This is a genomic window from Candidatus Thermoplasmatota archaeon (genome assembly GCA_022848865.1).
GTDB lineage: Archaea > Thermoplasmatota > Thermoplasmata > RBG-16-68-12 > JAGMCJ01 > JAGMCJ01.
The window spans coordinates 1-44,827 of sequence record JAJISE010000012.1 but is presented as its reverse complement, the minus strand read 5'-3'; the positions used below and the strand labels follow the sequence as shown (position 1 = coordinate 44,827).

The following is a 44,827-nucleotide window of genomic DNA, read 5'->3' as shown; positions in this document are numbered from 1 at the left end:
TGAACGGCAGAACCGACTGGGACCCGCGCAGTGGCACCCAGGTGCCGCCGGGGATGTACAAGGCGAGGGTCGAGTTCGGGGACATCCGCGCTTCGGTGAGCTTCCGCATTCTTCCGTGATCGAGGGGGCCAACACACCTGGCTTTCTTCTGTCGATCACCCTGATGCTGTCGTACGCCTCGAAGGCGGTGCCGTCCTCCCGCTTGCCACTGAGCTTGACCTGCACGGACTCGCCGAAACGATTTCATACGGGCGGGTTGATGCCATAGTGTCGAGAGGGATTTCATGGAAGAACGAATGGAACCGGACCTGGCCATAGCGGTGGGCATGTGGTTGGTGATAGTCGCGGGGTTCCTGGGCGTGGTCTTCCTGATCGCTCTGGCCACTGGATACTGGTACGTTCTGTTCATCGCCGATATCATCTCTCTGGTAGCTCCTGTCACCTTCATCGCTGGCATCTCACTCATCGGCTGGGGTACTCTCACGAGGATTAGGCGCAGGCGACGGAAAGCGAGATGGATTCGAAGAAAGCGAGGGATTGAGTGAGGGTGTTCCCGCTCTTCGTCGGAAGCGTTCTGATCGCGCATGCGGTGGGTCTCTTTCTTGTGGCTCCGCTACTGGACTACGCTGTTGGATTCCCTGTTATGGTCGGAGTTCCTGTCTTTGCAGCATTCGGAGTCCTGCTGGTCGTATTGGGCTTGCGGTCTGAGGACTAGCTTTCGTCTCACGTCCGTCTTAGAAGCGCCGCACAGTCTGCCACCAGAACGACTTCATACGGGCGGACCCACGACGCAACCCTCACAGCAGCCTCTCGATCGCCTCCGAGATGCTCCAGACCTCGATTATCCCCTCGTCCCCAATCCTGTCGAAGTGTCTGTCGTTCGTGATAAGCACGGCGTCGGCCTTCAGGCACACAGCCGCGTGAACGACGTCCGCGAGGTCAGGCGTCTTGACATAGCCCCTGCACAGCCGCACGAGGTTCTCTCTCACCGCCACAAGCCTCATCTTCCCCAGAAGCGCGCCCAGTATCCAAGATGCGGTCTCCGAGCCGAACTCCTCGGCATACCTCACCATCTCCTCAGCAAGGAGCTCGTGCCCGACCAGCTTGACGTCCTCGCTCTCGACGAGGTGAAGGATCAAGCGCAGCGTGTCCGTCTGCCTCCTAGGGTCCTTGACCGCCGCGACAAAAACGTTCGTGTCAAGCAGGATACTTCTTCTTGACCTTGGCATTCATCTCCTTCCTGACCCTGCGCACGATCGCGTCCACGTCCTTTCCCTTCATCTCCCGCTCGAGCCTGTCGGCGATCTCCTCGACGCTGAACTTCTGCAGGAGTATGCGGCCGTGGTCCCCCTCGGAGAGGAGGAACTTAGTACCCTCGCCGATGCCGAGGGAGTCCCTCACGGACTTGGGAATGACGAGGCGCCCCGCCTTGTCGACCGAGACTATTTCTGCCATGGATACCACTGATTACAATATGTGGTATTATGGTATTTACTTCTTTCCATGGCATTCCAACCATTTCGGGGCGACAGGCTTCACTTGCGCGGTATGTGCCCCCCAGCTCCTGGGCGGCCATCCAGTCGGTGAAAGGAACCGGCACGGAGACACAGAGTCCTTTCCCCCCGAAACGATCTCATACAGGCGGGCGGTTCAATCGTGCGCCATCACGAGGTGGGCTTCTTCTTGGCCTTCAGCAAAGCAACGATGTCCGCCAAATCGTGCTCGTTCAGCACTCTCCGGTAGATCCATTTCCCGTCATGATACTGGCGGGCCTCTTTGAAGATCCGTTGAGTCTCCTGATTGAGCGTGCTCAGAATGCTCTCGACTCCCTCGACCTCCTTCTTCCCAAGCGTGACGAGGACCGTGAATGCCCCGGTCTCGGGGAAGATCGTGCACAGGGTCTTCTTCTTCCTCCGATATCTGTAGCACCAGCCGTATTTCTTGCCGTAGTACACCAGTTCGGGCTCGAAGTCATAGCTCTCCCTGAGGAAGTTCCCCAACTTGCTCCACAGTCCCGCGGAAGGTTCACCGATCGTGTCGAGCACGCTACCCTCGTCGGGAGTCTCATCCTCGTCAAGAAGTCTCACATACTGGCTATCCTCGGGCATATTGAGCACTCTCCATATGCGACAGGCGGTCCTGTCAATCCGGGCCACTTGAGGGATGGCCTGACTAATAACCGTTTTCCCGAAATCGTTGGGAGCGGACCGAGCTCAGGAGACCAGTTTCAGATTCGTCTTCACACGCTGTGCCTCTTCCCTCGTCAACAGCTTGCCCTTCAGCAGACCTTTCATGAAGAGCCTCGTGACCTCTCTTGGCATGGCACCGGCCTCCTGGGCATTCTTCATGGTCACGAACAATGACTGCGCCTTTTCGAATGCCTCATCGTGCCACTTCCGCGAGAGGAAGGGTATCAGAAGCTCCGACATCATGACATCCCAAAGCTCGGTCTCTCGGAATGCCTCATCGGATCTCTCAAAGAGGGAAGTCACGAAGGGCAGGAACTTCAGCGACTCGTTGATGTACCACTCCTGCGGATGGGCGTCCCAGTCCACGGCGGTGTTACCGATGAGCATGATCCTTGCGAGGAACTCGGGCTCGAGTTCCGTGCCCTTGAGGTAGAGTTGGTACGCGTGCTGCAGAACGCACACCCCCCTCCAAGTGCCATCCTTGGAGTTGTTTCTGAAGTACATCCAGGCCAGTTCATTCACGGCCTCGACTGTCTTCGCGAGGCTGAGGCCCCTACACATCTCGAGAAGCATTCGCCGGTCCTCCTTCCACTCCGAGGCGAAGTAGTAACGGCGGTGCCGGAGTGCGTCGGTTGAGAAGTCTGGGTCTATCTCCTCCATGTACCGCCCACGAACGTCTTCGTCGGACACGTACTTCTCCAGAAAGGGGCCCAGCTCTTGGCGCCGAATGAATATCTGCTGCCGCGTCGAGAGGTCGTACTCGGCCCAGCAATTAAGTTCGTGGTCATTCCACACCTCGAGCAGAACGCATTCTCTTGCGAGCAAGATGGCGAAACCGTACATCCGCACGTCCTCCGAGCCGAGCCCGCTAACGATAGTGCCCGTGTCGTGAGAACCGCGGGAGTCCTCGATGTGGAATTCGAGTTCCCTCCCACCGGCTTCCAGGGTGCCCCCGTCCCTTATGTAGTTGGGAAGGTGGGACAATGAGTCCAGCAGACGCGGGAGCAGCAGTTCCTTGATTTCCTTCCACCCTGAGGACATCCAGGAAACGCATCAACTGACGAATAATAACCCTTTCCCCTGAAGCGATTCGATGGGGCTGCTGGACTGGTGTACTCAGTCACAGGCGCAGCCGGCATGAGCAAACAGAAGAAACAATCCACGCAGTCCTCGATTCCCTACTACGACCTACATCGGAATGACGTCGATAGGGGTTTGGGCGATTTCTGACTGTTTAAATACCCGTGCACACAATATTGCATGACAGAGCCTCGGAGGACGTCAGATGGAGTCGCAGGTTGTTGTTCAAGCCAGGAGCCTTCGTAAGGTCTACGACATCGGGAAGGTGCAGGTGCACGCGCTCAAGGGCATAGATCTGGACATCACGAAGGGAGAGATGGTCTCGGTCATGGGACCCTCGGGTTGCGGGAAGACGACGCTTCTGAACTGCCTGTCCGGGATCGACGACCCGACGGAGGGGCACATCACAATCGAGGGACAGGCGCTCGAGGGCATGTCGGATGACAAGAAGACGGAGTACCGCGCGAAGAGGATAGGCTTCATCTTCCAGGCGTACAACCTGCTGCCCGTTCTGACCGCAGTCGAGAATGTGGAGCTACCTCTTCTCCTCGCTGGGGTCAAGCTCAAGGAAGCTAGGGTGAGGGCCTTGAAGACGCTGGATCTGGTCGGGCTCAAGAAGTGGGAATCCCACAGACCCTCCGAGCTGTCTGGTGGAGAACAGCAGCGCGTTGCCATTGCCCGCTCCCTCGTGAACAACCCGGCGATCGTCTTCGGGGACGAGCTGACGGGCAATCTGGACGAGGAGACCTCCACGCAGGTGATGGACCTGATCTGCGACCTGAACGAGAAGAACAAGCAGACATTCGTCATCGTCACCCACGACCCCGCCGTCGGGGAGCAGGCACACCGCGTGCTCAGGCTCAGGGACGGCCTCATCGAGAAGGAATACCGACCAATACATTCCGGTTGAGACCATGGACGGAACTCTGTCGATCGTGCTGCTCGTAGTCGTCGTTTTCGCCATAGTGGGCGCCCTGGCCCTGCGGAACGTCTCCCAGCGGAAGATGGCGATGAGGAACCTCGTCCGGAGGAAGAAGAACCTCGTCATCGTCATCGGCGGGCTGCTGGTCGGGACGGCGATCATCACTTCTTCCCTGGTCGTCGGCGATACCCTGAGCTACATCTTCAGGAACAGCATCTACCAGCAACTGGGGGAGATCGACGAGCTAATACACACCCCTGGAGGCAATCAATCGGGCAACGAGACCGGGATCTTCTCCTACTTCAACTACTCCTACTACGAGAACCTGAGTGTGGCCAAGAACCAGGGGGAACTGCCCAGCGTCGACGGTCTCTTACCCATGGTCTATGAGACGGTGCCGGTGATGAACCCGGACACCCAGCTCTCGGAGCCCTCCGCGAACCTGTTCGGAATAGACCCTCAGGCCAGCAGGGAACTCGGGGACCTGTGGGACACTTCGGGTTCGGTCGTCGACGAGGAAGGCACCCTCTCCGTTCCCGGGAATGCAGTCATAAACAGGCGGCTGGCCGACTCCGTCGATGCGGAGGAGGGCCACTCGATCACCATCTTCTACACGCTCTTCAGGTTCAACATATCCAATCCTCAGGTTCCGGACGTGATACCTATGGTCCAGAATCTGAACGTGACCGTCATCGTCCGGAACGAGGGAAAGGGGAATTTCCTCGGCGGGGGCAACATCTTCGTGAGCCTCGGCCTGACGCAGCAGATGTTCGAGAGGCCCGGGACCATCAACCTCATCGCCGTGTCCAACGTGGGGGACACCGAAACGGGAGCTGATAAGACAGATTCCGCGGTCTCGGAGATCGAGAGCGTTCTGGCGGGAATCGGGGGCACTCCCCTTGAGATCGAAACGATCAAGCAGGACAACCTCGAATTCGTCGAGACGGCCAGCGAGATGATCACGGAGGTATTCTCCCTGATGGGCACCTTCAGCATCGTCGCCGGCATCATCCTGGTGATCAACATCTTCGTGATGCTGGCAGAGGAGAGGAAGCCAGAGATGGGCATCTCCCGCGCCCTCGGGATGAAGAGGAGGCATCTCGTGCAGATGTACGTGTTCGAGGGTTCGGCGTACGCGCTCATCGCGGCCTTCATCGGCACGTTTGCGGGGCTCGCGATAGCCTATGGCATGGTCACGGCCTTCGGCTCGATATTCGGGGCCGCCGGCTTCGAGATGCCCTTCTACTTCGAGGTGGACAGCCTGATCCTCGGGTTCTGCCTCGGAGCGCTGATCACCTTCCTGACTGTTCTGCTCGCTTCCTGGGTCGTCAGCCGGCTCAACATCGTCCGGGCGATAAGGGCGATCCCTGAACCGATAAAGGAGCGCCCCTCGGGGAGGTTCGTGGCCGTGGGTGCCCTTCTCGTTGCGCTCGGCGTCCTGATGTTCTACGGCGGGATTGCGCAGAAGTCGATGGCGTACTTCATGACCGGTCCGTGCCTGTTCCTGCTGGGCGGTGGGATGATAGCCTCCAGGTGGGTCCGCTCCAGGGCTGCGTACTCGGTGGCGAGCGCCGCGATCCTGTTCTGGATCCTGGCACCCATCGACTGGACGGGAGGTCTCGAGCTCGAATCGGGCATGGAGATGTTCGTGCTCTCAGGGCTGTTCCTCGTCCTGGCAGCGATACTCCTGCTGATGGTCAATTCGACTACGTTCCTCAACGTCCTCACCAGGGCCCTGGCACGAAGGAGGAGGATAGTACCGGTGATACGCATCGCCCTGTCATACCCGATGAAGAAGAAGTTCAGAACCGGGATGACGCTGGGGATGTTCGCCTTGATTATCTTCACCGTCACCGTGATCGCCATGATCACGAGCTTCCAGAGAAACAGCGTGGAGAGCGCCTTCGTGGAAGAGGCTGGTAGCTACGATATCATCGGCTTCTCGAACCCGTCCACACCGATCGTGAACATATCCGAGAACATCTCGTACAGACCCAGTCTGGCGAACAGATTCGACGAGATATCGAGCATGAGCGTCTTACGCGTGAACGTGTACGCGGTGGAGCAGGGCAAGAACTCCTCGATCCCCGTTGCTCTTTACGGCGCTGACGAGCGGTTCTTCGAGGAGAACGACTTCACCTTCCATTCCATGATGGAGGGCTACGACAGTCCCCAGGAGGTCTGGGATGCCGTGAGAGCAGACCCATCGCTCGTCGTCACGGACGGCTCGACCGCCGCGAGTGTCCAGTATGGTCCCGAGAACGTCGGCGCCTTCAGAATCGAGGCCGGGGAGGAGCTTGTGCTGGAGACCCTGGGAGTGAACAAGACGGTCGTGGGGATAGTCGACGAGTCCCTGTTCTTCCAGGGAATCGTGATGTCCGATGCGACCCTGAACTCCCACTTCGGAGCCCGGCTGCCGAGCCTGTTCTTCTTCACTGCGAGCGACCCCGACATCGAGAACGTGAGGTCCCTGTCGAAGGACCTTGAGCGGGAGTTCCTGACGAGCGGGATGCAGACGATCGTCATAAGGGACGTCATCCAGGAGTTCCTGGAGATCTCCAGCTCGATAATGAACCTCTTCCAGGTCTACCTGGGCCTCGGCCTGATAGTGGGAATAGCGGGGCTCGGGATAATCACCGTCAGAAGCGTGGTCGAGAGGACGAACGAGATCGGTGTCATGAGGGCCATCGGATACAAGAGGAGAATGATCAGAAACACCTTCATCTTGGAGACATCATTCGTCTCGATCACGGGGATCACCGTGGGCGTTCTCCTTGGCGTGGGCTTGTCCTACTACATCTACGGTGACTTCTTCGGCGAAGGTGCTACCTTCCTCGAGTTCATGAACCTGATACCCTATCTGAACATCCTCCTCATAACCCTGGTCGCCCTGGCATTCACACTGCTGGCAACGATCTCCTCGGCCTTCAGGGCAGCCAGGATCGTTCCCGCCGAGGCGCTGAGGTTCAAGGAGTAGGTTTCCGCAACGATTCCATTGAACCCCAGACGATGTCACGGGGATGGACAAGTTTAATACGTAGGACTGTTTGGGTTCTGCCAACGTTCAGGAATTAGAGCTCTTTTGTGTCTATTTCTTGTCGTAAAAAGGAGAGTGAAATATGGAACGCGAGACGCACAAGGCAACCTGTTCTGATTGCGGCCAGGAATGTGAAGTTCCCTTCAAGCCTGACCCGGACAGACCAGTGTACTGCCGAGATTGTTGGTCCAAGAGAAAGCCCCGCGGAAGTGGCAGAAGGTTTTAGAGGTCAACGAGGACCCAACGAGAATCTCGCGTCGCGCTAGTGAGCGAGCATTCCGAGTTAGCGTGAGCTCTGGCAGGTGGAAATCTCTGAAAATGGCGCACCCGCTGTGCTACAACGTTGGATTGAGCTCCCGCCCGGAAGGTTGCGACTTCAGGCCGCTATCTCGACCAGCCGGATGTCGAAGGTGAGATCTTCCCCTGCTAGGGGGTGGTTCCCGTCCACGGTCACGGCTGATTCCGTGACCTCGAGGACCGTCACCACTGCGGCGGGACCGTCCGATCCGTCGACGCGGAGCTTCTGACCCACTTCGCAGTCCAGATCGGGCGGCATCTCCTTCCGGTCGATCTGCACGACGAGGTCGTCGACGCGTTCGCCGTAGGCCTTGTCCGCCGGAATCTCGACCGTCTTGGACTCGCCCAGGCTCATGCCCAGCACTGCTTCTTCGAACCCTGAGATCACCTGGCCCCCGCCGAGGGTGAACTCGAGGGGGTCTCCACCCTCAGAGGAGTCGAAGACGTCGCCGTCGTTCAGCTTGCCAGTATAGTGAACCTTAACCGTATCGCCATTCTTTGCCTCGGTCATATTATCCTCTCGCTATCGCCTAAGACAAAGAGCCGAAGATAGTGCGCTCAGTAGCGGCTGCCCGATCCGCTCTCTCGACGCGGTCGTGCCTCGTTGACCTTGATCTCGCGTCCCTTTAGATCAGTTCCGTCCAAGCCGCTCATTGCTTCCTTACCCTTTTCGTCATCAGACATCTCAACGAAACCGAATCCTCTCGATTCGCCGCTGATCCTGTCTGTGATTATCTTTGCGGACGAGACTTCACCAAAGGCTTCAAAGGCCTCCCGCAGCTCGTCTTCGGTGACCTCACGCGCCAAGTTCCCTACGTATATGTTCATTCCAACCAACCATCCTTTGTTTCTCGAACGATCATGCCCGATGCGAGTTCCGCTCGGTAGACAAGAATCGCTCGCATACGATAGTCCGCATACCATTTGAGCCTTTGCACCGTGACAAGAGGCCGACTCTCGTTCGAGCGCTTATTCAGTTCATACAGGTCGCTGCTCAGGCGCGTCTTCCTTGTGTGAGGATAGTGATTGCTGGTGAATAGTCATCCAGAGGTGTCTGGGTGTTTCTGAAGTGCCTGAAAAGGTGAGACGCCTCTTCCAGAGGAAAAAAAATAAAGAGAGGGGGAGTGCCTAGGTCTCCCACTCGACACTTCCCATTACGTTCCCGGACTCTCTCCAGAATATGTTCAGCTCGTAGCGGCTCTCTGGTTCGCACGTGATGATGAAGCGGTCACCAGACGTCAGTCCGCCACCGTCATCGAGGTCGGTGAACCTATAGTTGCCTTTGCTGACTTCCTCGAGCGGGTCCATTGTGTGAACTTTGGTCCCGTTCTTGAGGATGATCACCTTGTAGAAGCTGAGTTCCTCGTTGGTCGTTGTGCTGGTGACACGGAACTCCCAAGTGTCCGGTCCAATGGGTTCCTTGGTCATCAGGACCTGCCCCGGCGGTTCTCCATTGTCGGGGATGATTTCGGCCACCAACACGTACAAAACAGCTGCGAGCACCACGGTGATCGCCACCATCAATATGGTCGCGATAACCGGAGACACGCCTACCTCGTTCCTTATCCAGGCTCTTTCCAAGTTTTGTCCTCCTGCAGACTTTCGCCTGCAGTTATATAACTCTGTAATCGGAGCCAGATAAATGTTTCGGTGGAAACGGGGGTTTTGCCTTGCTCCAGCTCCGCGTCTGGAAAACAGTGACTAGAGGGTCTTGAGTGACTACCCTTTACTTCACCCGCTTCATCGGTGCACCGCAGCAGTACGGTGTCGCCTGGGGCTCCTCATCGAACTCGATGACGCAGCACGTGCAATCGTCCCCACATTCGCACTCGTACTTGATCGGCTTCCCGGTCTCAGAGCAACCGCATTTCTCACACACATTCTCACCTCCCTTCATATTCGAATCTTAACACGTATCACAGTGATTATGATTGTGCTCGCACGTGTGCCCCGCCGGCTTCTCCTCTTCCTCGACTATCTCGCCTTTCTTGCGCTTGTAGTCCTTGATGGCCTCGTGGAGCGCGTCCGCCGCCAGGTTCGAGCAGTGCATCTTGACGGGTGGAAGACCGTCCAGCTCGTTGGCCACGTCGTTGCGCGTGATTCTCATCGCCTCGTCCAAGCGCATCCCTTTCGCCATCTCGCTCACCATGCTGCTCGTCGCAATGGCCGAACCGCAACCGAACGTCTGGAACCTGATGTCCTCGATCTTGTCGTCCTTGACCTTGATGAAGATCTCCATGAGGTCCCCGCAAACGGGGTTCCCGACCTTGCCGTGGCCGTCTGCGTCGTCCATAGTCCCCACGTTCTTCGGGTTCATGAAGTGCTCCATCACCTTCTTGCTGTATCCTATCTGCTGTGCCATTCTATCACCCTTATTCCTTGCCCAAAGATGAAATCTTCCTCAGCTTGTCGACCATCTCGTTCACGGCGTCTACGACCCGGGACACCTGCTCGACCGTGTTCGACCGTCCGAGCGTCAGAACCATGGAGCCGTGCGCCTCCTCGTGCTTCAGCCCGATGGCCAACAACACGTGCGAAGGCTCCAGCGTCTTCGACGAGCACGCCGAGCCTGTCGAGACCTGTATGCCCTGGGCGTCCATGAGGAGGAGTATGCTCTCGCCCTCTATGTGGCTGAAGCGGAAGCTCGCGTGGTGCGGCAGCCTCTTCGTTCGATGCCCGGTGAGGTAGGTCTCCTCGATTTTCAGTATCTCCTCGATCAGGTTGTCCCTCATCTCGCTCAGGCGGGCGCTCTCCGCGCCCATCTCCTCGCGCGCGATTCTGGCCGCCTCGCCCATGCCGGCGATTGCGAAGATGTTCTCGGTGCCTGACCTGAGCCCTCGCTCCTGTCCTCCGCCGGGGAGAACCGGCTGGATCCTGACGCCTGTCTTCACGTACAGTGCACCGGCGCCTTGAGGACCGTACATGTCGTTTGATGACAGCGTCAGCAGGTCTATGCCATCCGCCTGAACGTCTATCGGTATCCGACCTGCCGCGGCGGTCGCGTCCACATGAAGGTATAGGCCCTTTTCGTGCACAATCTCGCTGATCTCTCGGATGGGTTCAATCGTCCCGATCTCGTTGTTCGCGTACATTATCGACGTCACCGAGGTCTCCTTTGTCAGCGAGTCCTCCAGCTTCTCGAGGTCAACAATGCCGCTCGAATCCACGGGAACCGTGGTGAACTCGAATTCGTTCTTCTGCAGGTCCTTCATCGGGTTGAGGACGGACATGTGCTCTATCGCGCTGGAGACGACCTTCTTTCCCTTTCCGATATTCCTGAGAGCCGCACCCTTGATTGCCAGGTTGTTCGCCTCGGTCGCCCCGCTCGTGAACAATATCGTCTTCTCTTTCTCCGCATTGATGAGGGCGGCGACATTCACCCTGGCGTCCTCGATGGCCCGCCTGGCTTCCAGACCGACGGAATGAAGGGACGAGGGGTTCCCGTAACCGCCCGCAAGATACGGCTCAGCGAACCTGAGCACTCTTGCGTCGACGGGCGTTACGGATGCGTGGTCCAGGAATATTCTCTCCATGGCATTCCCCCGCGGACTACTTCGTCTTCTTGATGTATGCGGTCATCATCGTCCCTTCTCTCTCGAATCTGACTATCTCGTGACCCATATTCTTGGCCCAAACCTTGAGGTCGCCCTCATAGGCCGAATCGTCCGCCTCGACCATGAGTATCTCACCTACCTCGAGGTTGTCTATCGCCTGCTTCGTCTTCATGATGGGCATGGGGCAGAAGAGCCCCACACAGTCGAGTTCGGCGTCCGGTACCAAATCTGCCATTCTTTCCCCCGCTCAGTAGTTCTCCGCTAGGAGCTCGAAGTAAGCCCTTGAATGCAGGCAGGCCGGGCATTTCTCTGGCGGCTCCGTGCCCTCGTGGATGTATCCGCAGTTCCTGCACTTCCATTTCGTCGGTGCGTCGATCTTGAAGACCTTCCCGCCGCGGACGTTCTCGAGCAGCTTGAGGTAGCGCTTCTCGTGCTGCCGCTCGACCTTTGCGATGTTCCTGAACTGGGCCGCTATCTCGGGGAGGCCCTCTTCCTCGGCCACGTCGCCCATCTCCTTGTAGATCTGGGTCCACTCCATGTTCTCACCCTTGGCGGACGCCTCGAGGTTCGCGGCGGTGTCGCCAATCACGCCCGCCGGATAAGCGGCAGTGACCTCGACGTCTCCGCCTTCCAGATACTGGAAGTATCTCTTGGCGTGCTCTTTCTCGTTCTCGGCTGTCTCAAGGAAGATGGCGGCGATCTGCTCATAGCCCTCCTTCTTTGCCACGCTCGCGAAATACGAGTATCTGTTCCTCGCCTGCGACTCTCCCGCGAAAGCCGCCAGGAGATTCTTCTCCGTTCTTGTTCCTTTCACGCTCATTCTTTCACCTTCTTTCCCAGTTCAAATCCAATCTGTCTGACCTTGTCCAACTCATCCTCATCGGGAACGAACTTGATGTTGATGCTCTCCAAGGGCATCTCCCACTTGAGCTCCTTCACGATGTCCTCCATGTGTCCAATAGCTTGCCCGCCCCAGCCGTAGGAACCGAAGATGAAGCCGATCCTGTTGAGCGGCTTGAGCCCTTTCATGTATGTCAGGAACCCGCCCATCGTCGGAAGCATCTGGTTGTTGAGGGTTGGGGAGCCCAGAAGAACGAGCTTGGATGTGAGGATATCCGTCATCACGTCGGACATGTGGCTCACCTTCAGGTTCCTCTTTGTGGCGGGAATCCCGGATTCTCTCAGGCCCTCCTCGAGCTTGCGGGCTATCATCTCAGTGGAACCCCACATCGTGTCATAGACGATGACCGCCCTGTTCTCGGTCTCGTGGCTGGACCACTTCTTGTACTCCTCAAGAATCCTCGGCAGCCAAGTCCGCCAGATGATCCCGTGACTGGGTGCAATCATGTCTATGTCAAGCCCGGAGAGAGCGTCCAGTGCTTTGCCCACCTGCCCGCCATAGGGAAGGACTATGTTGCCGTAGTACTTGGCGGCCTCCTCCTTGAGTATGTCCCAGCAGATCTCGTCATCGAACCGCTCTGGCGTCGCCAGGTGCTGCCCGAAGGCATCGTTCGGCAGCAGCAACTTTTCCTCCGGGATATAGGTGACCATCGAGTCGGGCCAGTGGACCATCGGGATGTGGACGAACTGCAGTGTTCGTTCCCCTATCTTGAGTGATTCACCAGATTCCACCGCTTTCAGGTTCAGCTCATTCTTGTAGTGCCTAACAAGGCCCTTCTTCCCGCGAGGGGAGGCCAGCACTGTTGCGTTAGGCACTACATCCAGCATCAGCGGCAATGAGCCTGAGTGGTCCATCTCAACATGATTCGAAACTATGTAGTCGATCCTGGCGGGGTCAACGATCTCCTTGATCCGAGAGAGCATCTCATCGAAGAAGGGTCTCTTGACCGTGTCCACGAGCACTGTCTTCTCGTCAACTATGAGATATGCGTTGTATGTTGAGCCTCGGTCGGTCGTGTAGCCGTGGAAGTCCCTGAGGTCCCAGTCAATCGCACCTACCCAGTATATGCCGGGTTTTATCTCGACCTTGTCCACCCGATCAGCCTCCGATCCCTTTCAGACAGTCCCTGCAGGTGCCCTTGAAATATCCGTGGACCTCTTCAACCTTATGACCCTTCTCAGGCATGCAATCCATGCAGAGCCCCTTGATGTGGATGTCCACTATCCGTCCGCAGCTGGTGCACAGGAAGTGCTGATGTCGAGTCGATCTGTAATCGTATCTGGACTCGGTGCCGGATATCGTTAGAACCTCGACCAGCCCGTACTTGCTCAGGATGTCCAACACATTGTAGACCGTCGTCTTCGATAGGGAGGGGTTGTCCTTCTTCAGTGCCCTGTAGATGTTATCGGCGGTAGGATGGACTCTATTCTCATCCAGGAATCTCAGCACTTCGAGTCTCTGCGGTGTCACCTTTATTCCTTTTTCGCGGAGTATTCCAGTGTACTTCCCTGTATCCATCCGTTCACCCACTAGGTACCTAATCTGTAATGATTACAATATAATATTCAATACAAGTTACATATTAAAGGCTTACGAGATTCACTCTCCCCCCGAGGGAAGCGTTAAATGGGCTCACAGCCTCTCCGCGACTGTGAGTTCATGAATGCCATTGTGCTAAGGGCGGACCCGCTCGATTTCGTGGAGGATCTGGAATCGCCAATCGGAGTGTACCTCAGGAGGGATGTATTTCGCAAGAAAGGGGATGCAGGCCTGCGGAGGAATCTGCATGAAGAGATCATCTCCGAACAGTCCGATGACGGAAGCTGGGATCAGCTGTTCGTCCACACTGCCAACAATCTCTGGAAGCTCGCGCTTCTCGGGTACGGAGCGAAGAATAGGAGCATGAAGAAGGGACTGGACTGGCTGCTGACGACCCAGAAATCCACGTATCACGACCATCCGGGGTTCTTCTACTCCGGAAACAGGAGAGACCCGAGCCTCATGCGCGAGACATCATACGGCGAGTTCGGTCCCGGATGTACGATATTCTATCAGACGGCGTACGCGGTCCATCTTTTCCACGTTCTCGGTCTCGACGACAAGGAAGAGGTCCAGCAGACCGTGAGGTCGTACCTCAAGTTCTGGACGCCCACCTGGTGTGGCGCGTGGTGCACGATCAACGTACTCCGCGTGCTGATAGAGCACCCGCTCAGCGCGAGAACAAAGCGGGTCCAAGAGGGCCTGAAATATCTGGCGGAGAAGCAGACTGGGACAGGAGCGTGGAAGAGCTATCCGTTCTATCACACGTTCCACGGCATTTCCAGGGCGAAGTCCGAGATGGCGAGGATGCAGATCGAAAACGCGCTGCCCTCCGTCATCAGGCGGCAGAACAAGGACGGAAGCTGGGGGAAGAAGGACAGGGAGAGCAGTACGTTCCTGGTACTTGACGGACTGAGGAACGCGGGAGCCTTGTAGGCTCTCCTATCTTTCTCGCATGATCCTCGCATCTTTAAGCTTCTTCCTCGCATGTTTCACGCTTGGGGGTCGCACGCGGGTAGCTTGAATCGCTACGAGCGTCCTACCTGCTCCATTATCGCCTCACCCTGCCCTGTTCCAGCCCCCTCCGAGGAATCCCGATGCATTATCATCATTTTGTCCCAATAGCGACGGCTTGCGAGTCGAAACCACATGTATGTGTGATACCTGCTGTGATATTCCACTTATCAATACAGGAAGCAAAAACCTTATTTGGTGACCAGACAATCCATGTCCTGGACTCGTGCGGTGTCCTAATCCATGAGGTTCTCGGTCACCGCTTGTCATGCAGAAGAACGGGAAGACATATGTGGGCAGTAAAACTCAAACACAGCGATTGTCCATATTCCATTTCCCACTCAAGGAGTTAGTTCATGTCACGGAACGAGAGCGGATCTACCATCCAGACCTGGATTTTGGCTATCATACTCCTGGCGACATCGGCCCTTGCGTTTGCAGGCGGGCAGCTTGCCACGCTCGATCCGGAAGCTCCCGCGAAAGACCTCACGGATGTCCAGACGGACTCGATGTTCCAGTACGAGTCTCACGTCATCACCGCGGAGGAGGTCGAGAGGCTCAAGGCGGAATTCGGCGTGCGGGACCCGCAGAAGAACTACAACATCCTGTTCGACGGGCTCGGCACCGGACTCGCCCCGCCAACGGAGGCTGAATGGCAGAACATGATCGGCACATCGTGGACCGACGGTGTCAACGAGCCGATGCTCGAGCCGATGGTGGACCACTCGCAGGAGCCCTACTTCCCGAAAGTTCGAAGCCAGCAGAGCCAGGGCTCCTGTTCGGCCTGGTCCGTCGCATACTACATAAACGGCTATAACCAGGCGAAGGACCTGAACTGGACGGATGCGTCCACGGGGAACAACAACCATCTTATGAGCCCGGCCTTCGTGTACAACAAGGCAAACTCGGGCTTCGACTCCGGCTCCTGGCCGTCGGGAAACATGGAGGTCATCAAGACTGTTGGCAATTCCATCTGGGCGGAGATGCCCTACAACGCTGCCGACGCTGTCTCTTGGGGCGATGAGGACGCTTGGAGGAGCGCGCCCGAGTACCGCGGGCTGGATTATCAGTCCACGGACCCGTCCAACACGGACGTCATAAAGGCTTGGGTCGCCGAGGGATACGCCATCTCGATAGTCCTGGATGCAGGCAACTACGGCAACGGACTCGGAAGCGGCGACGACACTATCAACTCCACGGAGCATGTGACGGGCAATCCCAACCATGCGAACACAATCGTGGGATTCAACGACACGAAGGAGGACGACGGCGAGATCGGCGCCTTCAAGATCGTCAATTCCTGGGGCGCTGGCTGGGGCTCTGCTTGGGGAGGCAACGGTTACTACTACATGACCTACGAGGCCGCGGACGAGCTTCCGAACATAGCCATCAGATTCCGCGACAGGATCGACTACGAGCCGTCCCTGCTCGGCATCGTGAACATGAACCCCCAGGGCGGCAGGAACGCTCCCGTGACTCTGGGCATCGGTCCGATCAGCGACCCCGCCGCCACCAGATCACCCTGGTGGAGGGGAGGGAACCACGACTTCCCGGCCTTCATGGCGTTGGACTACACCGACTTCAAGAACGAGTGGAGGAACGGGCACAACCTCTTCTTCCTCAGCGTCGGCGCGGGGACAGACTACTCGACGATAACATCCTACAAGATTGAGCTTTACGAGGGCGGTTACAGTCCAGGCGTCTACACGCGTGTATCGGACGAATCCCCTGACACGCCCGAGGACACGCCGGGGACTGTGTCGATCTCCTTCTATCCAGGCATGAGGATGTTGAACCCTCTTGATGGCGACAACATCAACGGGCTCGTGAACATCTCGGGACTGGCGACGAATCCGATGTGGACGGTCGTTCTCAGAGAGGACTTCGAGGGCTCGTGGCCCGGCACCTGGGTCGTGGGGGACAGCACGAGTTCTGGAGGTGAGGACTACTGGGGCTTGACGAACACCACGTACTACGATGGTGTGACGAGCGTGTGGTCCGCGGCATTCGGAGAATACTTCGAGACCGTTCAGACCGAGGATTTCGACAACGGCGGGCTCATGCCGCCGGATTGGACGACCCTCAGCGTCGGACCGGACTCGCACCCATGGGAGATGAAGCTGGAATCGGGAAGCGACTACGTCGCGGAGTGCGACAGCTCCGGCGCAGGAGCGGGTACTGACATCACGGAATGGCTCCAGATGAGCACGGGCTTCGATGCCAGCTCTCAGTCCTCGCTCAACCTCACGTTCTATTTGGACTATCAGCATGGTGACGGGGACGAGTACGCGAGCGTGCTATACTCAACAAGCGCGAACTACCCTGCGTTCACTGGACTTCAGACTTGGACGTCCACGACGCAGGGGATTCAGTACATCGACCTCTCCGCCGCGGCGGGAGACCCCTCCGTCCATCTCGCGTTCCTCTATCACGGCACGTACGACCAGTACATGCGGATCGATGACGTCGAGGTCACTGGCGGAATCCCCAACGACATTAGGCGGCTTTACGACAATGGCATGGACGCCTACATGCAGCATGACGTCGACCTGAGCGGGCACGACTCTGCCACCCTCGCGTACAACTACTGGTTGGACTCCGAGGACGGCGTTGACTACGTCTATGTGACATACTACGACGGGACATGGCATTACGTGGATCCGCATACTGGAAACAGCAACGGATGGATGGGCTCGTCTGTCTCGATCCCGACGACCGCCACCGAGATCGGATTCCACTTCCACAGCGATACGAGCGGCACAAGGGAAGGTGCGTACTTGGACGATGTCATATTGCTCGGCCATGGCGCAATCGATCAGGTCTACGTGAAGGTTGACGACAGCTCCTGGATACTCGCCAACGGGACCGCCGACTGGTACTACGAGTGGGACACGTCGTCCTTGCTGGAGGGTTGGCACACCATATACGCGAGGGCGTACTTCGGAGCCAGCTTCACCGAAGATTCCGCCAGAGTGACGGTTGACTACTCATTGCCTATGAATCCCAACAGCTACACCAGTTCGCACAGTCTGATGGGATGGTCAAATGACGATACGGTCTGGATAAGGTGGTCAGGAGCCTGGGACAATATCAGCGGAATCGGCGGGTTCGCGGTAGAATGGACAATGAGTCCGATTTCCGTCCCCGGGCCGACCATGGATACTGCGGACTTCGAGTCAACGAGCTACGCCCTGACAGATGGCAACAGCTGGTATGTCCACATAAGAACCATGGACAAAGCTGGCAACTGGGCGGTGGGCGCCTACCACGTGGGACCATTCTACGTTGATACCGCCCCGCCAGACAATCCGGACAGCTACAGCTCCAGTCATCAGAAATTCGTATGGTCTGGCGATGACAGGATATTCATCGAATGGGCCGGGGCTTCCGATCCTTTGAGCGGCGTCTACGGGTACTCTTACACGTGGTCGAGGTTTTCCGACACTCTCCCCATGAGTGTGATAACATCGGTCCTGACCAACACAACGAGCTTCCCACTGGGTCCGGGCGACAACTGGCATTTCCACATCAGGACGGTGGACAACGCCGGGAACTGGGCTCCCGACGCCTATCATGTGGGACCGTTCTACATCGACGTTGAGGATCCCTGGACCACTCATGCATTCACTGGAACGGTCGGTGACTTCGGTTGGTTCTTGTCCGATGTCAGTATCGCTCTAACACCCTCAGACAATCACAGCGGCGTGGATGTGACGACTTACAGGATCAACGGTGCACCATGGACGGTGTACTTCTCTCCGCCGGATGTCGTAATTGACGGTAACTATACGGTGGATTACTACTCTGTGGACAACGTCGGCAACTTCGAGATGACGAGGACTGGCACCTTCAGCAAGGACGCCACTGACCCACACAATCCCGACGGCTTCACATCGAGCCATAGTGTGGGGACTTGGTCGAGTGACGATACGATAGACTTCAGCTGGACCGGTGCGTGGGACGCGACGAGCGGCGTCTATGGCTACTCGTTCGATTGGACACAGTCGCCTGCGGCTCTCCCAGACTCGAGCGTGGACTCGACGAGCCCCAGCACGACAAGCCCGCCCCTCGGCACAGGTAGCGATTGGTACTTCCACGCGAGGACAAGGGATGTGGCGGGCAACTGGGATCCCGACGCCCTTCATGTGGGACCGTTCTACATCGATGCGAGCCCGCCTGCAACACTGGACGACGTGTGGGCAGTCCTTGAAGGTGTCGGATGGCGGGATGTCAACATCACTTGGACCTTCGCCACGGACCTCGAATCTGGTGTCGAGCGGTACGACGTGTACTACGGAACGACATATGATCCGACAGGGACTAGCTACGTGCTTCTCGGCTCAGCACCGGCCGACACGGACTTCTTCGTTCATGCGAACGGGGGCGAAGGCGACTCCAGCTACTACTTCTACCAGGTAAGAGCGGTGGACTTCGCGAACAACTCGGCGCCGTACTCAGCACAGGCGGGGAAGTACGTTAAGAACCTGATGCCAGGCTGGAAGCTGGTCTCCATCCCGCTGGAGCAGAAGGATGATTCCGTTGATGCTGTTTTGAGGACGCTGAGTTTCGACACCGCGCGCTACTACTATGCAGGAAGCTGGAAGAGCTACTCCACGCAGAAGAACTACTGCACGTTGGAACAGATCGGCACGAACATGGGCATCTGGGTCGAGGTCGTGAGCCGCTCCAATCTGACCGTGGCAGGAAGGGTTCCTACCACTACCCTCGTGAACCTTGCGAAGGGATGGAACCTTGTTGGCTTTCCGTCATTTGATACTGACTACACGATCGCGGACCTGAAATCCGATTCGGGGGCGATCAGAGTGGAGATCTTCAACGCGTTCTCACCACCTTACTTCCTCAGGGTCGCGAACGACATCGAGACGATGACAGCGGGGAATGGCTACTGGATCGAGGCCTCTATGTCGGGAACATGGACCGTGATGAATCGAGCGGAGAATCAGCAGGACCCGAAGGACTCGGCTGGCAATGAGGGCACCAAATCCCTCCCGCCAGAACATGAGGGTACATCGGTCCCGGATCCCGATCAAGCGTCGAGAGCTATCGATGCACGACAACCAGAGATATCTGCTATGCTCTTTTCACTCGTGCTGCTCGGTATTCTCTCCCCGCTCGGTGCGGTTCTCTACAGGAAGAAGCGGTAGAACGGTGGTAACTTCGAGTGGTTCTCCCCGCTGTTGGGAATGAAGTCATGTCGTTGAATGCTATTGACGTACGTGGACAGCCTCATTTCCGATAAGTTATAAATACGCCACCAATTAATCTGGATGACCACAGAGGAGGGTTTCCCTAAGGAGGGTCTCCCTAAGAGGAGGTGGCTGTACGAAGAAGAGATTTCTCTTAGCTATAGGAATAGCACTGTCAATCAGTGCGCTTCTCTTCCAGACCGCGAGCGCTGGGGCACCATTGTCCGGCGCGATATTCACGAGCCTGGAAGACGGAACGATGGTGAATGCAAACCACTACGCTGACAAGAGGGACGTTTACCTCAACGGCGGCCCTGGGCCCCATGCCCCGCCAGGTGCGGCGGGTCTTCCCGACGGGAACTACTACTTTCAAGTAACGGATCCGTCGGGCAAGAAACTGCTATCTGAGGATCCGGCGATCTGCCGAGAGTTCAGAGTGGAGGACGGTGTAATCGCGGAGTACCTCTCAGCAGGCCGAACCTACACGATTACGAAGGGCAACGGGAACGGCAAGACAGAAACCTTCGACTGCTACATGGAGGGCTGGGAGTACGGATTGCACGATCTCGGATGGAACCTTTGGGCAGACTCGCTGACGATCCAGCTGATGCCCTACAAGGACACTCCCAATAGAGGGGGAGTATACAAGGTCTGGGCAACGCCTACAGAGTTCTACCTTGGTGATCCGAACGATCTTGATCCCGGATACGCACCTGGGAACTACCACGGTTTTGTCCCCGCTCACTCGAAGACGGACAACTTCAAGGCAAAGTCCAAGGGTCCAGAGAAGCCGACCCCTGAGATAGAGGTCTGCAAGTTCGAGGACATGAACGGGAACGGCCTGTGGGACGAGGGCGAGCTCGGCATACCAGGTTGGGCGATGCATGTGACAGACCCACTGGGAGTCGTAAACACACTCTACACGGGCGAGGACGGTTGCGTCGTGATAGACGCCTCGGTTGACGGCGACTACATAATCGAGGAGGAAGTCCAGAGCGGCTGGAGCATCACGGCGACAATCATAGATGGTGAGCCTGCTCAGCCAGCAAACCCCGTGACTGTCTCCGTTGACTACAAGGTCTCGCTGACATACAGCGTCGCCTTTGGGAACTTCAACGAGTTCGATGTCTGGGGACACAAGTACAACGACCTGAACGGGGACGGCGACTGGGATGTAGGCGAACCGGGAATCGAGGGTTGGGAGATAACCCTTGAGAGATCCACTGATGGTGGCGCAACTTGGTCGACCTACGCTACAACCACAACAGACGCGAGCGGGTACTACTCGTTCACCGCGACCGAGCCGGGCGACTACAGAGTCTCCGAGGAGGACAGGGACGGATGGGTCCACACGAGCGATGCGAGCTTCAGCTTCACAGCAGCTAGCGGAGTTGGCCAGGGACCGTTCGACTTCTACAACTTCCAGTGCTTCTCCGTCTCTGGATACAAGTACGAGGACATGAACGGTGACGGCGACTGGGACGAGGGAGATACCGGCCTCGAGGGCTGGACGATAACCCTCTACAAGATGGACGCCGGTGTTTGGGTCGAGGTCGCAACCACAACGACGGACGCGAGCGGGTACTACGCGTTCGAGGTCTGTGCGGGCGGCGAATACAAGGTCGCCGAGGCGGAGATGGAAGGCTGGATGGCAACTGCGCCGACAGAGTTCACGTTCACAGCTGTGAGCGGACAGGCACAGACACTCGACTTCTACAACTTCGAGCTCGGTGAGGTCTGCGGAGCCAAGTGGTACGACGTGGACAAGGACGGCGTGATGGACGAGGGCGAGGAAATCATCGAGGGCTTCATGATAGAGCTCTGGAAGGATGGTGCGCTCGTCGAGACCGTCTACACAGACGCCAACGGTGAGTACTGCTTCTACGACCTGGGTCCGGGAGGCTACGAGGTCAAGGAGATCATGCCAACCGCTCCAGGCGAGTACTACGTCTGGGCCAACACGTATCCGGGCGATGGACACTACATGTTCGACGGCACGAGCGGCTTCTTCATGGACGACGCTGACTTCGGCAACGTGGTCGAGTTCACGGGCGGACTGACGTGGGGCTATTGGAAGACCCACACGGGACACGGCGCCCCGCCGAGGGATCCGGCATACGATCTGCTACCGGACTATCCGATGGCTGTCGATGTGCAGACACCCGATGGTGACTACGAGATTGACAACGACGACGAGGCCAAGTGGATCTTCGACGGAGCTGGAGACTATCCCGCCAACTGTGCGGGAACATGCAGGAGTCTGTTCAGGGCCCAGCTGTTGGCGCTGCACATGAACCTCCTGAAATTCGGCACGGACATGGCCGACGCGGTCTACATCTTCGAAGGCGATGACTACAGCGGATGGACCGTCCAGGAAGTCTACGACGAGGCAATCTGGAAGCTGGTAAACGAGGACGAGGACTACGACTTCACGTCCTTCCAGGAGACCCTGGACAACATCAACAACAACCACAACGAAGGCACGGGCGACCACACCTTGGTCCTGCCCGAGGCACCGACCATCGAATATCCGTAGAAACGAGAAGGCGGGATAACACCCGCCATCTTTTCTTATTTTCTCTGTCTATAGCGTGAGCGCTGTCATGTTGCCTATGGATCGAGATTCGAATCCTACTCCTTAGGCAAGCTCTCGAAGAGCGCCTGAACAGCCCCGTCCGGATCCTGGAAGACCGCGAACCAGCCTATGTTGGGGACTTCCGACTTGGGCACGAGCATCTTCCCGCCCAGCTCCTCGATCTTCTTGGACGTCTCGTCGACCGAGTCAACATTGATATGGTTCAGCACTCCAAAAGTGGGTTGGCCCTCTTCCGGGACGAACAGGCCGCCGTGCGGCGGTGTCGGCGCGTGGAAAAGCGTGTAGTCCATCTCAGGCACGTCCTCAAACTTCCATCCGAAAACCTCACCGTAGAACTCCTTGCTCCTCTCCTTGTCCTTGACAGGGATTTCTATGTGGGTGAAGCTTCCATGTTTAGGTTCTTCTGTCATAATCAACCCCCTATGACCGCCCCAAGTGAATACGAGACTTAAAACTTGCGGGGGGAGTTGAGTGAACGAAGAGAATACAGAAAGGGGTCCAGCTCGATTGCCGCGTTCGTGGGACGGACCTATCCGCCCCGCATGACCCCTTCCTACTGGGGGCGGAGGCCTCTGGCAGCCAGCCAGTCAGCGCCTCCGTTCCCCGCCTCGTTCCGAGCGTGCCTCACGATTCCAGGCGAGGGCGACCCAGTTCCCCGGTGGGGGGTTGCGCTTCTTATGGTTCTTCCGGACGTTTCAATCACCTCATCCTGTAATGAGGATGGTCACAGGGTTAGGCTTGAGCGGTAAGAAGTGAACGAAAAGTGACCACTTCCGGTCGCTTTTTGGGGACTGTCCCGTCTCCTGAACAAGGTTTATTTACCAATCCAGCCGATGACATGACGGATGAAGAAGATCAGGATCAAGAGATGGAAAGACGGCGCCCTCGAAGAAGTGGATGACCTAGTCGCCGAAGAGACGTTCCTCCATCTGGAGATCGAGGACAAGATCGGCTTTGACACGATCATCTCACCTCATGACATCAAGGACTTCGTTTATGGTAACCTCTTCTCAGAAGGCTTCATCGATGAGCCCTCTGAGATCAAGACATACTCGGAAAGGGAGAAGGACGGGAGCTTCCGCGTGGATGTCTCCATCGACCTGGACTCGGACATCTCCTACAGGAGGAACTACAACATACTCTGGACGGACTGCACGACTCCCTCGGATGTCCAGAAGAGAATCGGCGATAGAATCGCGAAGATGGACTCCCCGCTCAGAATCAAGGCTTCTGACGTCCCGCTCGTACACAGTAGGACTTCTGACCACGTGGATGTGTACAAGCAGACCGGTGCATACCACTACGCCTTCCTGTTCGATGAGAAGATGAATCTCATCGTCACGGCCTTCGATGTGAGCCGCCACAACGCGGTTGACAAGGTCATCGGCTCCACATTCCTCAATGGCGGCACTTTCGCGGACAAGGCCCTCTTCGTCACGGGCCGGATAACGTCTAATATGGTTTGGAAGTGTCTCAGGGCGGGGATCCCGCTCGCAATGTCTAGGAGCGCCCCGTTGCTTGAGGCGATAGAGCTCGCGAATGCATATGACATGGGGGTAATCGGATTCGCTCGGGGAAAGCGGTTCAACCTATATTGCGGGGAGAAGTACATCGACTTCGGGTGATCGCCTGATGGATATCTCGGTAGCGATTCTCACTGGCGGGAACTCCTCCCGTTTCGGGCGGGCCAAACAGCTCTTCGAAGTCAGTGGAAAACCGCTCTACAACATATGCTACGAGAAGTTCCAAAGGCTCTCGGACGATGTCTTCCTTCAGGGCGAGTTTTCGGGCACTGATGTGGACATCAGAGGGGATCTGGTGAGCGAGAAGGGTCCGCTAGGCGGGATCTACTCCGCCCTGAAGAACGCGAGATACGAGCGGGTCTTTGTTCTTGCGTGCGACATGCCAGACCTCGACCCTCGGATACTGGGTCTTCTGCTCGATCATGGTGAGAGTGAGCTCGTCGTTCCGAGATGGAGGAACGGGCACTTGGAACCGCTTTGCTCGTTGTATTCGAAAAGCCAGATGCCACTGGTCGAAGAGATGCTGGCGAGCGGGACGCTCAAGATATCGGAGCTTTTTGGCCGAGTGGAGAAGGCCTCATTCCCTATCATTGACGAGTGGATCGAACAGGGGCTCATCTCGGCGGGCTGCTTCCGCAACATGAACGAGCTGCACTCGGAGTGAGCTACTCTTCTTGACCCTCTTCCGCGATCAGCAGTCTGGGGAGTGTCCTCGCCCTTTCGACCGTCGCGGAGCCTGAGTCCACGAGTCCCTGTATCTCCTTCCCTGAGGCTTTCACTCCCCTTGGCGGGATGACTATCCCGATCTCTGCGTCCTCAATCGCATTCTCTCTCGGCACGAGAGCCAAGCCAAGCTGCCTTCCCTCGATGACGACGCTGCTCGTCACCTCCCCGATGATCCTGTCCTGATCGCTCACGACAAAGGCACCAGGCCTGACGACGCGAATTCCCTTATTCTTCATCCGGTAGCGGATGATTTCTCTCTCGCGGTTCCTGGCCTTCTCGACCGCTCTCTGCCTACCGACGAAAAAGGACTTGTGCAGCTTGACGAAGGTCCCGTATCCCGCCTCTGTCGGGAAGAGATCGTGCTCGCCCGCGAGCTCGTTCCCCCACAGCGGGAATCCCGCCTCCGTCCGGGTGGAGTCCCTCGCTCCCAGGCCCGCTGGCTTCACGCCGTAGGGCTTTCCCTTCTCCAGGATCAGATTCCACAGCTTCGGAGCATTCTTCGGGTGCACGAAGAGCTCGTAGCCATACTCCTCGCCGGTATATCCCGAGCGGGAGATTATCAGCGGAACGTTCCCCAGCCTCAGCTTCATGAGCTCGAACCTTGCCAGCGACCAGAACCTCCGCCTTAGCCTTTCGTCCTTAATCAGCTCCATGATTGTCTCGCGGGAACTGGGTCCTTGGAGCGCGATGTCCACCCGCCGGTCCCTCCCGCTCGAGGGGTCTTTCAGGTCCCTCACGCTCACGTCTCCGCTGACGTCCACGGACGGGTGTTCCCTGCTGAGGAGGTACTCACCGGTGCTGACGGCCTGAAGCCAAGCAAGTACCTTCTCTGCGTTGACGGCGTTGGCGACGACCATGTAGTCCTCCTCGCCGATCTTGTAGATGAATATGTCATCGAGAACGCGCCCGTCGATGTCCAGCACGTAGGAATAATGTGATTCGCAGGGCTTGAGCCATCTCACGTAGTTCGTCGTTACGGCATCCAGAAAGTCGGTGGCGTCTCTCCCCTGAACGCTGATGACGCCCATGTGGCTCACATCGAAGAGCCCAGCGGTCTCCCGGACCGCCTTGTGCTCGTCGGCGATGCTCGTGTAGAGGATGGGCATCTCCCATCCCGCGAAGGGCTTCAGGGAGGTCCTTTTGGCCAGCTTGAGGTGCTCTTCGTACAGGCAGCTCCTCCTCAGGGGAATGTCCTCTGGCTCGTACATGTACATCTTCTTGCGGGACCTCTTCCGCAGGAAATCCCTTTGACCCACGAAATAGGGTTTCGAGATGTCCATGAAATCCTTCCGCCTGCGCACTATCTCACTCGCGTGTGTCTTCCTCCTGCCGTAAATCGGGAGGTAGCGCCTCTTCCGCGTATCCAGTTCTGCGTCATATCCGATCGGGCCAATCCCCATTCTCTTGCCCGCGTCCAGAATCGCTTTCCAGACGTGCACGCTCTTCTTCCTGTCAACGATGATGTGGAACCTCTCACACTTCTCGTGGAACCCGGCCCATCCGATCACGACCCGGTTCTTGTCCATCGAAACCTTCACGAGACCTTTGCCGCTCCACTTCTTGAGTTCTGGAGCCAGTTTCCTCAGAACCCTCAGGCTGCTGTGACCGTGGAGCAAGATGCTCGTCTTGCCCTCCCGCCTGAGGTCTTTGACCATGACGGGTCCTTGGACCTTTCTGAAGAGATCGTCATCGAAGATTACGTAGGAATCGGACAGTGCTCGGAACCAGAGCTTGATTCTGTCTGCGTTCTGGGGGTTGGTCACGACGATGTAGCGGTCCCTTCCGACCCTGTCAGGCGGCCCTCTCATCACGACCACGTCGTCGATTATCCTGCCGTCCTTGTCCAGGACGAGAGTCCTCTGGCTCGTTCCCACTTCCATGTCGCGAATGGGGCCGGTGCAGACCTCGTCGAGGAATGGCCTCGCCCGCCAGCCACGAACTTCTAGGAGTCCGTAGGCAGACGCGTCCAAGACTCCGGCGGAGTCCTTGGTCTTCTCGATGTCCTTCTTCAGCGTGTGATAGACCGCAGGAATCCTCCACCCGCCGACCCTCCTCATCTTGGCGCGGGACTCCTTGTGAATCTCCTCAAGAGGACTCTCGAACTCCTCACCTTCGCCGGTGCCATAGTGCGGATATCCATGCCTCGGCGCGGGCACCTCGCTCCTCGCCTCCCGGACAAGCTCGTCGACCTCCCGCTTGACCTCTTCGAGTATCCTGAGCTCGATCTTCCCCCTGCCTACGTCCTTCTCCCGTCCGACGTAGTGGAAGGGCTGGATGTTCGTCAGTATCCTGTGAGACAAGGCGGCGATCTTCTCCATTTGACTCTTTCCGAACCCACGCTGGGTGACCCAAGTCGTGCCGAAGCGTATCGCGCTCGGGTGTATGGCATTCTCATCGTACGGGATCGTGTTCTTGTTGATGACGATTCCACAGAGCTCCATGATGCGGGCCGAGATTTCGCCCGTGAGCGGGTAGCCGGTCTTCGTCTTGATGTCCCTCAGGTCGATCAGAAGCAGGTGGCTGTCCGTCCCGCCGTAGGCGACGGTAAGACCGAGCTTCTTGAACGAGCTCACCAGATGCTTCGCGTTCTCCACGATCCTCCTCGTCAGCTCCCTGAACTCGGGCGTCTTGGCTATCTCGAAGCACACGGCCTTCGCGATGACGTTGTTCAGGTGCGGCCCGCTCTGCTCGCCCGGGAAGACGGCCCGGTCCAGCGCCTTCGCCTTCTCCTTGTCCGTCGTCATGAGGACCGCCCCGCGGGGACCGCAGATTGACTTCTGTGTCGTGAACATGACCACGTCCGCGTATCCAATGGGGTTGTTGAACTGCCCGCCGACGATGAGGCCTGCGACGTGCGCCATGTCCGCGAGGAGAATCGCCCCGCCAGCCGCGTCGGCGACCTCCCTGAACTTCTTCCAGTTGATGTTCCACGGGTAGGCGCTGTACCCCGCGATGACAAGCTTCGGTCTGTGCTCCTTGGCGAGCCTCTTCAGCTCCTTGAAATTGAACTTGCCGGTCCTGTCGTCCGGGTAGTAGGGGATTACGTTGTAGTACCGCCCGGAGCGGTTCACCTCGCTCCCGTGCGTGAGATGCCCGCCCGCGTTCAGCGCCATCCCCATGACCGTGTCACCGGGCTCGAGGAAGGCGTTGTAGACGGCGTTGTTGGCGATAGCGCCCGAGAGCGGCTGGACGTTCGTGTAGATCTCGTCCGCGGATATCTCGTCCGTCGCGAAGATCTCCGCCAGTCTCTTCTCCGCCAGGTTCTCCATGATGTTGACGTACTCACAGCCCTTGTAGTATCTCCTGTCCGCGAACCTGCGCTGGTGCGTCATCTGGTGCTCGTAGTCCGTTGCCAGCCCCCTGTCCTCCTTGTCCATCCTGACCGATGGATGCCCCTCGGCGTAGAGGTTCGCGAAGGCGGACGCGACCGCCTCCCTCACCGGGCTGGGACAATAGCTCTCGGATGCGATCATTATGAGCTTCCTATCCTGTCTCTCCTCCTCGAAGCCTATGAGGTCAGCGACCTCCTTGTCGATATCCTCGAGGCGAGCGTTGAAGACCAGATCCGCGTATGTTCTCTTGGCCATGCGACCACTTCTCCTGCTATTGCCAAGTGATAGTCGCTCATAACATTATTCTTTTGCAGCTGTCACCCTCACGGGGGACAAACGACAGTTGATATGCCCCCGAGTGTAAGACTATGATCGGAGGTGTAATTTTGACATCACAACAACTAGATGATATGCTCAGCGCCTGCGAGGAGTGCGCTGGTGGGGACGTCCGTTCCTACGAAGAGCACTTCGCAGCGTGTCCCGAATGCAAGGAATACGCGGAGGCCGCTGAGAAGCTGAATGTGCAACTGGGGTTTCTGGAGGATTTGGCCTCCAAGCCCTTGGACGAGAGAAAGCAACTTCTGGGCTCGAGGATGCGCAAGTTCCTGGGAATGCCCGAGGCGGAGCGGAAGGCAGCGATAGCCGATCTTCTCAACGCTCTTGGTGATATCTCCGAGGATGCCAGGATGAAGGTCGTGAAGGCTAGGACCGACATCATGATGGAAATCCCGAAGGAGCACCGCAACACGCTCATGGCCGTCTTCGCCGAGATCATGAAGGACTGGCCGCACGAGCGCAAGATGATGGAGAAGCAGGCCGTCATGAAATCGACGGAGGACTACTTCTTCCTCAAGCGAAAGATGGTCCGGAAGAAGTTCGGCCAGATGCTGGCGTAGGAGGCGACGAGATGGACCCACCGGTCAAGATGGTGAGAAAGGTAACCTTGATCGCCATACTGTTCGCCGTCATCGGCGTCGGCATGGCCTGGACAGCCCTGATCATGGAGCAGACGGTGCTCGTTCCCATGCAGGAGGACTACTTCGCGAACAACTCGAAGGCCGATAGGGACAGCGCGCTGGCGGGTTCCGACCTGGCGAAGGATCTGGCGGCCATCGAGGAGATGAAGCCCACGATCCTGACGCTGAAGCTTGTAGGCATTGCAACGGTGCTTTTCGGCATTACCATTGCCCTGTTAGGCATCCTTCGTATGCTGTCCCTGATGCCCGTCGGATTGGGTGACGTCCTTCGAGCGAACCTCGAGGACATGGGGCTTGGGAAGAAGGAGTAGGTCGACGACGGCCTACGGCCCCCTTCCTGGGCCGTTGGTCCCTTGGAGACCCATAAGTCTTTTCTCGCATCGCTGATTCCCTAGATCACAGAAGGTGGCAGAATGAAGGTCTGTGGGATCGTCGGCAGTCCGGTCAAGAAGGGGAGCGTGGACCTGCTCGTGTCGCGAGTTCTGGAGGGCGCCAAGAGCGAGGGGGCGGAGACCGAGAAGGTGCATCTGAACGACCTGAAGATCCGGCCGTGCCAGGACTGTGTGAAGGACCCCGATCCTGAGTACTGCCTCTTCGACGATGACATGAAGGTCATCTATGACGCCCTGGACTCTTGCGACGTCATCGTCCTGGGTTCTCCTCTGTATTTCGACACCGTGAGCGCGCAGACGAAGCTGATGATTGACCGCTGCAACTGTCTGATGCCCTATGTGAAGCGCGAGGACGGCACGTACGGTTTTGAGAGAAGGAAACAGCGCCGGAACAAGGGAGTCTTCATCGCGGTCGGCGGGCAGGACAGGGACTTCACGCCCATCCTGACGACCGCGAAGGCGTTCTTTAAGTGGGCGAACATCGAGCTCGTTGACAAGATACTCTACGGTCAGACGGACGAGGCCAGGGGCGGCGTCAAGGACGACGAAGAGACCATGGCTAGGGCATTCGAGATCGGCGTCAGAATCGCCGCGCCGGCAGAACGGATGGAATAATCGCTATTCGACCTTCACCATAGCCTGGCCACAGCAGACTAGCTCTCCGCCACCGGCTTCCTTGACCTCGACGACATTCCCGCATATCTCGCATCGGAAAACTTCACCTACTTCATTAACACGAACCATTGGTTCCACCCTGGAGTCTGAGTCTCACAATTCAAAGGGCTTATGTAAATCTTGCGACTTCTTTGTAGCGTGGAAAGGTCAGATAGAATGGTCAGTGATGACGCGCCCACGGGTCATCGACCTGCATCTCTCAGAAAGATGTTCCAGGGCGTGTCAGATGAGTACGACCTGCTGAACCGTCTCCTGACCTTCGGACTGGACCGTCGGTGGAGGGCGAAGGCCACGGCATCGTGCCTTGAGGACCGCCCCGAAGCGATTCTGGATCTGTGTTGCGGGACGGGCGACCTTCTCTTCACGATCATGAGGCGGACCCGCGATGGGTCGAGGGTGCTCGGCTTGGACTTCACAGAGTCGATGATAGGCAAAGCCAGCGCGGCAGCGGGCCGGTCGAAGCCGCTGATCCTTGCGGACGCGGGCCATCTGCCGTTCAGAGGCGAATCGTTCGACTGCGTGGCAATCGCCTTCTCGTTCAGGAACCTGCTCTACAAGAACCCCGCCATCGGAACATACCTGGCCGAGGTCCTGAGGATACTGAGGCCTGGCGGGCACTTCGTCATCATGGAGACAAGCCAACCTGAATCGGACGTCCTGAGGAAGTTATACCACGCGTATCTGAGGACGATTGTGCCCTTCGTTGGCGGGGCGGCATCGGGGAGCAAGGGCGCGTACACGTATCTTGGCAAATCCGCGACGAAATTCCCCGCCTCAGAGGAAGTTGCCATCATCCTGCGCGGGGCGGGCTTCAGCGAGGTCACCTTCCAACCCCTCCTCCTCGGGATGGTTGGGATTCACAAGGCCACGAAATAGGCGGGTTCAGAGAAAGAATCATAAACGTAGACTCAGATGGCGAGGTCATGAGAATGAAGAGCAACGACTTCGAGGATGGTGGGGACGTCCCCTCTGGTTTCACTTGCGACGGGGAGGACGTATCGCCCCATCTCGTCTGGGAGGAGGTTCCTGAGGGAACGAAGAGCCTGGCGCTCATCATGGACGACCCGGATGCTCCCATGGGGACCTGGGTGCACTGGCTCTTGGGAGACATCCCGCCCGCCACAAGAGAGATGCCTCAGAACTCGAGGCCCGCGGGCTCCCGCCAGATCACGAACGACTTCGGGAGGGAGGGCTATGGAGGACCCTGCCCGCCGAGCGGGACTCACAGGTACTACTTCAAGCTCTACGCGCTCAACGTCGAGAAGATCCTGGCGGCCGAGAAGAGGGCATTCTACCGCGAAGTGGAGGAGCACAAAATCGGCGAAGCCGTCATCATGGGAAGGTACACCCGCAAGTAGCCCGAGCCGCCGAAAAAAAAGCGTTAAATACCGACGTTCCTTTCTCCGAGCCAGTGAGAACATGTGCGAATCCACTGTTTACGTTGAGATGGATGGAGAAGAGACCGAGCTCATGAAGGATGTCGCCAAGGTCGAGGTGAACGACAAGACGATAACCTGCATAGACATCATGGGCGAGATGAAGACCGTCCAAGGGACTGTGAAGAGAGTGGACCTGGTGAACCACCGATTCATCATCGCTTCCAAGTAGGTCTCCGATGGCCCAGAGGATAGGAATCGCCGGGAAAGGCGGTGTAGGCAAGACCACGCTGGCAGGAACCCTGGCAAGGCTTTTGGCGAGGCGAGGAATGAGAGTATTGGCGGTGGACATCGACCCGTCCCCCAGCCTCGCGTCCGCGGTGGGGATACCGGAGGAGGAGAGAAAGAACCTGGTCCCGCTCTCCCGCATGCTGGACCTCATAGAAGAGAGGACGGGCGTGAGACCAGGGTCCTCCTACGGACAGATGTTCAAGCTCAACCCGAAGGTGGACGACCTCGTTGACACGTACGGCACAATCGCGAAGGACGGCGTGAGACTGATCGTCCTGGGGACCATCGAGCTGGGCGGGAGCGGATGCTTCTGCCCCGAGAACGCGTTGCTGAAGCGGCTCCTGAGGCACCTCGTTCTGGACAGGGACGAGGTTCTCATAATGGACATGGAGGCGGGCGTCGAGCATCTGGGCAGGGGCACGGCGGAGGGCGTGGACATTCTTGTCATCGTGGTGGAACCCGGAACGAAGTCCATCGAGACGGCGGAGAGGATAAGGAAGCTGGCGGAGGACGTGGGTATCGGCAAGGTCGTCGCGGTCCTCAACAAATCGCTCGGAAAGGATGACTTCACCCGCTCGAAGCTCGCGGACATAGGCATCGAGCTGGTCGGGTCGATTCCCTACAAACCGTGCGTAATCGAGGCTGACATGAAGGACGTCCCGCCGATCGACAACGAGGACTGCTCGGAGATCGTCTCGGCAATCGAGGAGATCGGGGACAAACTGGGGCTCCCGGACTGAACGATAGCTTTTTTCACAGGAAGGCATTCCGCTCTGCAAGGAGGTGCAACATGCCATTCATAAACGTATACATGTGGCCCAGGGACAAGGAGAAGAAGCAGAAGCTCGCGCGAGCTATAACGGACGCCTTCGTGAGGATCGCGGGTATCCCACCAGACTCGATCTGGATCGTCTTCAACGATGTGGAGAAGTCCAATTGGGCCTCGGCGGGAGAGCTTGTCTCCGAGGATTAGCATCCATCGGGCAAGTCGAACTTCGTCTTTTGCCGAAGATGATTCGCAAAGGCCAGCATCTGGCGGTTCGTGAAATGGGAAAGGAATCGGTGGCCAAGCAGGTCAACTTTATAAACAAGCGGTGTATACGACATAACCGAATTGTTGGCCATCTAATCGGGGGTAGTGAGTGAAGAAAGTCAAGTTCGATAAAGATATCTGCATGAGTTGCAGGGCTTGCGAGACCGCGTGCGGGGAGAGGCATTCCGATCACGTGGATTGGCCGGACATCCTTCTTGCGGAGCCGAGGCCGATCCCGCGTGTCAGGGTCTCTCTGAAGAAGGGTAACCCGTACCTCGTGAGGTGCCAGTTCTGCAAGAACCCGAAGTGCATGGAGGTCTGCGAGTTCGATGCCATCACGCAGGAAGAGGACGGGTTCGTGAGGTTCGACGTGGAGAAGTGCACGGGATGTTGGGAGTGCTTGGAGGCATGCCCATTCGACTGCATAGAGAAGGACATGGTCAGCGAAGTCGCGGTCAGGTGCGACCTCTGCGAGGAGTATGAGAACCTGGCCTGCGTCGCGGCCTGTCCGACTGATGCTCTGACGGTGAAAGAATAGGAGGAATACCATGGCTAAAGAATCTGAAATGAAACAGAAGTCAGTAGACCCGGCGACACTGGAGATGTTGGAGAAGGTGCGCGATTCGGACGTGGATGCCACAACGATGTGGGACCGCTACGAAAGGATGCAACCACAGTGCCGCTTCGGAGAGCTGGGAATATGCTGCACGATATGTCTTCAGGGACCGTGCAGGATCAATCCGTTTGGCAAGGAACCCTCGCGAGGCATATGCGGGGCGACGGCCTACACGATCGTCTCGAGGAACCTTCTCAGGAAGATAGCGGCAGGATGTTCTGCCCACTCCGACCACGGAAGACACATCGCCCATACCATGAAGGCCCTTATCGACGGAAAGGCCGACGCTTACTCGATAAAGGACGAGGACAAGCTCAGAGTCGTCGCGCAGAGGGTCGGAATAGATGTAGATGGAAAGGACACGATGGAGCTGACGAAGGAGCTTCTCGGGGAGGCCTTCGAGGACTTCTCAAGGGTGGAGCACGAACCACTCACCTGGTTGCGGACCACGCTAACTTCCAAGAGGCTGGAGATGCTGGACAGATATGGTGTCCTTCCCAATGCCATCGATGCCGCGGTCGTGGAGGTCATGCATCGCACCCACATAGGTGTGGATGCAGATCCCGTTCCCCTCATTTTCAGCGGGATAAAGTGCGCTCTCGCCGATCTAGCTGGTGAGCACATATCCACGGACCTGAGTGACATCTTATTCGGAACTCCCATGCTCACGTTCACTGAGTCGAACCTCGGTGTGCTCAAGAAGGAGTCCGTCAACATCGCGATGAACGGTCACAACCCCGTACTGAGCGAGATTATGTGCGATATCGCAGATGAGATGAAGGGTGCCGCCGAGGAAGTTGGAGCGGACGGCATCAACATCGTAGGGATATGTTGCACCGGAAACGAACTGCTCATGCGGCGGGGGATTCCGCTTGCGACCAACTTCGCCTCCCAGGAGCTGGCCATCATGACCGGTGTCCTTGATGCCATGGTCATCGACTATCAGTGTATATTGCCCTCGCTTGGGATGTGGGCGAACTGCTTCCACACGAAGCTGATATCGACGTCCGACCTCTGCAGGCAGCCAGGGGATATCCACATAGAGTTCAATCCGGCGAGCGCGAAGGAGGACGCAAGGAAGATACTGCTTCTGGCCATTAACGCCTACAAGGACAGGAATGAGAATGCCATTCACATACCGGATGTGAAGGAGACTTCCTGTGTCGGATTCAGCGTGGAACAGATCATGGAGATTCTGTCCAAGGCCTCCGATGATCCTCTTCAGTATCTTGCGGACAAGCTCAATGAGGGAAAGATCCAGGGATTCGCAGCACTCGTTGGATGCAACAACGTGAAGACCTGCCATGACCTAAATCATCTGACCCTCGCGAAGGAGTTCATCAAGAACGATATCCTTGTCATCTCGACAGGCTGTGCCGCAGGCGCCTACGTCAGAGCAGGACTCACGAACTCCAAGGCGACCAAGGACTTCGCGGGAGAGGGTCTGAAGGAAGTGCTCACCGAGCTTGGAGAGAAGTTTGGCTTCGACGGCCCGTTCCCGCCCGTCTGGCACATGGGGTCCTGCGTTGATAACTCACGAATACATGACTTCATGACGATGCTCGCGAACAAGATGGGAGTGGATATCAAGGACCTCCCCGTCGTCGCGAGTGCGCCAGAGGACATGAGCGAGAAGGCGGTGGTGATAGGGACGTGGCTGGTGGCGACTGGCTGGCCGACCCACGTGGCGGTGCTCCCGTTCATACATGGAAGTCCCCTCGTGGTACAAATCGCCGAGAACACAGCCCGCGACGTCTACGGAGGCTACTTCGTCTTCGAGGAGGACCCGGACGAAGCTGCCAGGAAACTGGTCAACATAGTGAGGAATCGACGCTGGAGACTGGGCATCGGTGAGGACAAGGAGACCATCTATTGGTCCGGCGAGACGAAGGAGGATGTTTTCGCGGAGAAACCTGAGGTCGCTGCGGACGGAGGTGAGGAGGAATGACCAAGGTCACGCAGACAGAGCTGTTCAGCATGGCGATCTCGGGAGCCATAACGGCAACCGGCTACGCCGACGTTCTCCTGAACCGCGCCCTGAGGAAATACGGTCCTGACCAGACGATCGAGTATCCGGACACGGGATACGAGCTACCCTGCTTCTACGGCTGGACGACGACGCCCGTGAAGACGCTCAGTGACCTTCCCGCTCTACTCGGAGAGGTCAGGGGGAAGATAAGGCCCGAGCCCACTCTCGAGAACGCGCTAACCGCCGGCGAGGCCACCATGTGGTCCGCCGAGATCGTGGAGGCGCTTCGGTACATCGGTAACGACAAGCCGTTCGAGAACGAGGCCCCGCCAGGAAGGCAGGAGTACTGCGGCTTCGTTGGAGACCCAGTTCTCAGGAATCTGGGCATAGCATTCGTCGACGATACCATCCCTGGTGCTGTAGTCTTCATCGGAAAGGCGAAGGACCCGGAGGCTCTAGCGAGGATAGTGAGGGACTTCCAGAACAAGGGCATGCTGCTCATGGCGACATTCGACATAATCAGGCAGCTCGAGGACCAGGGGATCAAGATGGGGACTGACATAATGCTCTTTCCCCTCGGCGAGTTCACGCAGGCGATACACGGCCTAAGCTTCGCCATCAGGGCCGCCCTCGCTTTCGGCGGGATAAAGCGCGGAGACCGAGAGGGACTGCTGAAATACCTCAAGACGAGACCCAAGGTCGTAGTGTTCCAGTTCGGCCCGCTTGACCAGATCAAGGTCGCAGCTGAGTTCGCCGTGATGTTCAACGGCTCCCCGACGATCACGGACCAGGATGTAGAGGAGATCCCGGGCAAGTACATCGTGCAGAAGGATTACGACCAGATGGTTCAGACGGCCATCGAAGTAAGGGACATGCAGGTCAAGCTCGCAGCCGTCGACATCCCGGTCCCGTACGGACCCGCGTTCGAGGGCGAGACCGTCAGGAGACCGGACACGTATGTGGAATGCGGCGGACCCTCCAAGACGCCCGTCTTCGAGCTGGTGAAGATGCGAGAGGCGGACGAGGTGGAGGACGGCAAGATAACCATGATCGGGAAGGACATCGACGAGCTCGAGGAAGGGAGCGGCAGCCCGCTCGGGATCGTGGTCGAGGTTTACGGAAAGGATATGCAGAAGGACTTCGAGTCCGTCCTGGAGAGGAGGATACATCAGTTCATCAACTTCGCCGAGGGCGCGTGGCACACGGGCCAGAGGAACCTTCTTTGGATAAGGCTCAGCAAGGACGGTGCCGCCCAGGGCCTGAGGTTCAAGCACTTCGGCGACGTGCTGCACGCCAAGTTCCACGACGACTTTGGCGGACTGTTGAGCCGTGTTCAGGTGACCATAACGACGGACCCAGCGGAGATCGAGAAGCACCTTCCGGAGGCGATGGAATCCTACGAATACAGGGACGAGCGGCTGAGAGGAATGACCGACGAGGCCGTGGAAACGTTCTACACCTGCACGCTGTGCCAGAGCTTCGCTCCGAACCACGTGTGCATCATCACTCCCCAGAGGCTCGGGCTCTGCGGCGCCATCAACTGGCTGGACGCCAAGGCCAGTAATCAGATTACGCCGACGGGTCCGAATCAGCCCATTGACAAAAAGACCACTATAGAGGAGGTCAAGGGCCAGTGGGAGGGCGTGAACGAGGCGGTAATCGAGCACTCTCACGGGAAGCTGGACAAGTTCAACATCTACACCATGATGGAGGACCCGATGACCTCGTGCGGCTGCTTCGAATGCATCGTCGGTATAGTTCCCGAGGCGAACGGCGTCGTCGTCGTAAACCGGGAGCACGGTGGGATGACGCCCCTGGGGATGAAGTTCTCCACGCTCGCCGGAACTGTGGGTGGCGGATTGCAGATGCCTGGATTCATAGGCGTCGGAAGGTACTACCTGCTGTCGGACAAGTTCGTAAGCGCGGATGGCGGGTTCCAAAGGATCGTCTGGATGCCGAAGGAGCTCAAGGACGCGATGTACGACAAACTTAAAGAGAGAGCAGAGGAATTGGGCATTCCCGATTTCGTGGACAAGATCGCTGACGAGACTGTCGCAACGGAATCGGCGGAGCTGCTTGAGTTCCTCGCAGAGAAGGACCATCCAGCTCTGAAGTTACCATCTATGCTGTAGGGGCCTGGTACAATGGCATTGGAGTTGCCCAAGGAGAAGTGGGTAGGGAAGATTGGACAAGTCGTCATCGGAGCCCTCGAGAGCGAGGGAGGAACGCGGACGAGCAAGGTTGCCCTGGGAGGGGCAACAAGCCTGCCTTTCCTCGGCTTTGAGGGCGAGTATCCGAACGAGCCGCCGATAGGGATGGAGATCTTCGACGTCGTCCGAGAGGACTATCCAGAGGTTGCGAGGAAGCCCTTCGAGGATGTCATCGACGACCCCGGCAAGTGGGCCAAGAAGTGCGTCGAGGAATACGGCGCGGACATGATCTGCATCAGGATGATCGGCACGAACCCGGAGGAGGAGAACCGCTCGGTCGAGGACGCTGAGCAGACAATCAAGGAGCTCAAGGAAGCGGTCGGAGTCCCGCTCCTGATTTACGGCTCCGGGGATGAGGAGAAGGACGCTAAGGTCCTCGAGATGGCCTCGAACGTTATGGCCGGCGAGAGGTGCCTTCTCGGTCTCGCGGAGGAGGCCGCGTACAAGTCGATATCCGTCGCGACCATGTCCAACGACCATGGAATCGTGGCGTTCAGCAATCTGGACATCAACCTGGCGAAGCAGATGAACATCCTGCTCACGGATTTCGGTGTCAAGCTCGAGAACATCGTCATGGACCCGCTTCAGGCGGGGCTAGGATACGGGCTCGAGTACTCGTACTCTGTCATCGAGAGGATCCGGCTCGCTGCGCTCATGGGAGACAAGATCCTTCAGGTTCCCATAATGTGCGGGACAGCGCGCGTCTGGAACGCGAGGGAGGCGTTCAAGGAGGACGCCGACACCGGGGATTTCACTTCCCGAGCCGTGTTCTGGGAGGCCACGACCGGTCTGTCCGCCCTGCTGGCGGGCGCGGACGCGCTTCTCATGAGACATCCGGACGCTGTCAAGCACGTCAAGGAGTCGGTCAAGAGCCTCCATGGAGGAGGTGAGCAGTAATGGCGCTCACTGCCCTTGACATCTACAAGAAACTGCCGCAGACGAACTGCGGGAAATGCGGGTTCCCAACATGCCTCGCGTTCGCGATGCAGCTGGCCAACAAGAAGGCGAGCATCGACGCCTGTCCGGACGTCTCGGACGAGGCAAAGGAACTGCTGGAATCCTCAGCCGCACCGCCGATAAAACTGGTGAAGGTGGGCTCTGGGGACAGGGAGATCGAGATGGGAGACGAGGTCGTCATGCATAGGCACGAGAAGACGTTCTACCATCCTGTAGCGTACGCCCTGATGGTCGATGATGACTCTCCAGACATAGAGTCCAAGGTCCAGGCAACCGAGGAGATGAAGTTCGAGCGAGTGGGGGAGGAGATGCAACTTGACATGATCGCAATCCGCTCGAAGTCGGACGATCCAGCGAAGTTCTCTTCCGCCGTCTCCGCGGTGAAGGGGAAGACATCGGTACCGCTCGTGCTCGTGTCGCAGAACCCAGCGGTCATGGAGGAAGGGCTGAAGGTCTGCGGCTCTGACAGACCGCTCATTCACGCCGCGACCAAGGACAACTACGAGAAGATGGCGGAACTCGCGAAGGCGAACAACTGCCCGCTGGCGGTCCTAGAGGACTCGGGGTTGGAGGAACTCGCTGAACTGAGCAAGAAGGTGAAGGAGGCGGGTGTGGAGGACATCGTCCTTGACCTCGGCAAGAAACCCCTGGGCAGGTTGTTCCAGGAGCTCACGCTGGTCAGGCGGCTCGCCATAAAGAAGCTCTTCAGACCTCTCGGCTATCCGGTCATCATGTTCGCCGGGGGTGAGGGCGCGAGCGAGGGTCTGGAAGCCGCGATAGGAACCGTGAAGTACGCTTCCATCGTCGTTATGAAGGAGGCGGACAGGGCCATCATGTATCCGCTGCTCACGCTCAGGCAGAACATCTACACGGACCCGCAGAAGCCCATACAGGTGAAGCCTGGCATATACGAGCTGAACGGACCCGCCGAGGACTCACCGGTGCTGATCACAACGAACTTCTCGCTCACTTACTTCACCGTCGCGGGGGACATCGAGACGAGCAAGGTCCCGAGCTATCTCCTCGTGGCCGATTCCGAGGGTCTGTCCGTGATGACGGCATTCGCGGCGGACAAGTTCACCGCCGACACGGCTACGGAGCTGATAGAGAGCTGCGGGATCGCGGACAAGGTCAATCACAAGAAGATCATCATCCCCGGACAGGTGGCGAGGATGAGCGGAAAGCTCAACGAGAACTCCGGCTGGGAAGTGGTCGTTGGACCGAGGGATTCCTCCGGCCTTCCGAAGTACCTGAGAGAATACGCTGGCGCCTAGCTACATCTGCGTCGGGTCTATGTAGCTCGCCTCTTTCTTCCTGATCGGCTCGAGTGACTTGTCCACGGTCTTCTTCATCTGCAGACCGGAGACGTGCATCAGAGTGTCCCCGAGGTCGTCCTCGACGTTCATCGAGCACAAGCATGGATAGTGATGGTGCGCAAGCCCCGCCTTCTCCACGGCATCCCTGACCTCCGTTCCTGGGAGTTTATCGGCAACGAACCTTCCGCAGCCGCAGGGCGAGTCACGCACGACCTCCGTCCCCGTCACGGTGTTCTTCTCGACCTTCACGTCCAGTATGGGCCTTCCAAAGAACTCCACGAACTTGTCGATGATAGGATCGCCCACCTCATCGAGGGTGCAGAAGGGCCTCGGGAACGCGGTTGCGATTCCGATCTTCGAGAGTTCCCGCTTGATCTGGGTCTTCATCCCGAGCGGCAGCCACTGTGAGCTGTCCACCGGTGCGATAAGCGCAATCGCATCTGCGGCCTTCACTATGTCTACGATCAGTTGAGCGGCGCTCGAGTTCTCCTGCAGAGCGAGTACCAGGTCCGCTTTGGGCACGGACTCTGGCAGGAACTCGGCGGGGTCGTCGATGACGAGGGGCAGATCCTCAGGGAGGGTCAGTGTCTCCACCTTGAAGCCCTCGGGACCGTTGTCCTGAACATTCTTGGCGATGCGCTCACCGTACTCACCCTGAACGAGCGCGAGAATCGTCATTTCTCCTTTGCCTATCCGCTCGAGTTCCTCGGCCGTCAGCTCCCGCTTCTGGATTTCCTCCTCCTTCTCCGCGGCCCGCTCGACGCGATAGGTCGGCCCTCTCTCCAGAGCCTCAAGGAGATTCTTCTCGAAGTCTTCGTCCAAATCGAGGTCTTCGCCAATCTCTAGAGTGATGGATGAGTACTTCGCATCGCCCCGAAGCTCGGTTTCCTCTCCCACGAGAACGCATACCTCTTTGTCGCCGATTGTCAGTCGAAGGTTCGAAAAGACCTCCTTCTCCTTCTGCCCCTTCAGATAGACCCGCTCGGGAACGTAGTCAAAGCGCAACGACCCCGTGCTGGATGCAGACGACCTGAGGGCCGCTACAACATCGCTTCCAGTGTATTCTTTGCCAAATGTGACTTCCTTTCTCATGTAGTGCCTCTGCCGACTTGAAATCGCGCGGTGGCTAGATGTTCAGCTTGGCGAGAATCTCCTTGGCCCGCCTGTAGGCGACGCTGTCCGCGGGGAGATCGATGAGCGGATCCCCGGTCAGGGAGGACTCCATTATGTTCTGGTCCTCGGGGAACACTTCCCTGCAGTCAAAACCAGCCTCCTCGATGACCGGGCTGAGGAGCTCCGGGATCTCGGCGGTGCGACTGATGACCAGGCATCTGTCCTTCACCTTCAGGTCTAGGCTCCCGCTCAGTTCCCTGATCCTTCCAGCGGTCACCACGCCGTGTTTGGTCGGGTCCGACAGTATGAACATCATATCGACGTTCCTTGTGGTCCTCCTGCTGAGGTGCTCCATCCCGGCCTCGTTGTCTATGACCACGTAATCGTAGTTCGCCGAGAGCTGGTCCAGATACGTCCGAAGGATGTTGTTGATGTAGCAGTAGCAGCCCGGACCCTCCTGTCTGCCCATCGCAACGAGGTCGAACTTGTCGCCCTCGGTCATGGCCATGCGGAGGTTATAGTCCACGTAGTCCTGCTTGGACATAGCGGGGGACAAATCACCAACGTTCTTGAGCAGGTCCTCTCTGAGATCGCCGATGGTCTGGTTCACTTCGACCCCCAGCATCACGTCGAGCGTCGAGTTGGGGTCTGCGTCGACCGCCAGAACCACGGACTTCTCGCTGAGCGCCTTTATCAGAAGCGTCGCGAACGTGGACTTCCCCACGCCGCCCTTGCCCGAAACGGCGATGGTCTTTCCCATCTCAGTCCTCCAGACCGTACTTCTCACGCATGTGGCTGGATAGTTCCCTCGTCATCCTCAGGGCCGCCTCCGCCTGATCCTCGCTGAGGCCTGAGAGGCCGCACATGGGCGTCACAAGGGACTGCCTGTGGATCCTTTCCTCGTCCACACCTTTGTCTGCCAGCAGTCCAATATTATTTTCAAGCTTCCCTATAAGGCTTTGCAGATTCTCCGCGTCGAAGGGCTCGGGAGTGGAAGGCACGACACCCCACGCGATAATCCCTCCCCGGTCCAGGAAGGCTGACACATCCTCGGGATAGAGCGAGAGCGTGTGACCGTAGTTGTAGGCGTCGAAGGAGAGCATACTGGCGGGAGACCGCAGGATGAGCGGCCATTCCGTGTTCCCGCAACAGTGGAACCCGCTCAGCCCGCCAAGGTCGCTGACCACGTCCTCGAACAATGTGAGGACCTCGTCCTTGCCGATGTTCAGGAAGGCCGAGCCATACATGTTGAGATACGGCTCGTCGAAGACGACCAGTGTGTTCTCGTGTAGACCAGAGAGACGGTTCGCCATCCAACGGGCGGTCATGTTGACCGTCTTCGTGATGATCTCCTTGTACGTGTCGTCGTACAGAAGCGATCTCTTGTCCTCGTACGTCAGGTTGAGACCCAAGCTGATGGGTCCCGTGACCTGCCCTCGAACTATCTTGGCGGGGGTTCCCTTCACTGCCCGCTCGAACTCGAAGAATGCGGTGGCGAACTCGGGCGACAGCGAGAAGTACTCCAAATCCTCCTCGATGACCTTCTCGTAGAAGGACTCGATCTCAGAGGCCTCCCCGGGATTCACGAATATCCTGTCATCCTCCATCCAGATGCCAGGGATGCTCTGCGAGTACTGGGCGTACATGTTCTCCTTGAATCCCCGGCGGGGAAGCTGTGGCCAGGTCGGGACCTCGGGCGTGTATTTCAAAACGAGGTCCACGGCCTTTTTGACGTCAGTGTGCGGGAGGCTTCCAACGGTCATCGGAAGGAAACCCGCACGGAAGGTCAGATGACCAGCTCCCTGGCGCTCGGGAACTTCTCTAGGTCGGTATGAGGCAAGAACATGGCGGAGGTGAACTCGTTGAAGAATGACGGTGTGACGCTAAGCTCGATGTAGGTCATCTTCTTGGCGATATCGATCGCCTCCTGCTTGCTCTTCTTCGACAGGATCGTCAAGCGAGCGCCCGCCAAAGACCCGTTCCCGATGAACCTGAACTTGTCAGGGTCCACGTCGGGAAGCAGGCCGAGCCATATGCTCTTCCTCGTGTCCAGATAGTTCCCGAAGCCGCCAGCGATGAATATCTGCTCGACGTCGTCGAAGGAGCAGTTCATCGTCTTCAGCAGCACGGTCGCGGCAGCGTAGACCGCCGCCTTCGTCCTGATGATGTTCCTGATGTCGACCTCTGTGATGACCATGTCATTGTATATCCTGGTCTCGTCCGCCCAGACGACGACGAACTCCTTGCCCTCGGGGCCGTCGCGGACCCTCGGGGTCTTGAGCGACCTGATCCTCCCTGAACGGTCGATGACGCCGTGCATGAACATCTCCGCGAGAAGGTCGATGAGACCGGTGCCGCAGATGCCTTTGGGCTTCACGTCCCCTATCGTCTTGTACTTGACCTCAAGGTCCGTGGTGAGGGTCACTTTCTCTATCGCACCGACCATTGCCCGGATGCCGTAATCGACCTCGCCGCCCTCGAACGCCGGGCCCGCCGAGCACGAGCAGGAGACCATCCAGTCCTTGTTCCCGAGAACGACCTCGCCGTTCGTCCCGACGTCAATCAGCATGGAGAGCTTATCCGTCTTGTGCAGCGCTGACGCCAGCACGTCCGCCGTGATGTCCCCGCCGACGTAGCTACTCCGACACGGCAGGATGTAGACGTAGCCCTCTGGGTTGATCTTGATGCCGGTCTCCCTGGCCTTGATGAGCGGGAAGAAGTTCGCGGACGGGATGTACGGCTCCCGCCTGATGTGCGCCGGGTTCAGTCCGAGAAGCAGATGGGTCATCACGGTGTTCCCGGCCGCGGCGGCGTAGCAGATCTCGTTCCGACGCACTCCCGCCTCGTCCATCATCTCCTTGAGGAGATAGTTAATCGTCTCCACGATCAGCATTCTGAGGTCCTTCAGCCCGCCCTTCTCCTCCTCGGCGTGAAGAATCCTGGTGAGGACGTCCTCGCCGTGGATCACCTGCTTGTTGTAGGCTGCCTCCTTCGCTACTATCTCCCCGCTGCTCAGGTTCACGAGCTCGGCGACGACGGTCGTGGTCCCCACGTCCACCGCCAGACTGAAGTTCCTCGCGGATGTGTCTCCACCCTGCAGATGCACGAGCTCGTGGCACTCGCCGTCCTCCACGACCGTGGCCGTCACGTCCCACTCGCTCTTCCTGAAGAGGTCGCTCATCCTCCTCATCACGGGCAGGGGGCCCATGATGTCCTCGATCCCGTGGTCGCTCAGAGCTCGCTTCAGGCGGTCCAGGTCGCTCAGATTGTCCGTCAGCGTGGGCTCGCTCAGCTTGAAATGGAATTTCATGATGGGCGGGTCCAGCTTCTCCGCCTCCACGACGTCGGCCTTCATGAGTATCTGAAGCAGCCCCATGCGGCTCTCTTCAGGGACGAGGACTTCGACGTCGCCCTCCGCCCGGGTCATGCATGCGAGGTGATAACCCTTCTTGATCTCGTCAGGTTCGAGAAGCTCCGTCTTCTCGGCTGTAACATCTCCCGCCTGAACGATGACCTTGCACTTACCGCACTTGCCTCGACCGCCGCAGATGGAATCGATGTAGATGTCGCCCTCGATCGCTGCGTCGAGGAGGTCCGTGCCCTTGTCGACCTCTATCGTCTTGTCGCCTGGTAGGAACCTGACCTGCACCTTCTTAGCCATGTCTCCCAGCATTCCGAAGTCCTGCTCTATAGATAAACGTTTTCGACTGCCTGCAGGGAGAAGCGCCTTCTCTTCCGCTAGGTGGATACTGCCTTGTCAATCGCCTCTGAGAGATCGTACCCGCCAGGGACTGGTTGGCCATGGGCAACGACCGTTCCGCCCTCGATTCGGACATCCCCCTCAGCGAATACCCTCAGTGTATGAACAATGAGCGGCAGCTCGCGTATGAAGCCCAGCCTGCGTATCTCCGCGAACAGTGGATTGCCCTCTCCATCTTTCTTGGCGATGTCCCCGACCGTCTCGCCCTCCGATCTCGCGTCGAAG

45 protein-coding genes are annotated in these 44,827 nt (G+C 57.9%); 23 read left to right on the top strand and 22 right to left on the bottom strand.

All coding sequences use genetic code 11. The features are described from left to right. Positions 1-284: 284 nt before the first annotated feature. Both LN415_03820 and LN415_03815 read left to right on the top strand, forming a co-directional pair. On the top strand, positions 285-545 hold the full coding sequence (locus tag LN415_03820; GenBank protein ID MCJ2556218.1) for a hypothetical protein: 261 nt from the start codon (positions 285-287) through the stop codon (positions 543-545). Next, positions 542-715, top strand: a complete 174-nt coding sequence (locus LN415_03815) for a hypothetical protein (protein MCJ2556217.1) — start codon at positions 542-544, stop codon at positions 713-715. Before LN415_03820 ends, LN415_03815 begins: the two co-directional genes overlap by 4 nt. An 82-nt stretch (positions 716-797) precedes the next feature. Here LN415_03815 and LN415_03810 read toward each other — a convergent pair whose 3' ends face one another. The 4 genes from LN415_03810 to LN415_03795 all read right to left on the bottom strand — a co-directional run bounded on the left by LN415_03810 (position 798) and on the right by LN415_03795 (position 3,230). Beyond that, on the bottom strand, positions 798-1,229 hold the full coding sequence (locus LN415_03810; protein MCJ2556216.1) for a PIN domain-containing protein: 432 nt from the start codon (positions 1,227-1,229) through the stop codon (positions 798-800). Next, complete coding sequence (locus LN415_03805; protein ID MCJ2556215.1) at positions 1,198-1,455, bottom strand: AbrB/MazE/SpoVT family DNA-binding domain-containing protein; 258 nt, start codon at positions 1,453-1,455, stop codon at positions 1,198-1,200. The genes LN415_03810 and LN415_03805 overlap by 32 nt, the downstream gene beginning before the upstream one ends. A gap of 209 nt (positions 1,456-1,664) precedes the next feature. Next, positions 1,665-2,108 carry a DUF3788 domain-containing protein gene (locus tag LN415_03800; GenBank protein ID MCJ2556214.1) on the bottom strand — a complete coding sequence of 148 codons (444 nt, stop codon included), beginning with the start codon at positions 2,106-2,108 and terminating at the stop codon, positions 1,665-1,667. Positions 2,109-2,213: 105 nt separating this feature from the next. After that, positions 2,214-3,230: a hypothetical protein gene (locus LN415_03795; protein ID MCJ2556213.1), complete on the bottom strand. Its 1,017-nt coding sequence runs from the start codon at positions 3,228-3,230 to the stop codon at positions 2,214-2,216. A gap of 244 nt (positions 3,231-3,474) precedes the next feature. On the opposite strand from LN415_03795, the gene LN415_03790 reads away from it, so the two are divergent. The 3 genes from LN415_03790 (at position 3,475) to LN415_03780 (ending at position 7,454) form a co-directional block, all read left to right on the top strand. Continuing rightward, positions 3,475-4,179 carry an ABC transporter ATP-binding protein gene (locus LN415_03790; protein MCJ2556212.1) on the top strand — a complete coding sequence of 235 codons (705 nt, stop codon included), beginning with the start codon at positions 3,475-3,477 and terminating at the stop codon, positions 4,177-4,179. Between the two features lie 4 nt (positions 4,180-4,183). Next, positions 4,184-7,168 carry an FtsX-like permease family protein gene (locus LN415_03785; protein ID MCJ2556211.1) on the top strand — a complete coding sequence of 995 codons (2,985 nt, stop codon included), beginning with the start codon at positions 4,184-4,186 and terminating at the stop codon, positions 7,166-7,168. A gap of 142 nt (positions 7,169-7,310) precedes the next feature. Then, entirely contained in the window at positions 7,311-7,454 is a 144-nt protein-coding gene (locus tag LN415_03780; protein MCJ2556210.1) for a DNA-directed RNA polymerase, read from the top strand. A 150-nt stretch (positions 7,455-7,604) separates the two neighbouring features. Here the strand turns inward: LN415_03780 and LN415_03775 are convergent, their stop codons facing one another. The 10 genes from LN415_03775 to LN415_03730 all read right to left on the bottom strand — a co-directional run bounded on the left by LN415_03775 (position 7,605) and on the right by LN415_03730 (position 13,498). Further along, entirely contained in the window at positions 7,605-8,036 is a 432-nt protein-coding gene (locus tag LN415_03775; protein MCJ2556209.1) for a peptidylprolyl isomerase, read from the bottom strand. Between the two features lie 47 nt (positions 8,037-8,083). Then, positions 8,084-8,353 carry an RNA-binding protein gene (locus LN415_03770; protein ID MCJ2556208.1) on the bottom strand — a complete coding sequence of 90 codons (270 nt, stop codon included), beginning with the start codon at positions 8,351-8,353 and terminating at the stop codon, positions 8,084-8,086. Between the two features lie 300 nt (positions 8,354-8,653). Then, the gene (locus LN415_03765; GenBank protein MCJ2556207.1) at positions 8,654-9,106 is read right to left on the bottom strand and encodes a type IV pilin; all 453 of its coding nucleotides are present in this window, start codon (positions 9,104-9,106) and stop codon (positions 8,654-8,656) included. A gap of 145 nt (positions 9,107-9,251) precedes the next feature. Beyond that, complete coding sequence (locus tag LN415_03760) at positions 9,252-9,422, bottom strand: hypothetical protein (protein MCJ2556206.1); 171 nt, start codon at positions 9,420-9,422, stop codon at positions 9,252-9,254. Between the two features lie 9 nt (positions 9,423-9,431). Beyond that, positions 9,432-9,887, bottom strand: coding sequence for a Fe-S cluster assembly scaffold protein NifU (nifU, locus tag LN415_03755; GenBank protein MCJ2556205.1), 456 nt, complete (start codon positions 9,885-9,887; stop codon positions 9,432-9,434). Between the two features lie 10 nt (positions 9,888-9,897). Then, complete coding sequence (locus LN415_03750; GenBank protein ID MCJ2556204.1) at positions 9,898-11,058, bottom strand: cysteine desulfurase; 1,161 nt, start codon at positions 11,056-11,058, stop codon at positions 9,898-9,900. Positions 11,059-11,074: 16 nt separating this feature from the next. Beyond that, complete coding sequence (locus LN415_03745; protein ID MCJ2556203.1) at positions 11,075-11,314, bottom strand: sulfurtransferase TusA family protein; 240 nt, start codon at positions 11,312-11,314, stop codon at positions 11,075-11,077. A gap of 12 nt (positions 11,315-11,326) precedes the next feature. Further along, on the bottom strand, positions 11,327-11,899 hold the full coding sequence (locus tag LN415_03740; GenBank protein MCJ2556202.1) for a rubrerythrin family protein: 573 nt from the start codon (positions 11,897-11,899) through the stop codon (positions 11,327-11,329). Then, on the bottom strand, positions 11,896-13,074 hold the full coding sequence (locus LN415_03735; protein ID MCJ2556201.1) for an FprA family A-type flavoprotein: 1,179 nt from the start codon (positions 13,072-13,074) through the stop codon (positions 11,896-11,898). Before LN415_03735 ends, LN415_03740 begins: the two co-directional genes overlap by 4 nt. A 4-nt stretch (positions 13,075-13,078) precedes the next feature. Further along, complete coding sequence (locus LN415_03730) at positions 13,079-13,498, bottom strand: transcriptional repressor (protein MCJ2556200.1); 420 nt, start codon at positions 13,496-13,498, stop codon at positions 13,079-13,081. Between the two features lie 141 nt (positions 13,499-13,639). On the opposite strand from LN415_03730, the gene LN415_03725 reads away from it, so the two are divergent. The 3 genes from LN415_03725 (at position 13,640) to LN415_03715 (ending at position 22,276) form a co-directional block, all read left to right on the top strand. After that, positions 13,640-14,455, top strand: a complete 816-nt coding sequence (locus tag LN415_03725; GenBank protein MCJ2556199.1) for a hypothetical protein — start codon at positions 13,640-13,642, stop codon at positions 14,453-14,455. Positions 14,456-14,889: 434 nt separating this feature from the next. Next, a complete protein-coding gene (locus tag LN415_03720; GenBank protein ID MCJ2556198.1) occupies positions 14,890-19,698 on the top strand; it encodes a C1 family peptidase in 4,809 nt (1,602 codons plus the stop codon). A 262-nt stretch (positions 19,699-19,960) separates the two neighbouring features. Next, positions 19,961-22,276: a hypothetical protein gene (locus tag LN415_03715; GenBank protein MCJ2556197.1), complete on the top strand. Its 2,316-nt coding sequence runs from the start codon at positions 19,961-19,963 to the stop codon at positions 22,274-22,276. Between the two features lie 95 nt (positions 22,277-22,371). On the opposite strand, the gene LN415_03710 is transcribed toward LN415_03715, so the two are convergent. Then, on the bottom strand, positions 22,372-22,746 hold the full coding sequence (locus LN415_03710) for a VOC family protein (protein ID MCJ2556196.1): 375 nt from the start codon (positions 22,744-22,746) through the stop codon (positions 22,372-22,374). A 435-nt stretch (positions 22,747-23,181) separates the two neighbouring features. On the opposite strand from LN415_03710, the gene fdhD reads away from it, so the two are divergent. Further along, positions 23,182-23,961 (top strand): formate dehydrogenase accessory sulfurtransferase FdhD, encoded by a 780-nt coding sequence (fdhD, locus tag LN415_03705; GenBank protein ID MCJ2556195.1) that lies wholly within the window; start codon positions 23,182-23,184, stop codon positions 23,959-23,961. A gap of 7 nt (positions 23,962-23,968) precedes the next feature. Beyond that, positions 23,969-24,523 (top strand): molybdenum cofactor guanylyltransferase, encoded by a 555-nt coding sequence (locus tag LN415_03700; protein ID MCJ2556194.1) that lies wholly within the window; start codon positions 23,969-23,971, stop codon positions 24,521-24,523. Position 24,524: 1 nt separating this feature from the next. Here the strand turns inward: LN415_03700 and LN415_03695 are convergent, their stop codons facing one another. Next, positions 24,525-28,172 carry a serine hydroxymethyltransferase gene (locus LN415_03695; GenBank protein ID MCJ2556193.1) on the bottom strand — a complete coding sequence of 1,216 codons (3,648 nt, stop codon included), beginning with the start codon at positions 28,170-28,172 and terminating at the stop codon, positions 24,525-24,527. A gap of 131 nt (positions 28,173-28,303) precedes the next feature. Here LN415_03695 and LN415_03690 point away from each other — a divergent pair, with 131 nt between their 5' ends. The 3 genes from LN415_03690 to LN415_03680 all read left to right on the top strand — a co-directional run bounded on the left by LN415_03690 (position 28,304) and on the right by LN415_03680 (position 29,901). Next, positions 28,304-28,813: a hypothetical protein gene (locus tag LN415_03690; GenBank protein MCJ2556192.1), complete on the top strand. Its 510-nt coding sequence runs from the start codon at positions 28,304-28,306 to the stop codon at positions 28,811-28,813. 11 nt (positions 28,814-28,824) lie between these two features. Beyond that, complete coding sequence (locus LN415_03685; protein ID MCJ2556191.1) at positions 28,825-29,205, top strand: hypothetical protein; 381 nt, start codon at positions 28,825-28,827, stop codon at positions 29,203-29,205. Positions 29,206-29,307: 102 nt separating this feature from the next. After that, on the top strand, positions 29,308-29,901 hold the full coding sequence (locus tag LN415_03680; GenBank protein ID MCJ2556190.1) for a flavodoxin family protein: 594 nt from the start codon (positions 29,308-29,310) through the stop codon (positions 29,899-29,901). Between the two features lie 3 nt (positions 29,902-29,904). Here the strand turns inward: LN415_03680 and LN415_03675 are convergent, their stop codons facing one another. Then, positions 29,905-30,030: a desulfoferrodoxin FeS4 iron-binding domain-containing protein gene (locus tag LN415_03675; protein MCJ2556189.1), complete on the bottom strand. Its 126-nt coding sequence runs from the start codon at positions 30,028-30,030 to the stop codon at positions 29,905-29,907. Between the two features lie 87 nt (positions 30,031-30,117). On the opposite strand from LN415_03675, the gene LN415_03670 reads away from it, so the two are divergent. From LN415_03670 to LN415_03625, 10 genes are all read left to right on the top strand, one after another. After that, positions 30,118-30,837, top strand: a complete 720-nt coding sequence (locus LN415_03670; protein MCJ2556188.1) for a ubiquinone/menaquinone biosynthesis methyltransferase — start codon at positions 30,118-30,120, stop codon at positions 30,835-30,837. Between the two features lie 47 nt (positions 30,838-30,884). After that, entirely contained in the window at positions 30,885-31,319 is a 435-nt protein-coding gene (locus LN415_03665; protein MCJ2556187.1) for a YbhB/YbcL family Raf kinase inhibitor-like protein, read from the top strand. Positions 31,320-31,380: 61 nt separating this feature from the next. Continuing rightward, positions 31,381-31,569 carry a CooT family nickel-binding protein gene (locus LN415_03660; protein MCJ2556186.1) on the top strand — a complete coding sequence of 63 codons (189 nt, stop codon included), beginning with the start codon at positions 31,381-31,383 and terminating at the stop codon, positions 31,567-31,569. Positions 31,570-31,576: 7 nt separating this feature from the next. Next, positions 31,577-32,368, top strand: a complete 792-nt coding sequence (locus LN415_03655) for an AAA family ATPase (GenBank protein ID MCJ2556185.1) — start codon at positions 31,577-31,579, stop codon at positions 32,366-32,368. Beyond that, positions 32,365-32,601: a 4-oxalocrotonate tautomerase family protein gene (locus tag LN415_03650; GenBank protein MCJ2556184.1), complete on the top strand. Its 237-nt coding sequence runs from the start codon at positions 32,365-32,367 to the stop codon at positions 32,599-32,601. The genes LN415_03655 and LN415_03650 overlap by 4 nt, the downstream gene beginning before the upstream one ends. A gap of 169 nt (positions 32,602-32,770) precedes the next feature. Continuing rightward, complete coding sequence (locus LN415_03645) at positions 32,771-33,199, top strand: 4Fe-4S binding protein (protein ID MCJ2556183.1); 429 nt, start codon at positions 32,771-32,773, stop codon at positions 33,197-33,199. 10 nt (positions 33,200-33,209) lie between these two features. Continuing rightward, positions 33,210-35,225, top strand: a complete 2,016-nt coding sequence (cooS, locus tag LN415_03640; protein ID MCJ2556182.1) for an anaerobic carbon-monoxide dehydrogenase catalytic subunit — start codon at positions 33,210-33,212, stop codon at positions 35,223-35,225. Further along, a complete protein-coding gene (gene cdhC / locus LN415_03635; GenBank protein ID MCJ2556181.1) occupies positions 35,222-37,378 on the top strand; it encodes a CO dehydrogenase/CO-methylating acetyl-CoA synthase complex subunit beta in 2,157 nt (718 codons plus the stop codon). Before cooS ends, cdhC begins: the two co-directional genes overlap by 4 nt. 12 nt (positions 37,379-37,390) lie before the next feature. Then, entirely contained in the window at positions 37,391-38,353 is a 963-nt protein-coding gene (locus LN415_03630) for an acetyl-CoA decarbonylase/synthase complex subunit delta (protein MCJ2556180.1), read from the top strand. Further along, complete coding sequence (locus tag LN415_03625; protein MCJ2556179.1) at positions 38,353-39,687, top strand: acetyl-CoA decarbonylase/synthase complex subunit gamma; 1,335 nt, start codon at positions 38,353-38,355, stop codon at positions 39,685-39,687. Before LN415_03630 ends, LN415_03625 begins: the two co-directional genes overlap by 1 nt. On the opposite strand, the gene LN415_03620 is transcribed toward LN415_03625, so the two are convergent. From LN415_03620 to LN415_03600, 5 genes are all read right to left on the bottom strand, one after another. Beyond that, the gene (locus LN415_03620; protein MCJ2556178.1) at positions 39,688-40,821 is read right to left on the bottom strand and encodes a DUF166 domain-containing protein; all 1,134 of its coding nucleotides are present in this window, start codon (positions 40,819-40,821) and stop codon (positions 39,688-39,690) included. A 34-nt stretch (positions 40,822-40,855) separates the two neighbouring features. After that, complete coding sequence (locus LN415_03615) at positions 40,856-41,602, bottom strand: AAA family ATPase (protein ID MCJ2556177.1); 747 nt, start codon at positions 41,600-41,602, stop codon at positions 40,856-40,858. A gap of 1 nt (position 41,603) precedes the next feature. Beyond that, the gene (locus tag LN415_03610) at positions 41,604-42,605 is read right to left on the bottom strand and encodes a hypothetical protein (GenBank protein MCJ2556176.1); all 1,002 of its coding nucleotides are present in this window, start codon (positions 42,603-42,605) and stop codon (positions 41,604-41,606) included. Between the two features lie 23 nt (positions 42,606-42,628). Then, positions 42,629-44,503, bottom strand: a complete 1,875-nt coding sequence (locus tag LN415_03605) for an ASKHA domain-containing protein (GenBank protein ID MCJ2556175.1) — start codon at positions 44,501-44,503, stop codon at positions 42,629-42,631. Positions 44,504-44,580: 77 nt separating this feature from the next. Further along, positions 44,581-44,827: hypothetical protein (locus LN415_03600; protein ID MCJ2556174.1), on the bottom strand; the 247-nt coding region annotated here is incomplete at its 5' end.

Bases quoted from the DNA above. Each gene is read 5' to 3' on its own strand.
- cooS (MCJ2556182.1), top strand. From the start codon at position 33,210: ATGGCTAAAGAATCTGAAATGAAACAGAAGTCAGTAGACCCGGCGACA.
- LN415_03790 (MCJ2556212.1), top strand. From the start codon at position 3,475: ATGGAGTCGCAGGTTGTTGTTCAAGCCAGGAGCCTTCGTAAGGTCTAC.
- LN415_03810 (MCJ2556216.1), bottom strand. From the start codon at position 1,229: ATGCCAAGGTCAAGAAGAAGTATCCTGCTTGACACGAACGTTTTTGTC.
- LN415_03700 (MCJ2556194.1), top strand. From the start codon at position 23,969: ATGGATATCTCGGTAGCGATTCTCACTGGCGGGAACTCCTCCCGTTTC.
- LN415_03695 (MCJ2556193.1), bottom strand. From the start codon at position 28,172: ATGGCCAAGAGAACATACGCGGATCTGGTCTTCAACGCTCGCCTCGAG.
- LN415_03805 (MCJ2556215.1), bottom strand. From the start codon at position 1,455: ATGGCAGAAATAGTCTCGGTCGACAAGGCGGGGCGCCTCGTCATTCCC.
- fdhD (MCJ2556195.1), top strand. From the start codon at position 23,182: ATGAAGAAGATCAGGATCAAGAGATGGAAAGACGGCGCCCTCGAAGAA.
- LN415_03680 (MCJ2556190.1), top strand. From the start codon at position 29,308: ATGAAGGTCTGTGGGATCGTCGGCAGTCCGGTCAAGAAGGGGAGCGTG.
- LN415_03725 (MCJ2556199.1), top strand. From the start codon at position 13,640: ATGAATGCCATTGTGCTAAGGGCGGACCCGCTCGATTTCGTGGAGGAT.
- LN415_03625 (MCJ2556179.1), top strand. From the start codon at position 38,353: ATGGCGCTCACTGCCCTTGACATCTACAAGAAACTGCCGCAGACGAAC.
- LN415_03800 (MCJ2556214.1), bottom strand. From the start codon at position 2,108: ATGCCCGAGGATAGCCAGTATGTGAGACTTCTTGACGAGGATGAGACT.
- LN415_03720 (MCJ2556198.1), top strand. From the start codon at position 14,890: ATGTCACGGAACGAGAGCGGATCTACCATCCAGACCTGGATTTTGGCT.
- LN415_03605 (MCJ2556175.1), bottom strand. From the start codon at position 44,503: ATGGCTAAGAAGGTGCAGGTCAGGTTCCTACCAGGCGACAAGACGATA.
- LN415_03780 (MCJ2556210.1), top strand. From the start codon at position 7,311: ATGGAACGCGAGACGCACAAGGCAACCTGTTCTGATTGCGGCCAGGAA.
- LN415_03730 (MCJ2556200.1), bottom strand. From the start codon at position 13,498: ATGGATACAGGGAAGTACACTGGAATACTCCGCGAAAAAGGAATAAAG.
- LN415_03655 (MCJ2556185.1), top strand. From the start codon at position 31,577: ATGGCCCAGAGGATAGGAATCGCCGGGAAAGGCGGTGTAGGCAAGACC.
- LN415_03775 (MCJ2556209.1), bottom strand. From the start codon at position 8,036: ATGACCGAGGCAAAGAATGGCGATACGGTTAAGGTTCACTATACTGGC.
- nifU (MCJ2556205.1), bottom strand. From the start codon at position 9,887: ATGGCACAGCAGATAGGATACAGCAAGAAGGTGATGGAGCACTTCATG.
- LN415_03770 (MCJ2556208.1), bottom strand. From the start codon at position 8,353: ATGAACATATACGTAGGGAACTTGGCGCGTGAGGTCACCGAAGACGAG.
- LN415_03750 (MCJ2556204.1), bottom strand. From the start codon at position 11,058: ATGGAGAGAATATTCCTGGACCACGCATCCGTAACGCCCGTCGACGCA.
- LN415_03795 (MCJ2556213.1), bottom strand. From the start codon at position 3,230: ATGTCCTCAGGGTGGAAGGAAATCAAGGAACTGCTGCTCCCGCGTCTG.
- LN415_03610 (MCJ2556176.1), bottom strand. From the start codon at position 42,605: ATGACCGTTGGAAGCCTCCCGCACACTGACGTCAAAAAGGCCGTGGAC.
- LN415_03745 (MCJ2556203.1), bottom strand. From the start codon at position 11,314: ATGGCAGATTTGGTACCGGACGCCGAACTCGACTGTGTGGGGCTCTTC.
- LN415_03685 (MCJ2556191.1), top strand. From the start codon at position 28,825: ATGGACCCACCGGTCAAGATGGTGAGAAAGGTAACCTTGATCGCCATA.
- LN415_03785 (MCJ2556211.1), top strand. From the start codon at position 4,184: ATGGACGGAACTCTGTCGATCGTGCTGCTCGTAGTCGTCGTTTTCGCC.
- LN415_03615 (MCJ2556177.1), bottom strand. From the start codon at position 41,602: ATGGGAAAGACCATCGCCGTTTCGGGCAAGGGCGGCGTGGGGAAGTCC.
- LN415_03710 (MCJ2556196.1), bottom strand. From the start codon at position 22,746: ATGACAGAAGAACCTAAACATGGAAGCTTCACCCACATAGAAATCCCT.
- LN415_03740 (MCJ2556202.1), bottom strand. From the start codon at position 11,899: ATGAGCGTGAAAGGAACAAGAACGGAGAAGAATCTCCTGGCGGCTTTC.
- LN415_03760 (MCJ2556206.1), bottom strand. From the start codon at position 9,422: ATGAAGGGAGGTGAGAATGTGTGTGAGAAATGCGGTTGCTCTGAGACC.
- LN415_03665 (MCJ2556187.1), top strand. From the start codon at position 30,885: ATGAGAATGAAGAGCAACGACTTCGAGGATGGTGGGGACGTCCCCTCT.
- LN415_03670 (MCJ2556188.1), top strand. From the start codon at position 30,118: ATGGTCAGTGATGACGCGCCCACGGGTCATCGACCTGCATCTCTCAGA.
- LN415_03620 (MCJ2556178.1), bottom strand. From the start codon at position 40,821: ATGAGAAAGGAAGTCACATTTGGCAAAGAATACACTGGAAGCGATGTT.
- LN415_03630 (MCJ2556180.1), top strand. From the start codon at position 37,391: ATGGCATTGGAGTTGCCCAAGGAGAAGTGGGTAGGGAAGATTGGACAA.
- cdhC (MCJ2556181.1), top strand. From the start codon at position 35,222: ATGACCAAGGTCACGCAGACAGAGCTGTTCAGCATGGCGATCTCGGGA.
- LN415_03660 (MCJ2556186.1), top strand. From the start codon at position 31,381: ATGTGCGAATCCACTGTTTACGTTGAGATGGATGGAGAAGAGACCGAG.
- LN415_03675 (MCJ2556189.1), bottom strand. From the start codon at position 30,030: ATGGTTCGTGTTAATGAAGTAGGTGAAGTTTTCCGATGCGAGATATGC.
- LN415_03820 (MCJ2556218.1), top strand. From the start codon at position 285: ATGGAAGAACGAATGGAACCGGACCTGGCCATAGCGGTGGGCATGTGG.